This is a genomic window from Brevundimonas sp. Root1423 (assembly GCF_001426805.1).
The window spans coordinates 1-47,419 of the sequence record NZ_LMFL01000014.1; the positions used below are offsets into that span (position 1 = coordinate 1).

Annotated in this window: 46 protein-coding genes and 2 pseudogenes; 21 read left to right on the forward strand and 27 right to left on the reverse strand. The window is 68.3% G+C overall.

Annotated elements, in window-relative coordinates:
• Positions 1-190 precede the first annotated feature (190 nt).
• The 3 genes from ASD25_RS10930 to ASD25_RS10940 form a co-directional block, all read right to left on the reverse strand.
• Positions 191-1,279, reverse strand: a complete 1,089-nt coding sequence (locus tag ASD25_RS10930; protein WP_055831550.1) for a hypothetical protein — start codon at positions 1,277-1,279, stop codon at positions 191-193.
• 88 nt (positions 1,280-1,367) lie between these two features.
• On the reverse strand, positions 1,368-2,507 hold the full coding sequence (locus ASD25_RS10935) for a hypothetical protein (protein ID WP_055831549.1): 1,140 nt from the start codon (positions 2,505-2,507) through the stop codon (positions 1,368-1,370).
• Positions 2,508-2,577: 70 nt separating this feature from the next.
• Positions 2,578-3,513, reverse strand: a complete 936-nt coding sequence (locus ASD25_RS10940; RefSeq protein ID WP_055831548.1) for a ribose-phosphate pyrophosphokinase — start codon at positions 3,511-3,513, stop codon at positions 2,578-2,580.
• Positions 3,514-3,809: 296 nt separating this feature from the next.
• Between ASD25_RS10940 and ASD25_RS10945 the strand changes: the two genes are divergently transcribed.
• Positions 3,810-4,655 (forward strand): outer membrane protein assembly factor BamD, encoded by an 846-nt coding sequence (locus tag ASD25_RS10945; protein WP_235561800.1) that lies wholly within the window; start codon positions 3,810-3,812, stop codon positions 4,653-4,655.
• A 162-nt stretch (positions 4,656-4,817) separates the two neighbouring features.
• A complete protein-coding gene (gene recN / locus ASD25_RS10950; RefSeq protein WP_055831546.1) occupies positions 4,818-6,518 on the forward strand; it encodes a DNA repair protein RecN in 1,701 nt (566 codons plus the stop codon).
• Positions 6,519-6,675: 157 nt separating this feature from the next.
• Here recN and ASD25_RS10955 read toward each other — a convergent pair whose 3' ends face one another.
• Complete coding sequence (locus tag ASD25_RS10955) at positions 6,676-8,133, reverse strand: sensor histidine kinase (RefSeq protein WP_055831545.1); 1,458 nt, start codon at positions 8,131-8,133, stop codon at positions 6,676-6,678.
• A 293-nt stretch (positions 8,134-8,426) separates the two neighbouring features.
• Between ASD25_RS10955 and ASD25_RS30385 the strand changes: the two genes are divergently transcribed.
• Complete coding sequence (locus ASD25_RS30385) at positions 8,427-8,600, forward strand: hypothetical protein (protein WP_156389279.1); 174 nt, start codon at positions 8,427-8,429, stop codon at positions 8,598-8,600.
• Positions 8,601-8,691: 91 nt separating this feature from the next.
• Complete coding sequence (locus ASD25_RS30390) at positions 8,692-9,168, forward strand: hypothetical protein (protein WP_156377006.1); 477 nt, start codon at positions 8,692-8,694, stop codon at positions 9,166-9,168.
• Positions 9,169-9,294: 126 nt separating this feature from the next.
• Here ASD25_RS30390 and ASD25_RS10965 read toward each other — a convergent pair whose 3' ends face one another.
• The 7 genes and pseudogenes from ASD25_RS10965 to ASD25_RS10995 form a co-directional block, all read right to left on the reverse strand.
• On the reverse strand, positions 9,295-11,040 hold the full coding sequence (locus ASD25_RS10965; RefSeq protein WP_055831543.1) for an ATP-binding protein: 1,746 nt from the start codon (positions 11,038-11,040) through the stop codon (positions 9,295-9,297).
• Between the two features lie 552 nt (positions 11,041-11,592).
• Positions 11,593-12,270, reverse strand: a 678-nt coding sequence (locus tag ASD25_RS10970; protein ID WP_156389281.1) for an inositol monophosphatase family protein, incomplete at its 5' end; no start/stop codon positions are given.
• Position 12,271: 1 nt separating this feature from the next.
• Positions 12,272-12,590: pseudogene (locus ASD25_RS10975) on the reverse strand (inositol monophosphatase); the annotation flags it as partial.
• A gap of 104 nt (positions 12,591-12,694) precedes the next feature.
• The gene (gene efp / locus ASD25_RS10980; RefSeq protein ID WP_055831541.1) at positions 12,695-13,261 is read right to left on the reverse strand and encodes an elongation factor P; all 567 of its coding nucleotides are present in this window, start codon (positions 13,259-13,261) and stop codon (positions 12,695-12,697) included.
• 91 nt (positions 13,262-13,352) lie between these two features.
• A complete protein-coding gene (locus tag ASD25_RS10985; protein WP_055831540.1) occupies positions 13,353-13,901 on the reverse strand; it encodes a tryptophan-rich sensory protein in 549 nt (182 codons plus the stop codon).
• 54 nt (positions 13,902-13,955) lie between these two features.
• Positions 13,956-14,198 (reverse strand): helix-turn-helix transcriptional regulator, encoded by a 243-nt coding sequence (locus ASD25_RS10990; protein ID WP_055831539.1) that lies wholly within the window; start codon positions 14,196-14,198, stop codon positions 13,956-13,958.
• Positions 14,198-14,698 carry a DUF2975 domain-containing protein gene (locus tag ASD25_RS10995; RefSeq protein WP_055831538.1) on the reverse strand — a complete coding sequence of 167 codons (501 nt, stop codon included), beginning with the start codon at positions 14,696-14,698 and terminating at the stop codon, positions 14,198-14,200. Before ASD25_RS10995 ends, ASD25_RS10990 begins: the two co-directional genes overlap by 1 nt.
• Positions 14,699-14,802: 104 nt before the next feature.
• On the opposite strand from ASD25_RS10995, the gene ASD25_RS11000 reads away from it, so the two are divergent.
• Both ASD25_RS11000 and ASD25_RS11005 read left to right on the forward strand, forming a co-directional pair.
• Positions 14,803-15,747 (forward strand): ABC transporter ATP-binding protein, encoded by a 945-nt coding sequence (locus ASD25_RS11000; RefSeq protein WP_055831537.1) that lies wholly within the window; start codon positions 14,803-14,805, stop codon positions 15,745-15,747.
• On the forward strand, positions 15,747-16,475 hold the full coding sequence (locus ASD25_RS11005) for an ABC transporter permease (protein WP_055831536.1): 729 nt from the start codon (positions 15,747-15,749) through the stop codon (positions 16,473-16,475). The genes ASD25_RS11000 and ASD25_RS11005 overlap by 1 nt, the downstream gene beginning before the upstream one ends.
• Position 16,476: 1 nt before the next feature.
• On the opposite strand, the gene bfr is transcribed toward ASD25_RS11005, so the two are convergent.
• Both bfr and ASD25_RS11015 read right to left on the reverse strand, forming a co-directional pair.
• Positions 16,477-16,977, reverse strand: coding sequence for a bacterioferritin (gene bfr / locus ASD25_RS11010; protein WP_055831535.1), 501 nt, complete (start codon positions 16,975-16,977; stop codon positions 16,477-16,479).
• Between the two features lie 158 nt (positions 16,978-17,135).
• Complete coding sequence (locus ASD25_RS11015) at positions 17,136-17,321, reverse strand: bacterioferritin-associated ferredoxin (protein ID WP_055831534.1); 186 nt, start codon at positions 17,319-17,321, stop codon at positions 17,136-17,138.
• Between the two features lie 118 nt (positions 17,322-17,439).
• Here ASD25_RS11015 and thiE point away from each other — a divergent pair, with 118 nt between their 5' ends.
• The 6 genes from thiE (at position 17,440) to ASD25_RS11040 (ending at position 23,381) form a co-directional block, all read left to right on the forward strand.
• Positions 17,440-18,099 (forward strand): thiamine phosphate synthase, encoded by a 660-nt coding sequence (gene thiE, locus ASD25_RS11020; protein WP_055831533.1) that lies wholly within the window; start codon positions 17,440-17,442, stop codon positions 18,097-18,099.
• 72 nt (positions 18,100-18,171) lie between these two features.
• Positions 18,172-19,848: a sensor histidine kinase gene (locus ASD25_RS11025; protein ID WP_235561799.1), complete on the forward strand. Its 1,677-nt coding sequence runs from the start codon at positions 18,172-18,174 to the stop codon at positions 19,846-19,848.
• A gap of 92 nt (positions 19,849-19,940) precedes the next feature.
• Positions 19,941-21,377: a cytochrome ubiquinol oxidase subunit I gene (locus ASD25_RS11030; protein WP_055831531.1), complete on the forward strand. Its 1,437-nt coding sequence runs from the start codon at positions 19,941-19,943 to the stop codon at positions 21,375-21,377.
• On the forward strand, positions 21,377-22,411 hold the full coding sequence (cydB, locus tag ASD25_RS11035) for a cytochrome d ubiquinol oxidase subunit II (protein WP_235561798.1): 1,035 nt from the start codon (positions 21,377-21,379) through the stop codon (positions 22,409-22,411). The genes ASD25_RS11030 and cydB overlap by 1 nt, the downstream gene beginning before the upstream one ends.
• Positions 22,386-22,553 (forward strand): hypothetical protein, encoded by a 168-nt coding sequence (locus tag ASD25_RS30395; RefSeq protein ID WP_156377005.1) that lies wholly within the window; start codon positions 22,386-22,388, stop codon positions 22,551-22,553. Before cydB ends, ASD25_RS30395 begins: the two co-directional genes overlap by 26 nt.
• A gap of 18 nt (positions 22,554-22,571) precedes the next feature.
• Positions 22,572-23,381: a hypothetical protein gene (locus ASD25_RS11040; RefSeq protein ID WP_055831530.1), complete on the forward strand. Its 810-nt coding sequence runs from the start codon at positions 22,572-22,574 to the stop codon at positions 23,379-23,381.
• Between the two features lie 7 nt (positions 23,382-23,388).
• Here ASD25_RS11040 and ASD25_RS11045 read toward each other — a convergent pair whose 3' ends face one another.
• From ASD25_RS11045 to ASD25_RS11070, 6 genes are all read right to left on the reverse strand, one after another.
• Positions 23,389-23,727: a VOC family protein gene (locus ASD25_RS11045; RefSeq protein ID WP_055831529.1), complete on the reverse strand. Its 339-nt coding sequence runs from the start codon at positions 23,725-23,727 to the stop codon at positions 23,389-23,391.
• A gap of 136 nt (positions 23,728-23,863) precedes the next feature.
• On the reverse strand, positions 23,864-24,388 hold the full coding sequence (locus ASD25_RS11050; protein ID WP_055831528.1) for a DUF6702 family protein: 525 nt from the start codon (positions 24,386-24,388) through the stop codon (positions 23,864-23,866).
• A gap of 10 nt (positions 24,389-24,398) precedes the next feature.
• Entirely contained in the window at positions 24,399-26,780 is a 2,382-nt protein-coding gene (locus ASD25_RS11055; RefSeq protein WP_369816572.1) for a M1 family metallopeptidase, read from the reverse strand.
• 137 nt (positions 26,781-26,917) lie between these two features.
• Positions 26,918-28,099: an acetyl-CoA C-acyltransferase gene (locus tag ASD25_RS11060; protein WP_055831526.1), complete on the reverse strand. Its 1,182-nt coding sequence runs from the start codon at positions 28,097-28,099 to the stop codon at positions 26,918-26,920.
• A gap of 83 nt (positions 28,100-28,182) precedes the next feature.
• Positions 28,183-28,932, reverse strand: coding sequence for a glutathione S-transferase family protein (locus ASD25_RS11065; protein ID WP_055831525.1), 750 nt, complete (start codon positions 28,930-28,932; stop codon positions 28,183-28,185).
• A 3-nt stretch (positions 28,933-28,935) separates the two neighbouring features.
• Positions 28,936-29,433, reverse strand: coding sequence for a helix-turn-helix domain-containing protein (locus ASD25_RS11070; RefSeq protein ID WP_055831524.1), 498 nt, complete (start codon positions 29,431-29,433; stop codon positions 28,936-28,938).
• 170 nt (positions 29,434-29,603) lie between these two features.
• Here ASD25_RS11070 and ASD25_RS11075 point away from each other — a divergent pair, with 170 nt between their 5' ends.
• Positions 29,604-30,440, forward strand: coding sequence for an acyl-CoA thioesterase II (locus ASD25_RS11075; RefSeq protein ID WP_055831523.1), 837 nt, complete (start codon positions 29,604-29,606; stop codon positions 30,438-30,440).
• 230 nt (positions 30,441-30,670) lie between these two features.
• On the opposite strand, the gene ASD25_RS11080 is transcribed toward ASD25_RS11075, so the two are convergent.
• From ASD25_RS11080 to ASD25_RS31930, 6 genes are all read right to left on the reverse strand, one after another.
• The gene (locus ASD25_RS11080) at positions 30,671-31,240 is read right to left on the reverse strand and encodes a hemerythrin domain-containing protein (RefSeq protein ID WP_156389280.1); all 570 of its coding nucleotides are present in this window, start codon (positions 31,238-31,240) and stop codon (positions 30,671-30,673) included.
• Complete coding sequence (gene mnmA, locus ASD25_RS11085; RefSeq protein WP_055831521.1) at positions 31,233-32,444, reverse strand: tRNA 2-thiouridine(34) synthase MnmA; 1,212 nt, start codon at positions 32,442-32,444, stop codon at positions 31,233-31,235. The genes ASD25_RS11080 and mnmA overlap by 8 nt, the downstream gene beginning before the upstream one ends.
• 116 nt (positions 32,445-32,560) lie before the next feature.
• Positions 32,561-32,848, reverse strand: a complete 288-nt coding sequence (locus ASD25_RS11090) for a DUF1153 domain-containing protein (RefSeq protein ID WP_055831520.1) — start codon at positions 32,846-32,848, stop codon at positions 32,561-32,563.
• Positions 32,849-33,012: 164 nt separating this feature from the next.
• The gene (gene flgE, locus ASD25_RS11095) at positions 33,013-34,467 is read right to left on the reverse strand and encodes a flagellar hook protein FlgE (RefSeq protein ID WP_055831519.1); all 1,455 of its coding nucleotides are present in this window, start codon (positions 34,465-34,467) and stop codon (positions 33,013-33,015) included.
• A 56-nt stretch (positions 34,468-34,523) separates the two neighbouring features.
• Positions 34,524-35,213, reverse strand: coding sequence for a flagellar hook assembly protein FlgD (locus tag ASD25_RS11100; RefSeq protein WP_055831518.1), 690 nt, complete (start codon positions 35,211-35,213; stop codon positions 34,524-34,526).
• A gap of 3 nt (positions 35,214-35,216) precedes the next feature.
• On the reverse strand, positions 35,217-36,587 hold the full coding sequence (locus tag ASD25_RS31930; protein WP_235561797.1) for a flagellar hook-length control protein FliK: 1,371 nt from the start codon (positions 36,585-36,587) through the stop codon (positions 35,217-35,219).
• 397 nt (positions 36,588-36,984) lie between these two features.
• Between ASD25_RS31930 and flgK the strand changes: the two genes are divergently transcribed.
• The 8 genes from flgK (at position 36,985) to ASD25_RS11145 (ending at position 46,349) form a co-directional block, all read left to right on the forward strand.
• The gene (gene flgK / locus ASD25_RS11110) at positions 36,985-39,099 is read left to right on the forward strand and encodes a flagellar hook-associated protein FlgK (protein WP_055831517.1); all 2,115 of its coding nucleotides are present in this window, start codon (positions 36,985-36,987) and stop codon (positions 39,097-39,099) included.
• A complete protein-coding gene (locus ASD25_RS11115; protein ID WP_055831516.1) occupies positions 39,099-40,028 on the forward strand; it encodes a flagellin in 930 nt (309 codons plus the stop codon). The genes flgK and ASD25_RS11115 overlap by 1 nt, the downstream gene beginning before the upstream one ends.
• Positions 40,029-40,092: 64 nt before the next feature.
• Entirely contained in the window at positions 40,093-41,334 is a 1,242-nt protein-coding gene (locus ASD25_RS11120; protein ID WP_055831515.1) for a putative DNA modification/repair radical SAM protein, read from the forward strand.
• Positions 41,334-42,770 (forward strand): UdgX family uracil-DNA binding protein, encoded by a 1,437-nt coding sequence (locus ASD25_RS11125; protein WP_055831514.1) that lies wholly within the window; start codon positions 41,334-41,336, stop codon positions 42,768-42,770. The genes ASD25_RS11120 and ASD25_RS11125 overlap by 1 nt, the downstream gene beginning before the upstream one ends.
• A gap of 111 nt (positions 42,771-42,881) precedes the next feature.
• The gene (locus ASD25_RS11130; protein ID WP_055831512.1) at positions 42,882-43,997 is read left to right on the forward strand and encodes an ABC transporter permease; all 1,116 of its coding nucleotides are present in this window, start codon (positions 42,882-42,884) and stop codon (positions 43,995-43,997) included.
• The gene (locus ASD25_RS11135) at positions 43,994-44,785 is read left to right on the forward strand and encodes an ABC transporter ATP-binding protein (RefSeq protein WP_055831511.1); all 792 of its coding nucleotides are present in this window, start codon (positions 43,994-43,996) and stop codon (positions 44,783-44,785) included. Before ASD25_RS11130 ends, ASD25_RS11135 begins: the two co-directional genes overlap by 4 nt.
• Before the next feature lie 14 nt (positions 44,786-44,799).
• The gene (locus tag ASD25_RS11140) at positions 44,800-45,738 is read left to right on the forward strand and encodes an MlaD family protein (protein ID WP_055831509.1); all 939 of its coding nucleotides are present in this window, start codon (positions 44,800-44,802) and stop codon (positions 45,736-45,738) included.
• The gene (locus ASD25_RS11145) at positions 45,735-46,349 is read left to right on the forward strand and encodes an ABC-type transport auxiliary lipoprotein family protein (protein ID WP_055831506.1); all 615 of its coding nucleotides are present in this window, start codon (positions 45,735-45,737) and stop codon (positions 46,347-46,349) included. Before ASD25_RS11140 ends, ASD25_RS11145 begins: the two co-directional genes overlap by 4 nt.
• Here the strand turns inward: ASD25_RS11145 and ASD25_RS11150 are convergent.
• Together ASD25_RS11150 and ASD25_RS29345 are read right to left on the reverse strand one after the other, a co-directional pair.
• Entirely contained in the window at positions 46,346-47,197 is an 852-nt protein-coding gene (locus ASD25_RS11150; protein WP_055831504.1) for a toxic anion resistance protein, read from the reverse strand. The genes ASD25_RS11145 and ASD25_RS11150 overlap by 4 nt on opposite strands.
• A gap of 50 nt (positions 47,198-47,247) precedes the next feature.
• Positions 47,248-47,419 (reverse strand): annotated as a pseudogene (locus tag ASD25_RS29345) (succinyl-CoA--3-ketoacid-CoA transferase); the annotation flags it as partial.

Consider the following 47,419-nt stretch of genomic DNA (forward strand, 5'->3'; position numbering starts at 1 on the left):
CCGGTGCCAACGCCATCACGGACGTCCACGTTCAGAATGATCTCGGCCATCGCCTCGCCTCAACAACACAAACGCCGCGCTGACCAGTCAGCCCTCGCGGCGGGGTCTAGGGACCCTGAATTCAAGAGCGCGGGTCATTACACGCAAGAACCCCCGGACGCAACAGGCCGGGCGTCGCTTGTACGCCGGTTCAGCCGCCGTTGTTCAGCGACGCCGTCGCGGCGGTGGAGGCCGCGGCGGCTTCCGCGGCCACGGGAGTCTGCTCCGGCGCCCCGCCCGCCACGGCGGTCAGGGGAAGCTCCGGCGGCGCGGGGGTGATGTTCTGGGCCGTGCAGGTGGCCAGATCGCGGGCCACGTGGCGGCCGACGCAGAACATGTCCTCATAGCTGGGCCGGGAGGCGGCCAGGCACTGGAACAGCATCAGTTTGGACATGTTGAGGCAGAATTCGCTGTTCTGCTCGACCGTCAGGGCTTCGGTGCTGGCCCGGGCGTCGTCGCCCCCCGCGCCCAGGGCCGCCAGGGCGGCCACGGCGAGGGAACGGATCACGGCGGGCGTGTAGGGCGGGCCTGAACGGGCGGGGCCCACGCCCAGTCCCGAGCCGTTGTTGGCGGCGGCGAACAGCCGGGCCGACTCCTCGGCGGACGGCAGCATCTGCACGGCCGACAGCGACTTGGCGCCCTCCAGCCGGGTGACGCGGTCGGAAATGTGCACCGTGGCCCAGCGGCGGCGCGGATCGCCGCGCCCCTGGATCGTATAGGCGTCTTCCTCGACGGCTTCGGCGATCAGCATCATGGCCGCCGAGTCGCGGCCGATGGTGTCGACGATCAGGCCGGCGGCGGCGTCCGCCCCGGGGAAGGTGGCGGCGGCGGCGGGGTCGGCGAGGATGCGGGCGATCATCTGCTGGCGCTGGACCGGATCGGCGGCATAGGTGCGCACGCCCTGCACGAACTCCGGCGATTGCAGCGCCAGGATCGAGCCATAGGCGATCATGCCCCGCGAGAGCTGGGCCGGTTCATAGGACGCGCCCTTGCGGATCGCGGCCTGGATGGCCTCGGCGCTGTCGAAACCGGCGCGGATCGTGCCGACCTCGCGCATGAAGGCGACGTAGATCGAGGCGGCCTGGGCCACCCCCTCGTTCAGGTTGACGGCGGGCGGCGGCGACGGCGGCGGCGGCGGGGCGGGGGCGGGTTCCGGCTCAGGCGTGGCGCAACTGGCCAGGACAAGGGCGGTGACGGCGGCGGCGACCGAGAGGCCGCGACGCGGATAGGCCATGAACATCCGAGATTCCCCAGCTCACTCACGGCGTCTTCGCGGGACGCCGAAACTCAAGACGCCTTATAAGGCGCCGCGAATCGTTTGCCGATCACTAATCCGCCAGCGGGATCGGCGCGCCGGTCCCGATATTCAGCTGCTGGGTCGGCGAGACGGGCGTGCGCTCGGGCGGGTCCAGCGGCGCGGTGACGATCGCCGGTCGGGGAGGCCCGGCGGGAACGATGTCCGACACCGTGACGGTCGCCGCCGGCAGGGCCGCGCTGCGGGTGCAGGTCGCCAGATCGCGCACGATATGCCGCCCGACGCAGAACATGTCCTCGTAGCTGGGCCGGGACGCCGCCAGGCACTGGTAGAGGTTCAGTTTGGACTCGTTCAGGCAGTTGTTGCTGACCGGCTCGGACTGCAGGGCGGCGGTATTGGCCCGCGCATCCTCGCCGGCGGCGCCGAGGGCCGCCAGGGCGGCGAGGGCGAGGGCGTTCGCCACCACCGGCGGATAGGGGGCCTCGCGACGCCGCGACCCCGCGATGGTCACGCCGGCGCCGCTGTTGCCCGCGGCGAACAGGCGGGCCGACTCCGTGGCCGAGGGCAGCATGGTCTGGCCCGAAAGGGCCTTGGCGCCGGCCAACCGGGTTTCGCGGTCGGTGATATGGGCGATCGCCCACGACCGCCGGCCGTCGGCCTGGACCGCATAGGCGTCGTTCTCCACCGAGTTGGCCGCCGCGGTCAGGGCGTCGATGTCGGCGTCCAGGGCCGCCATGATCAGGCCGGCCGCCTCGTCCGCGCCCGGCATGTATGAGGCGGTGCGCGGGTCGGCGACGATGTCGGCGATCATCTTCTGCCGGCCCGTCGGGTTGACGCCGTACTGGTTGACGCCGGCGACGAACGCCGGCGATTGCAGGGCGACGATGGAGGCGTAGGCCACCATGCCGCGCGAAATCTGGCCGGGATCATAGGCCGAACCCTTGCGCAGGGCGGCCTGGATCGCTTCGGGGTTTTCAAAGCCGCCGCGGATGGTGGCGATGTCGCGGGCGAAGGCGAGATAGACCGCCGCGTCCTCGGCGACGCCTTGCGACAGGTTGATCGCCGGCGGCGTCCGCGCGGCCAGGGCGGCGGCCTCGGCGACGCGCGCGGCCTCGGCCTCGGCTTCGGCCTTGCCCGAGGCGCAGCCCGCCAGAACCGCGGCCGCGCACAGGGCGGCCAGCGATAGGCCGCGTCGCATCATTGCCGAATGCATGGAGTCTCCTCGAACTGTCCGTCGTGGAGCAGAGAACGCGCTCCCGGCCAATTTGAGGCAGGCGAATCGGTCAATCGAACAGTTTGGAGACCGATTCCTCGTTGGCGATCCGCCGGATGGCCTCGCCGATCAGCGGAGCGACCGAGACCGTGCGGATCTTGGCGCAGGTCAAAACTTCGTGCGGCTGCTCGATGGAGTCGGTGATGACCAGCTCCTTCAGCGGCCCGTCGGTCACCCGCTGGACGGCCGGCCCGGACAGGACGCCGTGGCTGATGTAGGCCGAAACCTCGGTCGCGCCCTTGTCCATCAGCGCCTTGGCCGCGTTCACCAGGGTGCCGCCGGAATCGACGATGTCGTCGAACAGGATGCAGCGCCGGCCCTCGACGTCGCCGATGATGTTCATGACCTCGCTCTCGCCCGCCCGGGCGCGGCGCTTGTCGACGATGGCGAGGTCGGCGTTGAGGCGCGAGGCCAGCGAGCGGGCCCGGACCACGCCGCCGACGTCGGGCGACACGATCATCAGGTCGTCGCCGCGCGGATAGTGGTCCTTGATGTCCTGGGCCAGCACCGGGGTGGCGACCAGGTTGTCCGTCGGGATGTCGAAGAAGCCCTGGATCTGGCCGGCGTGCAGATCCATCGTCAGGACCCGGTGCGCGCCCGCCCGGGTGATCATGTTCGCCACCAGCTTGGCCGAGATGGGCGTGCGGCCGCCCGTCTTCCGGTCCTGCCGGGCGTAGCCGAAATAGGGCATGACCGCCGTGATCCGCCGGGCCGAGGCGCGCACCAGCGCATCGGTCATGATCAGCAGCTCCATCAGGTTGTCATTGGCCGGATAGCTGGTCGACTGGACGATGAAGACGTCCTCGCCGCGGACGTTCTCCTCGATCACGGCGAAGACCTCGTTGTCGGCGAACCGTTTCACCTGGGCCTTGGTCAGGGGCATGTCGAGGTGGGCGGCGATCGCCTGGGACAGGGTCCGGTTGGAGTTGCCAGAGAGCAGCTTCATGTCCGGTCATCCTTTGTCGAGGTGGGCGGCGATCGCCTGGGACAGGGTCCGGTTGGAGTTGCCAGAGAGCAGCTTCATGTCCGGTCATCCTTTCGCCGTCATCGCCGGGCTGAGAATGCCGCCGTGGCGCTGGCGCGCTACATACCAGCGGATGGGCCGGCCACAAGGCGCGACGCGTCTTTTTGCAGGTCTTCTTCGCGCATTGGCGCGGACAAGTCCGCTGGTGTAGAGATCGCGTCTCGTTTCCGGGGGCGCCGACGGGTTCGCGCTCGCCGGCTTGAATTTTGAGGTCGTCCTTGCCTGCTTACAATTTCCGCGCCGGCCTGATCCTGGCCACCGTGGCTGTTTCGGCCCTGACGATCTCGGCCTGTAGCGGCCGCACCAATCGTCCGCGTCTGGCCTATGAGGAGCGCCCGGTCGAGGCGCTCTACAACACCGGCTACCAGCGCCTGCAGAGCCAGCGCTGGGCCGACGCGATCGACTATTTCCAGGAGGTCGAGCGCCAGCATCCGTATTCGGAATGGTCGCGCCGCGCGATCCTGATGCAGATCTACGCCTACTACCAGAACAACAACTACGCCGACGCCATCGCCGCGTCGGACCGGTTCATCCAGCTCTTCCCAGGCAATCCCAGCGCGCCCTACGCCTTCTACATGAAGGCCCTGTGCAATTTCGAACAGATCACCGACGTCGGCCGCGACCAGGGCTATGCCCAGGCGGCCCTCGACGGGCTGAAGGATGTGCAGCGCCGCTATCCCGGCACGTCCTACGCCATCGACGCCACGGTCAAGATCGACATGGTCAACGACCAGCTGGCCGGCAAGGAAATGGCCATCGGCCGCTACTACCAGCGCGCCGGCCAGCCGCTGGCGGCGCTCAACCGCTACAAGACCGTGATCGACAACGAAGCCTACCAGCGCACCTCGCACACCCCCGAGGCCCTGTACCGTCTGGTCGAGGTCAATCTGACGCTGGGCCTGAAGGAAGAGGCGACCCGCAACGGCGCCGTGCTCGGCTTCAACTATCCCGGCAGCCCCTGGTACGCCGAGGCCTACGCCCTGCTGACCGAGGACGGCCGCCAGCCCGACGTCGCCCCGACCGGCCAGCGTGAAAGCTGGCTGCGCCGGATCATCCCGGGCTGATCTTCAACGACCCGTCATCTCGGGCTTGTCCCGAGGACCCATTGGTCAGCATTCTCCGGCGTCGCCGGTGAAACGATTCGCTTTGTCCCACGCCCATCTCTCCTGCCCCGGACAAATGGGCCCTCGGGACAAGCCCGAGGGTGACGGATGGAGGGTGTTCGCATGCTGACCGCCCTCTCCATCCGCGACATCGTGCTGGTCGACGCGCTCGACCTCGAGGTCGACGGCGGCCTGACCGTGCTGACCGGCGAGACCGGGGCCGGCAAGTCGATCATTCTCGACGCCCTCGGCCTGGCGCTGGGGGCGCGCGCGGACGCCGGACTGGTGCGGGCGGGGGCCAAACAGGCCTCGGCCACCGCCGTCTTCACCGCCCCTGACGACCCCGCCCTGATCGCCATGATCGTCGAGCGCGGCTTCGACGTCGCCCCGGGCGAGGAGCTGATCCTGCGTCGCACCGTGGCCGCCGACGGCCGCAGCCGCGCCTTCGTCAACGACCAGCCGGCGGGCGTGACCGCCCTGCGCGAGATCGGTCAGGCCCTGGTCGAGGTCCACGGCCAGCACGAGACCGTCGGCCTGCTGGACTGGAAGACCCACCGCGCCCTGCTCGACAACTACGGCGGCCTGCAGCCCCAGCTGGACGGCGTGGCCGGCGCCGCCGACCGGCTGAAGACCGCCGAACGCGCCGTCTCGGACCTCAGGGCCGCCGCGGCCGACGCCGCCGCCCACGCCGAGGAGCTGACGCAGAACCTCGCCGAGCTCGACGAACTCGACCCCCGCCCCGACGAGGAGACCGAACTGGCCGGCGAACGCGCCATCCTCGGCGCGGCGGAAAAGGCCATCGGCGACCTGGCGGACGCCCGCACCCAGCTGGGCGGCGACAAGCTGTCCCAGAAGCTGTCGGCGGCCCTGCGCGCCGTCGAGCACGCGCGCCAGCGGGCCGGCCAGGCGGGGACGGATCCCGAGCACCCGCTGCTGCAGAAACTGTCCGCCGCGGCGGAAGCCATCGACCGGACCATGGTCGAGGCCGAGGAGGCCATCGCCTGCGTCGACGCCGCCGCCAACGCCTTCGACTTCGAGCCGGGTCGGCTCGACAAGGCCGAGGAGCGGCTGTTCGCCCTGCGCGCCGCCGCCCGCAAGCTGAATACGTCGGTCGAGAGTCTGCCCGTGCTGCGCGTCCGCTTCCGCGAGAAGCTGCGCCTGATCGAGGACGGCGCCGAGGCCATCACCGCCGCCGAACGCGCCGCCTCGGCCGCGCGCGAGGCCTATGATGTGGCGGCGATGCTGCTGACCTCGGCGCGCGAGGCCGCCGCCGACCGTCTGACCGCCTCGGTGATGACCGAACTGGGGCCGCTGAAACTGGACCGCGCCCGCTTCCGCGTCGCCTTCGAGCCCGTGACCGAAGGCCGCCGGGGACCGCTGGGCGTCGAGACCGTCCGCTTCGAGATCGCCACCAACGCCGGAACCGCCTTCGGCCCGCTGGACGCCATCGCCTCGGGCGGCGAGCTGGCCCGCTTCGCCCTGGCCATGAAGGCGGCGCTGGCCGGGCGCGAGGACCAGCGCCAGCCGGTGATGATCTTCGACGAGGTCGACCAGGGCGTGGGCGGCGCCGTCGCCTCGGCCGTCGGGGCGCGCCTGCAACGGCTGTCGCATGGCGCCCAGGTCCTGGTCGTGACCCACAGCCCCCAGGTCGCCGCTCGCGGCCACGCCCACTGGAAGGTCCGCAAGGCCGACGCGGGCGGCATGACCACGACGACCGTCGACACGCTGGACGACGACGCCCGCCGCGAGGAGATCGCCCGCATGCTGTCGGGGGCGGTGGTCACCGACGAGGCGCGGGCGGCGGCGCGGTCGCTGATCGGGTAAGGGGACGACGGGGCGCGCCTCTTCAAGCGGACGTTCCGGAGGTCGCCTTTGGGTGGAAAGCGGACGCTGACCCCCCGAGCAGTCGTGCCATGCCGGTCACTCTTAGGGTGTAACAGGCACCTCGAGTGTGCGGTGCCTTCACCGGCCTCAACGGCCATCAGGCCGCCGGGAACACGATCTCATAGATCATCCCGTCGTCGGAATAGGTAACCTCCACATTGCCGCCGAGGTCGTGCCGGGCACTCGTTTGGATGAGCTTTGTACCGAAGCCCGTTCGCTCAGGCTTCCGACAGGGGCCGACGCCCATTTCGCGCCACGCAATGCGGGTCAGTGATGACGGCTCCGACAGAGCTTCGCAGGTGATGGTGATCGTGCCGTTTGGCTTTCCGAGAGCACCATATTTGACTGCGTTGGTGGCCAACTCGTGGAAGATGAGCCCCAAGCTCAACGCGGTCTTCGCCTCTACGTACAGCTCGCAACCCTCGATCTGGAGCTGGGGGCTCTGCCGTGAGAGGTGCACCCCCACCACGTCGTTGATCAACTCGCGTATGTCCGTCGCGCCCCATTGGGATTTCGTCAGAAGGCTGTGCGAAGCAGACAGGCTTGTCAGCCTTTGGGTGAAATCCTGAGTATAGGATTTGACGCTCACTGCGTCTCTGGCGGTTAGCGCCGCCATACTGGACACGACCGCCAACAGGTTCTTCGTCCGGTGATCCAGTTCCCCGAGAAGGAGCAGCTGATGCTGCCGGTCCCTCTCACGCTCCAGCGCCCGCCCGGCTTGGGCCGCTATGGTTTCGGCGACCAGGACGCGATCAGGCTCCTTTCGCATAGGAACAGGCGAGAAGAACTCGAGTACCGCCACCACTTGCCCTCGCGCAGTGATTGGTATGGCGAAGGCAGCCCCGATGCCGAGATCACGGCTATCTCCGCGAACGAACTTCTGCGCCATGTCCGCGTCATCGATCCACTCGCTTTTCGTTCCCGCCCAGACCCTCCCGGGAAGGCCGTAGCCGCGTGGGAACCGGGTGCGTTTAGTCGCCTCTCTTAGGTTTCCGTAGTCCAAGACGTCCCCGGTCCAAAAATGATCCGACAGATGTTCGGATTCCGGACGTGCGAGAAACGCATGACCAATAGGCCAACCGAGAAGGTCACAGATAGATTCTAGGCAAAGCTGGATCACGTCATCCAACGAACCGGACTCCGCTGCAACGCTGGCGACCCGGTGCAACAGAGCCGCTTCGTGGGCCCTTCGTTCCAACGCCTCCATGGTGGCCTTCGACGAGGACACGTCCCTGATGAAGGCTAGGAACACCTCTTCGCTCCCGAGACGCACAGGGGAGATGGAAAGCTCTATCGGGAACTCCTCGCCAGACCGCCGCAACGCCGTGATCTCGATTCTGGTCCGAAGCACCGGCCCTTCACCAGATGTCAGATAGTGCCTCAGGCCGGCGTGGTGCCGCTCCCGAAAATGGGCGGGCACGATGAACTGCGCCATTTCCTGATCTAAGACATCGGCACGGTCCCAGCCGAACACTCGGGCAGCCTCGTCGCTCCACTCAGCGACGGTCCCATCGGAACGCATCACTACAACCGCATCCATGGACGTGGCGAGCACGAGCTCGAGAGTATCAGTCGGTACCAAGAAGATTACGCCCTAGATTGGCGCTGAGTTTGGCAAAGAACGATCCCAAGGCAAAGAGCCTAGTCCGCTTTGGGTCAGGAGCGGGTTGTCGCCTAAGGGTGGGAAGCGGACCTGCTTAGGAGTCGGGATTGAAGCCCCAACTGGTTGCGCTCCGGGTTCCAACCGCCAGCTTGGCGGCAGTTGCCCTTAGCCTCATCTCGGACTGTGCTTGGACTGTCGGGACGGAGAAGACAGCTTTGTTTGCCCCCGCCTGATATCGGACTTCCGTGCTGGCGTTTCGGGCTTCTTCGGCAGCGACGAAGCGCGCCACCTCGCCGGGCGCTCCTTCCACTTCGAGCGTGTGGGTCGAGGACGGTGACGAGCATCCGACCAGAGCCAGCGCCGCCAACGCCACCTTGAATAACTTCATCACCCTCAACCTCCGCGAGCCCAAGGCATGACCATAGCGGGTGGAGCAATGTCTGCAACGGGTCGGGAGCCGACTGTTGCCTAAGGGTGGTAAGCGGACGTCGATTGGTGGAAGCTACCGCCATGACTATTCGCCGACGCTCTCCTACCATTTCTCTTTTCGCCACGGTGTTTGCGGTGGCCGGAGTGTCCGCCTGCGGCGCACCACCGCCGATGTCAGTCGCGGATCACTCATTCGACAAAGCGATTTCAGCAGCTTTGGCGGATGGCCAACCTATTGCGGTCACCTCAATGGAGCCGGGTGGCTGGACTATGGTTTGCGTCGTTGGTGAGCAACGACCAGCGGACATGTTGCCCGGCCAAGCCGCGCTCCCCGGCGAGGAGGCGTTTGAGAGCTTGTTTGATGCGGCGGCTTACAGATCAGGGCCGAGTTCCGCTTTCGCGTTCCTCTACGACGAGGGGGTCGAGATGCGACCGGTAAACAGCATCAATGTGAACATGGGCCAGCCCATCAACAGATGCGTTTCGAGAGAACAGGCCATTCTGGTCCCGGACGGAGAAGGCGGTTGGCGGTTCCGGGACTTCCCCCCGGAGAGCTAGGACCCGCTAACGTCCGCAATGGGTCGGAAGCCGACCGTCGCCTAAGGCTGGAAAGCGGACGTGTGGCGAGCCTAAGCCATACGATGGAGAAGATGTAGGCCGGGCTGTGAGAGCCGATCGGGTGCTCTAGGCCGCCGCTGACTCCGCTGCCGCGACAGGGCCGGCAAGGGCGCTCTCTATCGCCCGGTGAAGCGCATCAATCCGCACGGGCTTGGAGATGTGGCTGTCGGCGCCGGCCGCTGCGCTCGCGGCGACGTGCTCCGGGAGAGCGTTCGCGGTCACCATGATAATCGGCGTCCGGGCGGACCCGCGGGTTTTTTCGAGCCGGCGGATTTCCCTGACCGCCGAAACGCCGTCCATGACCGGCATCTGCATATCCATCAGGATCACGTCGAAGTTTTCGGCGAGGCAGGCGGCGACAGCCTCGGCGCCGTCCTCGACCTGGACCAGTTCGCAGCCCGAGGGGGCCAGCATCATTTCGAGGACCTTGCGGTTCACCGGGTGATCGTCCGCGATGAGGATCCTCAACCCGGGCGCCTCGACGGGGTTTGCCGGACTCTCCTCTGGCTGGGACGGGGCCTCTGCTCGCGCGAGAGGCAATGTGGTCCAGAAGCGCGAACCCGCCCCGAGCGTGCTGGAGCAGTCGACCGTTCCTCCCATCAGGCTGGCGAGTTCCGCACAAATGGCCAATCCGAGGCCCGTGCCGCCATAGCGCCGGGTGATGGTGCCGTCCGCCTGCTGGAAGCGGCCGAAGATGTCGGTATGCGTGGCGTCGAACCCGATTCCCGTGTCCTCAACCGCAAGGGTGAGCAGGTTCTCGCTCAGGCTCACGGTCACGCGCACCTCCCCGCGGGCCGTGAATTTGATCGCGTTCGATACGAAATTGCTGATGATCTGGCGAATGCGGACGGGATCGCCGAGGAAGTGCTCATCCGCTTCCGGGACGATATCGACCGTCAGCAGGGTCCCCTTGTCGGACGCCTGCGCCTGATGGAGGGCGACGGCGGAACGGACCGTGTCGCCGACATGGAAGGGAATCTGCTCGACAGCGAGCTTGCCTGAATCAATCCGGGCCGCGTCGAGGATATCGGACAACAGCCTTTCCAGGCTTTCCCCCGACGAACGGATGGTCTGCACCATGTACGCCGCCTCCGGGTCGAGCGACCGACGGGAGAGAGCATCGGCCATCGCCACGACGCCGTTCAGGGGCGTGCGAATTTCGTGCGACATGTTCGCGAGGAAGACGCTCTTGGCCTTGTTCGCGGCATCCGCCTGACGCTTCTGGTACTTGACGGCCGCCGAGGTCATGAACAGGCGCTGGTGTGTGATGACGGCGCTGACCGCGGTTGCTGCGCCAAATCCGACGACGACCACCATGGCGACCTGGCTTGCGATCAACTCCGCCGGGGTGAGGGGAATGACCCAGGGCGTCGCCAGGAGCGCCACGGCCGGGGGGAGACCACAGGCGAGCATGTGGATGGGGGTTCTGAAGCAGGAGCCGATCGCATAGACCGCGACCCCGGCGACCAGGGCCACGCCCACCATGCTCGGGGCCGGCTGATGGGTGCCCACGAGCAGCAGGGAACCGGCGCACCAGCCGATCGCGGTGACGGCCGAAGCCCCCATTCGCAGCGCGCGCGAGGTGTTGGGATGACTCGCCATGAATTTCGGGAGGCAGGCGATCGTCAGCGCGGCCTCCGCCGCCAACATCAGGAGAAGCCAGGCTCCGACCTGAAGCGGGCTCAGAAACTGAAAAAGGACGCCCGAAATTACGATGAAGAGCGCCGTTCTCACCCAGAACTTCTTGCGGCTTAGACGCGCGCTGCGATCGAGCCGCTCATCGAAGCAAAGCCAATTCAAAATATTGCGCATCAGGCCTCCCAGGATGAAGCAATGTCCGAGGCAACTTGAGATATTGTGAATCGCGCGCCGCCCCTTTTAGGGGAACCACAGCGCCTCTCGACATGGAGACTCTCGCCCCCTCCGACCCGCCCTTTCGGGGACAGGAATCCGCGACTTCCGCCCCGTCTGACAGACGCCGGCTCGCCGAAAACCGGCCTGCGACCGTTTCTGACGCAGGCCCGTGCATAATAGCCAAATGCCCGCCGGGCCTGGTCTTTGACAGTGTTGAACACGTCGGCTCCGCTGCCCAGGGGCGGGTCAACCGTCCTTCGCAGGCACGGCCTGATCCACAGGAATCGCCGTCCCGCATTTTTTCGCGGGACTCCGGGACTCTCTGCCCTTGGACGGCGGTCCAGAATTTCAAAATTCCGCTCATCCCCGCGAAAGCGGGGACCCGGTCCTTTCCAGCTACGCCGGCGTTCGTGGACGAGCGTTCCCGGCTCACTGGAACCGCTGAACCGCCCAAAGAACGGGGGCCCCGCTTTCGCGGGGATGAGCGGATTGGGGGCGCGCGAAGGGGGGCTACCCCCGCAACACCTTCAGCAACTGCGGATGCAGCTCCGAGTTCGTGGCCAGGATCTGCCCGCCCGTTTCCGGCCGGCCCTCGCCGTCGATGGTGGTCACAATCCCCCCCGCCTCGGTGACGAACAATATGCCCGCCGCCACGTCCCATGGCTGCAGGTTGCGCTCATAATAGGCGTCGTACCGKCCCGCCGCGACCCAGGCGAAGTCCAGCGCCGCCGAGCCCAGACGGCGGATGCCGGCGACGCGCTGGCCAATGGCGTGGATGTCCTTGATGGCCTGGGCATGGCCCGTCTTGCCGATGAAGGGCAGGCCGGTGGCGATCAGGCTTTCCGACAGGTCGCGGCGTCCGGCGACGCGGATGCGCGTGTCATTGAGATAGCAGCCCTTGCCCTTCTCGGCCCAGAACAGCTCGTTCATSACCGGRTTGTAGGTCACGCCCGCSACGATCTCGGACGYKCCGTCCGGCGCGGTGCGCTGCAGSCCCACSGTGATGGCGAARTGGGGCATGGCGTGCATGAAGTTGGTCGTGCCGTCGATCGGGTCGACGATCCACATGTGGGACTTGTCGGTCCCCTCSATCATGCCGCGCTCCTCGCCCAGGAAGCCGTAGCCGGGGCGGGCCTTCATCAGCAGTTCGTAGAGGGTGTCCTCGGCCTTGTCCACGGCCTGACCACGNCCACCGTGATGGCGAAGTGGGGCATGGCGTGCATGAAGTTGGTCGTGCCGTCGATCGGGTCGACGATCCACATGTGGGACTTGTCGGTCCCCTCSATCATGCCGCGCTCCTCGCCCAGGAAGCCGTAACCCGGGCGGGCCTTCATCAGCAGTTCGTACAGGGTGTCCTCGGCGCGGATGTCGGCGGCGGTGACGAAGTCGCCGGGTCCCTTGCGCGACACCTGCAACTGGGCGACCTCGCCGAAGTCGCGCAGCATCGGCCGGGCGGTCTTGCGGACCGCGTCGATCATCACGGAAACGAGGGCTGAGGCGAGGGCCATGGGGATCTCCTGGTCCGAAGGTCCTTCAAAGGCGACAGCCCGGACAGTCGGAGAAGGTCATGGAGGCGCAGGATCGCGCCTCCGGGTCGCGGYGTCGGTCGGGCCTATTCGGCSCGGCGGACGTATTCGCCGGTCGTGGTGTCGACGACGATGCGTTCGCCGACGCCCATGTACGGCGGGATCATGATGCGCACGCCGTTGTTGGCGATGGCGGGCTTGTAGGAGGAGGAGGCGGTCTGGCCCTTCACGGTGGGCTCGGTCTCGACGACTTCCAGAGTGACCTGGTCGGGCAGGGTCAGGCCGATGGGCCGTTCCTCGTGCATTTCGATGACGACCTTCATGCCGTCCTGCAGATAGGCGACGCGGTCCTCGCCGACCCAGTCCTTCTGSAGYTCGGTCTGCTCGTAGGTGGCGTCGTCCATGAAGACCAGGGCGTCGCCCTGCTCGTACAGGAACGAGAAGTCCTTCTGTTCCAGCGTGACGCGCTCGACCTTGTCTTCCGACCGGAAGCGTTCGCTCAGCTTGTTGCCGGTTTCGAGGTTCTTGGCCTCGATGTTGGCGAAGGCGCCGCCCTTGCCCGGTTTGACGTGGCTGGCCTTGGTCACGACCCACAGGCCCTTGTTGTGCTCAAGGACCATGCCGGGCTTGATGTTGTTGCCGTTGATCTTCATCGGGTTCTCGGAAGGGATKGGGCGCAGCCYCGTGGCGCGCGCGAACGGGCGCAGTCCCTAGAGGATGCGGCGTGATCCGGCAAGGCGCGGGTCAGTGAACCGTCGGCGCCTGGTCCCGCGACTTTCCCTGAACCAGATTGGCAAGATGCACCGAGCCGCCGCTGGGGGCGGCCAGCTTGCCGGCGCGATTGTCCAGCTTGCGCGCCTCGTGGGCGAAGGCGGCGGCGAGGCCGGCGGACGACATGGCGGCGGCGATCTGCAGGCCGCGGCTGGCGGGCCGCATGGCGATCCACACCGCGTTCAGCGCCTGTGCCGCGGCCCACAGGCCCATGGCCGTGGTGCGCTCGGGCCGGGCAGGGGCGTTCCAGACGCGCACCGCCGACAAGGTGGTGACCGAGAAGACGGCGGGCAGGATCAGGCTCAGCGGCCCGCGCGGACGCTCGGTGATCGGCGCGTCGTCGTCCGCCAGATGTATCGGCCGGGGCCGGATCGTGGTCCGCGCCAGCAGGGTGGCGCCGAGGGCGAAGCCGACGGTCACAGCCACGCCCAGGATGACATGGCCGATGTCGCGCTCGTTGGCGTTGAGGAAGTCGCCGGCGGCGTCGCGCGCGTCGTCAAGGATGTCGTCGATGTCGTTCACGCGTGGCTCTCCCGGTCTGCGGACAGACAATGGCGGGCGAGGGCGGCGGTTCCGTCAGACCTCGTCGTCCTCGACCGGGGCCAGATCGGCGGGATCGAAGCCGTAGTCCAGCAGGTCGCCCGGCCTGCAGTCCAGCGCCGCGCACAGCCGCGCCAGGGTGCGGAAGCGGATGCCCTTCACCTTGCCCGATCGGAACAGTGACAGCTGGGTCTCGCTCAGGCCGACCTCGGCCGCGAGGTCGCGCGCCTTCAGGCCCTTCTTCACGATCAGGGCGTCGAGGGTCACGCGGACGGGCATCAGATCATCTCGTCCAGCTCGGCCTGCATCCGGCCGGCCTGATCGACCACCCGGCCCAGCAGGAACAACGCCCCGCCGATCATCCCCAGCGTCATCCCCGCCACGTCAAAGTGCAGGAAGCCGCCGCGCCCGTTTTCGACCAGCCGGACGAGGTTGGACACCACGAATACGCTCAGCACGCCGCCCAGTCCCAGCGACAGTCCCACCCGCCGCAGGGCCGAGGACAGGGTCGGCTGGATCAGCCGTCCCCTCGCCAGCTGGCCCATGGCCGATCCGATCGACCAGACGCCGAACAGATAGAAGGCCGTCGGGCTGAACCAGATCAGGCCGGCGATCGTGCTGGCCTGCAGAGGCGCGCGGCCCTCGCGCAGCCAGAAGATCAGCGGCGCGCCGACCCAGGTCAGCAGCAGCCCGCCTCCCACGGTGACGACCATGAAGACAGCCAGCCAGCGGAACTGGCCGCACATACGACGAAAACGGACGAGATCGGTCTGGCTCACGCGGCGCTCCCGGGCGTGGAATCATGTCTGCTCTTTAATCTTGACTTAAAGACGCAAGGTTCGCAACTTTATATCGCACTTAAACGAACGCGAGCGCCGCCGTCATGACAGCCGCCATCGAAACCGAAGCCCTGAGCCGCTGCTTCGGTTCGCATCGAGCCGTCGACGCGGTGTCGATGACCGTGCCGGACCGCGCCGTCTACGGCTTTCTCGGGCGCAATGGCGCGGGCAAGACGACGACGCTGAAGATGCTGCTGGGCCTGATCCGCCCGAGCTCGGGCTCGGCGCGGATCGCCGGGATCGACGTCGCCCGCGACCGCATCGGCGCAGCGCGCAAGGTCGGGGCCCTGCTGGAGGCGCACGGTTTCTACGCCAATCTGACGGGACGTCAGAACCTCGACCTGACCCGCACCCTGCTGGGGCTGCCCGCAGCCGAGATCGAGCGCGTGCTCGAGGTGGTCGAGATGTCGGAGCACGGCCGCCGCCGGGTGTCGGACTATTCGCTGGGCATGCGCCAGCGGCTGGGTCTGGCCCGCGCCATGCTGGGCGCGCCGCCGGTGCTGGTCCTCGACGAACCGACCAACGGCCTGGACCCCGACGGCATCGCCGACATGCGCCGCTTCCTCAAGGACCTGCCCGCGCGGACCGGCGCCACCGTCCTGTTGTCCAGCCATCTGCTCGGCGAGATCGAGCAGATCGCCACCCATGTCGGCATCGTCCATGAAGGCCGGCTGGTGCTGGAGGGAGAGCTGGCGCGGATCAAGGCGGACCTCGCGACGGAGATCGCGTTGCGGGTGGATGATGCGGGTCGCGCCTCGGCCGTGCTCAGGCCGTTCGACCTGGCGCTGTCCTTGGCCGACGACGGCCTGACCGCGCGGCTCAATCCCGGAGACGATCCGGACGGCGCGGTTTCAGCCATGAACCGCGCCCTCGTGGAGGCCGGGGTCGCCGTCTTCGCCATCGGCGCCCGGGCCCGGTCGCTGGAGGGCATCTATCGCCAGGCGTCCGCCTCCACCGTCATCCCCGCACCCCAGCCGGAGTTCGTCTGATGCTCGCCGTCCTGTCCGTGGAAATCCGCAAGCTGAACCGGTCGCTGGCCGCCCTGCTGGCCGTGGCCGCGCCGTCGCTGATCGCCATCTTCACCTTCTTCAACCTGCTGCGCGGCAAGACGCCCATGCCGTGGGAGATGTGGATGGTCAGCGGGATCGGCATCTGGTCCTATTTCATGCTGCCCATGAGCGTGACGGCCCTGACGGCGCTCGTCGCCCACATGGAGCACGGGCCGAAGTCGTGGGATCATCTGCGCAGCCTTCCGCTGCCGCGCTGGAGGCTCTATGCGGCCAAGGCGGTGATGGTGCTGGCGGTGGTCGCCTTCATGAGCGCCGCCACTCTGATGATGACCTGGGGTGCGGTGATGCTGGCGACGGCGATCAAGCCGAACCTGACGCCGAGCGGGACGCTGGACATCGCCCTCTACGCCTCGACCATGGGCAAGGTCTTCCTGGCCGCCATCCTGATGGTCGCCATCCAGCTGTGGATCGCCCTGCGGTTCTCCAGCTTCGTGCCGGCCCTGGTGGTCGGCATCGGCGGGACCTTCTTCTCCGTCGTCGCCACCTCGGCGAAGGCGGGCGTCTTCTTCCCCTGGCAGATGCCGGTCAACATGCTGGTCTCGACCCAGGCCTGGCGTGTGAACACGGCCCTGGGTCTCGGCTGCGGTCTGGGTCTGATCGTGCTGGCCCTCGCCGTCGCCCATCTGGCCCGGCGCGAGGTGCTCTAGATCAATTGCCGGTCGCCGAGCGGTCCGGCGCGATCTCGGTCATGGCCGACTGCAGATAGTTCTGCTCGCCCAGCTGTTCGATCAGCTTGTGCTGCGCCTCGAGGAAGTCGATGTGCTCCTCGGTGTCGGCGAGGATTTCGGTCAGGATCTGGCGGCTGATGTAGTCCGACGCCGCCTCGCACTGGGCGATGCCCGCCAGCAGCGTGTCCCGCCCGCCCAGCTCCAGCGACAGGTCGGCGCCGAGGCATTCGAAGACGTTCTCGCCGATCTTCAGTTTGTGCAGGTCCTGCAGGTTCGGCAGGCCGTCGAGGAACAGCACCCGCTTGATCAGCTTGTCGGCGTGTTTCATCTCGCCGATCGACTCGTCGTAGATGACCTGGCCGAGATGCTTCAGGCCCCAGCTCTCGAACATCCGCGCGTGCAGGAAATACTGGTTCACCGCCGTCAGCTCGTTGGTGAGAACCGCGTTGAGCGTGCGGATGATCGCGGGATCGCCCTTCATTGTCGTCATTCCTGACAGCGGCGCGTCGGTCAGCCCGACCGTCGTGAATCACCGGCTGCGAGCGCCTGTTTTAACACGCAAACACGCCCTGTGTTCACCTGCGAACACTTTTCACGACATTGAAAATGCGAATGAATCTTCCTTGGAGGAGGCGGGGCCTATTCGGCCGCCATGGCGAAGGTTTCGCGGCTGTCCTGGATCATTTCGCGCATTTCGCAGACGCATCGAGCGCACTGGACCGCGCACTGGTTGCGGGCGAAGACATCGCGCGGCCGCGTGGCGCCGGCCTCAATGGCGGCGGCGACATCCCGTTTGCGAAGGCCGTTGCAGTTGCAGACGTACACGAACCGAACCTGAAAGGCTTGTTGCGAATGGTTCTTCTTAACAGACCAATCATGGCGAATGCAAGTCGTTCGCAGGGGCGGAGTTGACGCAGGCGCGCGCCCGTCGCACTTCGCGCCCATGTCCAGGATCCCCGTCGTTCCCAGCCCTCCGCCGTGTCAGCTCTATTTGATCACCCCGCCCGCCTTGCCCGACCTCGGCGCCTTCGCCCGCGCGCTTGAGGCGGCGCTGGACGCCGGGGGCGTCGCGGCGCTGCAGATCCGGCTCAAGGACGCGGACGACGCCGCCGTCCTCGCGGCCGTGGCCGCGCTCAGGCCGATCGCCCAGGCGCGCGGGGTCGCCGTGATCCTGAACGACCGGCCCGACCTCGCGGCCCGCTCTGGTTGCGATGGCGTCCATGTGGGCCAGGACGACGCCTCCGTGGCCGAGGCGCGGCGGATCATGGGTCGCGACGCCATGATCGGCGTGACCTGCCATGACAGCCGCGAGATGGCGATGGACGCGGCCGAGGCGGGGGCGGACTATGTCGCCTTCGGCGCCTTCTTCCCGACGACCACAAAGGAGACGGTCCATCGCCCCGACCCCGAAATCCTGACCATCTGGCAGGAGACGGTCGAGATTCCCTGCGTCGCCATCGGCGGAATCACCGCGGCGACCGCGGGTCAACTGGCCAGCGCCGGCGCCGACTTCGTGGCGGTCAGTTCGGCGGTCTGGACTCATCCGGACGGCCCGGCGGCCGCCGTATCCGAACTGACGGCGGCGTTGGCGTCACACGCCTGACCTTCAGGGGATATTAGGAAGCGCGGGCCTATGGAACGAGACCACGCCTTCGTTCCAGGACCCAACATGCCGATGAGCCGCGCGCTCGACCCCTTGGAGCCCGCCGTCGGCGTCACCGCGTCGCCGGCGCCGCGCGCCCGGGCCATACCGCGGCCCGCGAGCGGGATCGGCCAGCCTCTTGCGCCGGTGTTCACGGCGATGGCGGTCATGGTGCTGGTCGTCCTGGCTCTCACCTTCGCCCGCTCGGCGGGCGTCGTCGCCGCCCTCTGGGGCGCGGGCGGTCTGGCCGTCGCGGTCTGGCTCCGCACCTCGCGGGGGCCGTTGTACGATCTGTCCTTCGGCGCGCTGATCGCCATGGGCATAGCGGCCGGCGAACTGCTGGCCGGGAATTCGGCCGAGCTGACGGCGATGTTCACCGTCGCCAACATGCTGGACATCTACATCCCCGTCCTGCTGGCCCGCCGGTTCGCGCCGACCCTGAATCTGGCGTCCGTCGAGGGGGCCTGCCGATTCCTCCTCAGCGCGGCCGTCGTGGGGCCGCTGCCGGCCGCGCTGTTTGCGAGCGCCATGCTATGGTGGATGAACGGGGCGAGCTTCCTTGATTCCGCCCAGACCTGGTGGTTCGGCCACGCGCTCGGCGTGGCCGTGCTGTCGAGCTTCGGCCTGGCCCTCACGAAGCGCGAGGTCGTCCGCTTCCGCGCGCCGGCCCGCGCCATCGAGGCCGTCGTTCTCCTTGGCCTGTTCACGGCCCTGTGCGTCACCGTTTTCTCGCAGGTGATGCCGATCGGCTTCGTCACCATGCCGCTTCTGTTGCTGATCGCCGTCCGCATGCGGATGCTGGGCGTCACGGCGGCGCTGATCATCGTCTCGATCCTGGCCGTGGGCGCGGCCATGCGCGGCCTCGGTCCCTACGGCCGCGCCTTCGAAGGCGCCGATCGCGCCATGATGGCCCAGTTGCTGATCCTGTTCGGCTACATGCCCATCATGCTCGTGGCCGCCCTGCTGGAGGAGCGCGACCGGCTGTCGGATCGCGCCAAGGCCGGCCAGGTTCGCGCCGAGCGGGCCTCGGAGGCCAAGTCACGCCTGCTGGCCAACGTCGCCCACGAGATCAAGAGCCCCGTCGGCGGCGTGATCGGGATCGGTGAACTGTGGAAGTCCGGGCAACTGGGACCGGTCACGGCCACCCAGGCCGAGATGGCCGAGATGCTGGTCAAGACGGCGCGCCAGGTCGAAACCCTGGCTCACGACCTGCTGGACGTGGCCCGCGCCGAGTCCGGCGCGGTCAAGGTCGAACTCCGCCCCACCGACGTGCCCGGTGTGCTTGAGGATGTGAAGCGGGCGGTGGCCCTGCGCCCGGAAGCCAACGGCGTGCGGCTCGAGGTGATCAGCGAAGGCGACGGCCTGGTGGCCTTGGCCGATTCCCAGCGCCTGACCCAGGTGATCGCCAACCTGGCGTCCAACGCCGTCAAATACGGGGGGGCGGGCGGCCTCGTCGTGTTCCGCGCCAGCAAGGTCTACGATGGCGTCCGGATCGAGGTCAGCGACCGCGGCCCCGGCCTTTCGCCGGAGAAGCAGGCCCAGCTGTTCGAACCCTTCAACCGCCTGGGCCTCGAACGGTCGACGGTCGAGGGGCATGGCATCGGCCTGGCCCTGGCCAAGCGCCTGGTCGAATTGCAGGGCGGGTCCATCGGCGTCACCTCAACCCCCGGCGAAGGCGCGGTCTTCTGGGTCGAGCTTCCCGCCGCCTGATCGCGGCGAAGCGCCGCGCGGCGCTTCGGATGTGGACACCGCGGCCGGGGAGGGTCATTTGTGATCCCCTAGGTCAGTGAGGACATGGAGCCGTGGAACTCGACGCGTTGCTGCTGTCGCGATTGCAGTTCGCCTTCACCATCGCCTTCCATATCCTGTTCCCGGCCTTCACCATCGGCCTGGCGGCGTTCCTGGCCGTGCTCGAAGGCCTGTGGCTGTGGACGAAGCGGGACGCCTTCAAGGTCCTCTACCTTTTCTGGGTCAAGATCTTCGCTCTCAGCTTCGGCATGGGCGTCGTCTCGGGCGTGGTGCTGAGCTATCAGTTCGGCACCAACTGGTCCGAATTCATCCGCCTGACGGGCGGCGTCATCGGCCCCCTGCTTGCCTATGAGGTTCTGACCGCCTTCTTCCTCGAGGCGTCGTTCCTGGGCGTCATGCTGTTCGGCTGGAAGAAGGTGGGGCCGAAGCTGCATTTCACGGCCACCTGTCTCGTCGCCGTCGGCACGACCATCTCGGCCTTCTGGATCCTGTCGGCCAACAGCTGGATGCAGACGCCGCAAGGCTTCGAGATCATGGCCGACGGGCGGTTCCAGGCCACCGACTTCATGCAGGTCATCTTCAATCCCAGCTTCCCGTCGCGGCTGACCCACATGCTGCTCGCCGCCTTTCTGACCACCGCCGCCGTCGTCGGCGGCGCCTCGGCCTGGCGCGTGCTCAAGGAGCGGAACGGACCGCTGGCGACAGGCTGGACCGAAAGCCGCATAGCCCTGGTCATGGCCATCGGAATGATCGCCGTCGTCGCCCCGCTTCAACTCGTCGCCGGCCACTGGTCGGGCGTGGTCGCCCATGAGCACCAGCCGGCCAAGACCGCCGCCATCGAAGGCTACTGGCAGACCCGCGCCGACCAGCCGCTGCACCTGTTCGGCATCCCCGACCGCGACGCGCAAAAGAACCATTTCCAGGTCTCCGTCCCGGGCGTGGGCAACTGGATCCAGAACGTGCCGAAGGACGAGGTCATCCAGGGCCTCGACGCCTGGTCGCGCGAGGACCAGCCGCCGCCCTTCATACCCTTCTTCGGCTTCCGCATCATGGTCGGGCTGGGCCTGTTGATGATCGCCCTAGGCGGGGTCGGAGCCTTGCTGATCTGGCGACGCCGGCTGTTCGACAGCCGCTGGTTCCTGCGCTGGTGCGTGGCCATGGGACCGTCAGGCTTCATCGCCGTGCTTGCCGGATGGATGGTCACCGAGGTCGGCCGCCAGCCCTGGGTCGTCTACGGCGTCCTCCGCACCCGCGACGCCGTCTCGCCGGTGACCGCCGGCGAGGTGGCCTTCAGCCTGATCGCCTACATGGTCGTCTACGCCATCGTCTTCACCGCGGGCGCCGTCTTCATCCTCAGGCTGATGGCCGAGGGTCCGGTCGCCGCTCTCGCCGAGCCCGCGCCGCGGCAGGATCGCGCCCCCGGCTCGCCGCTGGCCAAGGCGCCCGAGGACACGACACCCGGAGACTCGAACGGGGGGGAGGGCGCCTGATGCTGGACCTGCAACTGATCTGGGCCGGGCTGATCGCCACGGCCGTCCTCCTCTACGTCACCCTCGACGGCTTCGACCTCGGCGTCGGCATTCTGTTCCCCTTCGCGAAGTCGAAGGAGGAGCGGGACGTGATGATGAACACCATCGCCCCGGTCTGGGACGGCAACGAGACCTGGCTGGTGCTGGGCGGGGGCGGCCTGCTGGCGGCGTTTCCGCTGGCCTATTCGGTGCTGATGCCGGCGCTATACCTGCCGGTGCTGCTGATGCTGGCCGGACTGATCCTGCGCGGCGTGGCCTTCGAATTCCGCTTTCGGGCCCGCAACCGGGGTCGCAAATTCTGGACCCAGATGTTCGCCGGGGGCTCGATCCTGACGGCCCTCGCCCAAGGACTGATCCTGGGCGGCTTCATCCAGGGCGTGACCGTCGCGGACAACCGCTTCGCCGGCGGCCCGTTCGACTGGCTGACCCCCTACACCCTGCTGGTCGCGGCGGGCATCGTCGTCGGCTACGCCCTTCTGGGCGGGACCTGGCTGATGATGAAGACCTCCGACAACCTGCACGGGGACGCGAAGCGCTGGACCCTGATCAGCGCCGCGGGCGTGGCCGTGCTGCTGGCGGCCGTCAGTGTCGCCACCCTGTTCGTCCATCCGCGCATCGCCGACCGTTGGGGCTTCGACGCCTCCGCCGGCCTGGCCGTCGACTGGGCGACCTTGGCCCCCCTGCTGGCCATTCCGGTCCTCGGCCTCGCCGGCCTCGCCGTGGTTTTCGCCATGGCCCGCAAGGGCTCGCACCGCTGGCCGTTCGTAGGCGCCATGGTGGTCTTTCTGTCGGGCTATCTGGGCCTGGCGGCCAGCTTCATGCCGTCGATCGTCCCCTATGACATCGACTTCCGGCAGGCCGCGGCCCCCGACAACGCCCTGGCCCTGATGCTGGTGGGCACGGCGGCCATCCTGCCGCTGATCCTCGGCTACACCGGCTGGGTCTACTGGGTCTTCCGCGGCAAGATGGATGCGGACGCCGGCTATCATCATTAGGCCCGAACCACCCCCTGAGCCGGGCGAGGACAGTGGTCCCCTGTGGCGGCGGCTGGCCTGGTTCGTCGGCCTGGCCGTGGCGGGCTCGGGGGTGACGGCCGTCGTCGCCTATGCGCTCAGGGCCTTGCCGTTCGCGGGCTGAGGCGCGAAGGTCGGGCTCATGAAAGTCCAGCTGCTTACCACCGCCGTCCTGCTCTCGCTCGCCGGCGCCGCCCATGCCCAGACCCCTCCGACGCCGGCGCCCGGCAGCGACCTGACCCGCGACCTGAACAGCGGCCCGCCCGTTCCCGCCGCCTACATCGCCCCGGTCCCGGCGACGGCCCCCGCAAGCCCGCCGCCCGCCGCTGTTCCCGCGACAACGCCGACGCCGACGCCTGCCCCGGTCATCACGCGCCCCGTCGCCGCGCCCGCCATGGCTTCGCCGCCCGTCGCAACCCCGTCGGCGGCCACGCCCCGACCTGTTGCGGCTCCGGCCGCCCTCACGCCGGCCCCCGCCCATGCCGCCGCCCCCCCGGCGTCCGCCCCCGCCGCGACTCCGCCCGCCGCCAGTCCGGTCGCGACGCCGGAGCCCGCATCGCCGCCTCCGTCGCCCGGCGTATCCACCGTCGCCGTCCTCGACGCCGGCGCCCGCGCGGCCCTGCCGTTTTCCGTGACCCTGCCGGCGGGGTTCGAGATGGTGACGGGCCGGCCGGGGCCGGACTTCCGCATCTACACGATCCGTCGCGGCGGCCAGTCCTTCGTCATGATCTATGCCGGGCCCGCGTCGCAGTTCCCGATCTACAGCGGCCAGATGGTCGAGGCGGGCGGCCGCGCCTCGGTGGTCTCGACCGAGGACGGCGTGCGTCACGCCCTGGAGCACCTGTTCCAGCGCCCCGACGCCCCGCGTGAAATCCACGTCTGGACCATGAGCCTGGACGGCGCCGACCGCGCCCTGGCCGAGCAGATCGCCCAGTCGGTCGACCTGCGCTAGGCAGGCGTCAGCTCTCCGACCACACGGCCAGTTCGTTGCCGGCCGGATCGCGGAAATGGAACCGGCGGCCGCCCGGGAAGGCGAAGATCGGCTTGACGATCACGCCGCCCGCCGCCTCGACCCGGGCGGCCATCGCCTCGAGGTCATGGGTGAACAGGACGGGCAGGGGCGGGCGACCGGCCTCGGCGTCCGCGTCGAAACCGCCCTCCAACCCCTGGTCGAAGGCCGCATAGGAGGGCCCATAGTCCTGGAAGGTCCAGCCGAAGGCCGCGCCGTAGAAGGCCTTCACCGCGCCCAGGGCGCCGCCGGGCAGTTCGAGATAATCCAGCTTTCCGTCTTCACGCATTGTGGTGCTCCGCTCAGCCGCCATCCGGTTCGGGGCTTGCCATGGGCGGGTCATCCGCGCAAACCTGAGAATCGTTCGCAAAACCGGAGCGATGCAATGATCGTGATCGGCCTCGGCCGCACCGGCTTGGTCCGCCTTATGGCTGGCGAGCGCCGTCCGGGGCCGGTCCGAACGTCAGCGTCTGCGCCCGCGACCCCGGCCGGAACACCACCGTCCGCGTCACGCCGTTGAGACGGACATTGACCTGCTGTTCCTGGTCGTCGTGCACGCCCGGGAAGAAGTCCAGGTCGACGGTGACCCGGGCGATGTCGCGGTCGCTGGTGGCGCCGCTGAATTCGACCCGGACGTTGTCGCCGGCGAGGCGGGTGCCCGTATGACTCACCGGAACCGCCGCGCCGTCCACGGACAGGCGGAACCGCCGTCCCAGATGCGCCTCCAGACGGGCGACGGCGCGCGGATCGTCCAGCGACGGCTGGGCGTCCGGCGCGATTGAAACGAGGGCCGGCTCCACGTCATGGGCCGCGAACCGGTGCGTCACCGCGACGGCGCCCGAGGCCGGATCGATCTCGATCACTGTCAGCCCCGAATGGCCGCGGTGAGCCGCGGCCGGCGAGGCCAGGCCGGCGATGAGGGCGGCGGTCAACAGGGCGTGCTTGAACACGGTCGGTTCCTCAGGAAGGACGGCGCACCCGGGCGGCGGTCGAGTCCGGGCTGACCTCCACGTCGGAATCTCGCATCCGGTTCTCTCCGGGCGGCGGGGCGGGCGAGAGGCGCAGGGTCCGCTCGTCGATGCGGCGCGGGAAGACGTTGTTGCCGCGGTTGGCGTCGGCCGTCTCCAGCAGCGGATCGATCTCGGCCGAGACCAGCGTCTTCGGCGACACCCACTGCCAGACGACCTGCTGGCTGTTGCGGCGCCAGACCTCGGCCGGGATGCGCACCGTCTCGTCCGAGCCATCGGCCCAGGTCAGCTTCAGGATCACCGGCATGACCAGACCGCCGACGTTCTTGAAGGTGAAGCGATAGATGTTGTCGTCGAAACCCTGCGCCGCGCGGCGGTCGGCGTCGGCGCGGCGGGCGGCGCTTTCGGCGTCGCGGCGCTGCTGGGCCGTGACGGTGAACCGGTCGGTCTGGTTGTAGAAGTCGCGCGTGGCGGGATCGCGCTCGACCATCGTCTCGATGTCCTGGTTCCGGGCCGCGGTGAGCGACCCCGGCTCGGCCTCGAAGCGCTCGCGGGCGGCGCGGGCGCGCGCTTCCGGATCGGTCGATTCCAGCGTCGCGGCGGTCACGCCCTCCAGCGAGATGTCGACGTGGTCGGTCGAGTAGAACCAGCCGCGCCAGAACCAGTCCAGATCGACGCCCGAGCTCTCCTCCATGGTGCGGAAGAAGTCATAGGGCGTCGGCCGCTTGAAGGCCCAGCGCTGTGCGTATTCGCGGAAGGCGCGGTCGAACAGCTCGCGGCCCAGCACCGTCTCACGCAGGATCACCAGGGCGGTGGCCGGCTTGGCGTAGGCGTTGTTGCCGAACTGCAGCAGCGAATCCGAGTTGGTCATCACCGGCACCTGGTCCTGGCTGACCATGTATTCGACGATGTCCTTCGGCTCCCCCCGGGCCGGGAATTCGTGGTCCCACAGCTTTTCGGCCTCGAACTGCAGGAAGCTGTTCAGCCCCTCGTCCATCCACGTCCACTGGCGCTCGTCCGAGTTGACGATCATCGGGAAATAGGTGTGGCCGACCTCGTGGATGACCACGCCGATCAGGCCGTTCTTGGCCCTTTCGGAATAGGTCAGGCGGCCGTCGTCGCCCCGCACCGGGCGCGGCCCGTTGAAGGTGATCATCGGATATTCCATCCCGCCGACCGGGCCGTTGACCGACTGGGCGGTCGGATAGGGGTAGGTGAAGGCGAACTGGTTGTAGACGTCGAGGGTGTGGGCGATCGACCGGGTCGAATAGGCGTCCCACAGCGGCCGGGCCTCCTTGGGGAAGAAGGACATGGCCATTACCACCGGATGCTCGGCGCTCTGCTGTTCGACGCCCATGGCGTCCCAGATGAATTTGCGGCTCGAGGCCCAGCCGAAGTCGCGGACGTTGTCGGCGCTGAAATTCCAGGTGCGGACGCCGGACCGGGCGGGGCTGGCCTCGGCGGCGGCGGCCTCGGCGGGGGTGACGATATAGACCGGCGCGTCGGCCGTGCGGGCCTCGGCCAGTCGCGCCCGCTGGGCGGCGCTCAGGATGTCCGGGTTCTGCAGCTCGCCCGTCGCGGCGACGACGTGGTCGGACGGCGCGGTGATCGAGACGTCGTAGTCGCCGAACTCCAGCGTGAACTCGCCGGCGCCCAGGAACTGGGCGTTGTGCCAGCCTTCATAGTCGGAATAGACCGCCAGGCGCGGGAACCACTGGGCGGCCAGGAACAGGCAGTTGCCGTCCTCGCCCGGCTTGGTGAAACACTCGTAGCCGCTCCGGCCGCCGACCACGTTCGTCTCGGGCAGGGGCAGGCTGAAGTCGATGCTGAAGGCGAAGCTCTGGCCCGTCGCCAGCGGACGCGGCAGTTCGATCCGCATCATCGAATCGACGATGGTGAAGGGCAGGGCCCCGCCGTCCGGGCCGGTGACCTTCAGGTCGTTGAAGCCGCCCTCCCAGCCCTGCATGCGCTGGACCCGGAGGATCTCGTTCACGCTGACGGTCTCGGACGCCGAATAGGTGCGGCTGCGCTCGGCCAGCGAGTTGCGGCGATAGTTCTGCTGGTCCAGCAGCAGCCACAGATAGCCGAGCGCGTCCGGCGAATGGTTGGTGTAGGTCACCGCCTCGCGGCCCGTCAGCGTCCGGCGCGCCTCGTCAAGCGACACGTCGATGTCGTAGTCGACCTGCTGCTGCCAGTAGCGGTGGCCCGGCGCCCCGGAGGCGCTGCGGTAGTCGGTGGGGGTCGGCCAGTCCTCGCCCTCGAACTGGCGGAACTTGTCCTCGAACGTTCCCCTCGACTGGTCGATCGGCCCGATGCTCTGCTGGGCCAGGGCGGCCGAGGCCATCAGGGAAACGCCGGCGGCTGACGCCAGCAACAAACCGATCCGCATACGAAACACCCGCCCGCTGTCTGAAAAGCCCGCGCGAACCTTAACGGGCGAGGGCGGGGGAACAAGGCGACGAAGATTAAGTCTGCGTAATCCAGCCGTGACGCGCGCCCGAAGGCCGCCGGTCAGACCAGCTCCACCGCCACGGCCACGGCCTCGCCGCCGCCGATGCACAGGCTGGCCATGCCCTTTTTCCCGCCGCGCGCCTGAAGCGCCGCCAGCAGGGTGGTCAGGACGCGCGCGCCGGACGCGCCGATCGGATGGCCCAGGGCCGTGGCGCCGCCGTTGACGTTCAGCTTCGCCCGGTCGATGCCCAGGTCGCGCATGGCGATCATGGCCACCACGGCGAAGGCTTCGTTGATCTCCCACAGGTCGACGTCCTCGACCGACCAGCCGGCCTTCTTCAGCGCCTTCTGCATGGCCGGAACGGGGGCGGTGGTGAACAGGCCCGGCTCATGGGCGTGGGCCGCGTGGCTGACGATGCGGGCGATGACCGGCAGGCCCAGCGCGCGCGCCACGCTCTCGCGCGTCATCACCAGGGCGGCGGCGCCGTCCGAGATCGAGCTGGCGTTGGCGGCGGTGATGGTGCCGTCCTTCGAGAAGGCGGGTTTCAGGTTCGGAATCTTCTCCGGCATGGCCTTGCCCGGCTGTTCGTCCTCGGCGACCGTGACGACGCCCTTGCGCGAGGTGACCTCGACGGGCGTGATCTCGGCCTTGAACGCGCCCGAGGCGATGGCCTCCAGCGCGCGGCTCAGGCTCTCCAGCGCGTATTCGTCCTGGGCCTCGCGGGTGAACTGATAGGTCCGGGCCGAGTCCTCGGCGAACGCCCCCATCAGCTTGCCGGGGGTGTAGGCGTCCTCCAGCCCGTCCATATACATGCTGTCGACGATGACATCGTGGCCGATCCGGGCGCCGCCGCGGTGCTTGGTCATCAGATAGGGGGCGCCGGACATCGACTCCATGCCGCCCGCCACGATGACGTCGGCGCTGCCGGCGGCCAGCGAGTCCGAGGCCATCATCACCGCCTGCAGACCCGAGCCGCACATCTTGTTGACCGTGGTCGCCTCGACATGCTGGCCGAGGCCCGCGCCGATCGCGGCCTGGCGCGCCGGAGCCTGGCCCAGGCCGGCCGGCAGGACGCAGCCCATGTAGATCTGCTCGACCTTCGCCGGCGGAACGCCCGCCCGCTCCACCGCGGCCCGCACCGCGATCGCGCCCAGCTCGGTCGCCTTGACGCCGGACAGGGCGCCCTGGAATCCGCCCATCGGGGTGCGGGCGAAGGAGACGATGACGACGGGATCGGACATGGCGGAAAACCTTGGGGGAGGAGTTCGGGAGGAAATTTCGACGGGTGAATGGACCGGTTGCGCGCCCTCGGCAAGCGCCGCGGCTACTGCGGCGTCATCGGGCCGCGGCGGGCGGCTTCGCCCATCCAGCTGCGGCTGGCCGGGGCCAGGCCGAACTCGGTCAGGCGGTCGCGATGGGCGGCCAGCGGCGTGCGCATCAGGTTGCGCGCCAGCTTGTTCAGCGGCCCCAGCGGCGTCTGCTCGTTCATCCGCTCCAGCCAGGCCGCAAGACGGGGCCAGCGTTCGGGGTCGACGTTGATCTGCACGGCGCGGGCGTTGAGAAAGGCCGGGGCGACGCTGAGATCCGCCATCGACAGCTCGCCGAACAGGAAGCCGGTCTCGGGCATCTGGCTCTCCAGATAGTCGAGGATCTGGGGCAGTTCGACGTCGCGGGCCTTCTCCACCACTTCCGGGTCCGCCTCGGTCCCGAAGAAACGCGGCTTCAGGGCGATCTGGAAGAACAGCCGCCAGCCCAGCACGTCGAACAGGCGGGTGTCGGCGAACTCCTCCAGCCAGCGCGCCTTGGCCCGCCGGGCCGGATCGGCCGGCCACAGCGACGGGCCGGGCCGGGTTTCCTCGATGTACTGGACGATGACGCTGGAATCGCACAGCACCAGATCGCCCTCGATCCACACCGGCACGCGGCGCAGCGGGCTGATCCGCTCGAAATCGTCATTGCCGTACATGGGCGAGATGGGGTCCAGCTCGACCTCGAGCCCCTTGATGGCGCAGGCGGCCAGCACCTTGCGCACATAGGGCGAGACCGGACTGCCGATCAGGGTGACGGCGGCCACCGATCAGGCCACCTTTTCGTCGACCCGGGGCATCATGTCCCCGACCGTCGGGCAGTCCTTGGCGTGGACCAGCTGGATGTCGCGCGGCTTGACGATCTCGTTGCAGTGACCGCAGGCGATGCGCGGGGCGAGATTCTGGCCGCATTCCTTGTGGATCATGGCGAAGCCGGAATCGGTCTCGCCATAGACATGGCGGGCGCCCCAGGCGTGCAGGGTGACCAGCACCCCGTACAGGTCCTTGCCCTTGGCCGTCAGCCGGTACTCATTGCGGGGCGGGCGTTCTGAATACAGATGCGGCTCCAGCACCCCGTGCTGGACCAGGGTCTTCAGCCGCGCGGCCAGAACGTTGCGGGCCACGCCCAGCCGCTCCTGCCACTGTTCGAACCGGCTGACGCCGTTGAAGGCGTCGCGGATGACCAGCAGCGTCCACGGATCGCCGATGATTTCCAGCGTCGCGGCGATCGAACAGCTCTGGCGAGAATAGTCTGCGGTGCGTCCCATGATGCGAAAGTGACCCTGCGTCACCCGTTTGGCAAGAGGGTTGCCAATCTGGACGGACTACGTCAGTCTTGTTTGGCTACGGAGTCGCGACAGCGACTCCCGATCCCCTCGACTCGGGCGGAAGGCCTCCCCGTCTTCCGCCCGCCCTTTCTCCACGATATCGACAGCGCATGACCCAGCAGACCCTGGCCGAAGCCCTGACCCTGAACGACGACAGCGCGGGCGGGCTGACGGCGCGGCTGGACGGCGGCTTTTCGAACGCGCCGCAGTCCGCGCCCCAGGAACGCGGCGCGCCCTTCGGCGGCCTGATGGCGGCGCTGGCCGCCGGCGCCATGCGTCAGGGCCTCGGCGTCCAGACGCCGCTCCAGTCGCTGACCGTTCAGTACCTCGCCGCCGCCCGCTTCGAGGACGCCACCTTCTCGCCGGTGATGAACCGCGGCGGCCGCAACGTCGCCTACGCCTCGGTCATCGGCGGCCAGGGCGACCGTCTCGCCGTTCAGGCGCTGGGCACCTACGGTCGCGATGTCGCCGGACCGGTGCTGACGCCCCTGATCGCCTCGCCCCCGCCCGTCGACGAACTGGAGCCGACGCCGCTCGACCCCATGTTCGGTCCGTGGTTCACGCGACACATCGACTACCGCTTCGTCGCGGGACCGAAGCAGTTCGGCGAAAACGCCGGCAAAAAGCCCGAACTCGGCTGCTGGATGCGGACGACCGACGCCGCGCCGCTGGACGAGGCGCGGCTGCTGTTTCTGCTGGACGGCCTGTATCCGACCTATTTCACGGCCTTCCCCGCGCCGCCGGTCATCTCCGCCAGCGTCGACCTGCGCGCCGACCTGCTGACGGCGCTGACGCCGGACACGTCCCCGGAAGGGTGGGCGTATTTCCACTTCACCAGTCAGGATGTCGGAAGCGGCTGGGCGGTCGAGGACGGCGTCGCCTGGGCTCCCGACGGTCGACCGCTGGCCCTGGTCCGGCAGCGCCGGAAGCTGATGCCGAGCCGATGACCCCCTACGTCCGGATTTGACGCAGGCGTATGTTTTCCTGCTCCAGGCTTGTCGGGTTCGGTTTTTGACAACTAATGTCTAAACGGCGGCGACACGCGGCGCTCCCTGCACGCAACGCATGCGTTTTGGGGAGTGCGCTCTGTGGACGGAGCGGACGCTTCGCGCGGTATTTTCGGTCCGCCCTGAGACTCATGAGACTCATGAGACTGTGTTTTTGGGCCGGACCGGTCTCAGCCGTGCAGCCCCCGCAGATGGATCAGGGGGATGACGATATCCTCCTCGTCCTCCAGATGGCGCAGCAGGGGGCGGCCGTTTGCGTCGATCAGGTCCGATAGCCGGTTGGCCGTGTCGGCCGCGTCGGGCGCCTTGGCGGCTACGGCCTGATGGAAGGCCATCCCGCCGTGGAACAGCGCCTCCAGCGTCTCGTGGATGGCGTCGTGGTCGCGGTCCAGCAGATCGATTCCCGCGCTGATCCTGGGCTCGATCTGGCGCATCATGGGAAAATACTGGCCGCTTTCGACGCGGTGGTGGCCGTCGAGGTGCTGCAGGAAGGACTGGAGCGCCGGGATCAGCCGACGATGCAGGGCGGCCGCGTCCCCGCTGGCCCGCCACTGGCTTACCAGCCCGTCCATATGCGCCTGATGGCCGCGGAAGCTGGCGTGCATCTGCAGCCAGAAGGCGGCGGTCTCGTCGAGCTTCGAGGTCCAGCGATCCCGGGGATAAGCCTCCCGCAGGTAAAGGAACTCCGGCGGCAGGCCGGTCCGCGAGGCGAGCGCCGGCAAGCCGCCGGTCTCAGACAACGGCGGTGGTCGTCTTGATGAAGCCGCCGCCCAGCAGACGGTCGGGATCGGCCGGATCGTAGAGGGCGCAGGCCTGACCGGGGGCCACGCCTTCCTCGCCGGTCTCGAAGAGGATCGCGACGGCGCCGTCGACCAGCGCCAGCCGGGCCGGTGAGGGCGGACGCGTCGAGCGCACGCGCGCCAGCACCGGGGCGCCGGCCCGCGCCGCCGCCTCGATGTCCGGTTCGTCGCCCAGCCAGTTGGTCTCGTCCAGCGTCAGGGAGGCGGTCAGCAGGGCTTCGCGCGGGCCGACGATGACGTGGCGCTTCGCCGGATCCAGCCGGGTCACGAACAGCGGCTCGCCCACGGCGACGTTCAGGCCGCGGCGCTGGCCGATGGTGTAGTCGGTGATGCCCGAATGGCCGCCCAGCACCCGGCCGTCCATGTGGACGATATCGCCGGCTTCCCGGCCCTGCGGCCTCAGCTTGTCGATCAGGGTGCGATAGTCGCCGTTGGGGACGAAGCAGATGTCCTGGCTGTCCGGCTTGGCGGCGATGCGCAGGCCCAGCTCCAGCGCCACCCCCCGCACCTGGGGCTTCTCCAGATCGGCGAGGGGGAAGCGCAGATAGTCCAGCTGCCGCGCCGTGGTGGCGAACAGGAAGTAGGACTGGTCGCGCGAGTGATCGATCGCCTTGCGCATCTGGGCCCGGTCGTTGACCACCGAGCGCCGGACATAGTGGCCCGTCGCCATCGCTTCGGCGCCCAGGTCGCGAGCCACGTCCAGAAGGTCGCGGAACTTGACCGTCTGGTTGCAGCGGATGCAGGGCACCGGCGTCTGCCCGGCCAGATAGCTGTCGGCGAACTGGTCGATGACCGCGTCGCGGAACCGGCTTTCGTAGTCAAGAACGTAATGGGGGATGCCCAGCATCTCGGCCGCCAGCCGGGCGTCGTGGATGTCCTGGCCGGCGCAGCAGGCGCCCTTCTTCTTCAGCGCCGCGCCGTGGTCGTAGAGCTGCAGGGTCACGCCGACGACGTCATAGCCCGCCTTGTGCAGCAGGGCGGCGACGACGGTGGAGTCCACCCCGCCCGACATGGCCGCCACCACGCGCGATCCGACCGGCAGGCCGACCGCCGCGCGCGCGGACTCGATCGCCGCGTCCATGTCGGCCTTGCCGGTCATGGGAGCGATGGTCGGGATCGGGCAGATGTCCTCGGCGAGGGTCATGGCGCGCTATCTAGTGCGAAACCCGTGCGATTTCGAGGCCGGACGAAAACGGAGCCCGAAACGACAACGGCCGCCCCCGTTTCCGGGAGCGGCCGCAGTCGGCTCGGGGAGAAGATTTACGGGCGGCCGTAGTGCTGGATCCGCGTCGTGCGCAGGCCCTGCATGCCCCATTTGTCGATGGCCTTCTGCCAGGCCAGGAATTCCTCGGCTGTCAGGCGATAACGCGCCAGGGCGTCATCCAGGCTGATCAGACCGCCACGCACGGCGGCCACGACCTCGGCCTTGCGACGGATCACCCAGCGGTCCGTATTGGCCGGGGGAAGGTCGTGCATCGTCAGGGGCGTGCCCGTCGGACCGACCACATATTGTTCGCCTCGGCTATTAAGACGTCGCTCTTGCAACATGGGCTTATGCCTCATTGACCACCACCACTAAGCTCATGACCATAGCGGGCGGCGGCTAAGGGCCGTTTAAGCGTCGTGGTGAAGGAAAGGCTAAAATGCCTTCCGTCCACCCTCTCAATATTCAACAAAGGATTCATTGAGGTTTACGGCCCGTTACTGAGGTATCAGCGTTTGATGCTGATCAGCTCGGCCAGCATTTCGTCGGCCGTGGTGATGATCTTGGACGATGCCGAATAGGCGCGCTGGGTGGTGATCAGACCGGTGAACTCGGCGGAGAGGTCGACGGTGGAGGCTTCCAGCTGGGACGCCCCGATCAGCCCCGCGCCGCCGGTGCCCGCGGCCTTGAGGTTGTAGGTGCCGGATCCCTGGCTGACGCGGTAGGCGTTGCCCGAGGTCTGGGACAGGCTGTCCGGGCTGGGGAAGGTGGCCAGGGCGATCTGGGCGATCTGGCGCGTGACGCCGTTGTCGAAGATGGCGGTCACGAAGCCGCTGTCGTCGATCTTGACCTCGGACAGGTTGCCGAAGGCGGTGCCGTTGGTCAGCACGGCCTGGACCACCGAGGCGCTGTCGTACTGGGTCAGGCCGCCGGCCGAAGCCGACAGGTCGAAGGCCAGGGTCTGATTGTCGATGCCCAGGCCCGGGGCCCAGTTGAAGGCGCCGGCCCCGGGTGCGGCGGTGTCCGAGGACCCGAACGTCAGGCTCGCGGAGGCCGGGTCGGGGAACAGGGCCTGGGCGCCGAGCGCCGCCATGGCGTCCACGTCCAGACGGCCGTCCTGGGTAAAGGCCACCAGACCGGTTTTCAGCTGGCCGCTGGTCAGGCCCGCGCCGGTGACGACATCGGAAGCCGGGATCGCGCGGATCTCGGAATACCACTGGTTCGGCACCGTGCTTTTCAGGAAGGCGATCGCGATGGTGCGCTGTCCGCCCTTGGAGTCAGACACGGGGATGGTCAGCTCGAAGTCGGGTTTGACGCCCGCGCCGGTTTCCGGATCCCACATGGCCATGGAGTTGGTCGTGGGATCGTAGGCGTTGGCGCCGACCGGCACGGCCGAGGCGTCGGCCGCTTCGGCCGAAACCAGCTGGCTGGACTTGATGTTGGCGTTCAGCTGGATGCGGGTGGTGGCCTCGGCCGTGCCGCCGACGGAGCCGACGTTGACGGTGCGCAGGCGGTTCAGATCTGAGGGATCGGTGGCGATATTGCCTTCCGCATCGACCGGCCAGCCCTGCAGATAGAGGCCGGCGGTGTTCTTCAGATAGCCCAGGTTATCGACGGTGAAGGCGCCGGCCCGGGTGAACAGGCGGCTGTCCGTGACCTGCAGGTCCTCGGGCTTCTCCGTGACGACGAAAAAGCCCTGTCCCGCGATGCCAAGGTCGGTGGCCGAGGTCGTCCGCTGCAGCTGCCCGGCCTGGCTGGTGTAATGGCGCGCCGAAGCCATGACGCCGCCGGCGGAATAGCCGGCGCCTTGCGACTGGCTGTTGATCACCGTCTGGAACTCGCCGGCGGTCCGCTTGTAGCCGACGGTGTTCACGTTCGCGATGTTCTGCGAGATGGCCGCCAGGGCGGCGGAGTTTGCGGTCAGGCCGGACACGCCGGCAAGCAGGGCGCTGTTGATACTCATGGCGCAGTCTCCTTACGAGAACAGGTTCGAGGGGGTGAGCGAGGCAGGCGAGCGCATCAGGCCGCCCCGTCGTCGGAAGGGGCCCTGGTTTCTTCCAGGGCGATGACTGTGGAGAGCGGCAGGATCGAGTTGCCGACGGTCAGGAACGGCTCGCCGTCGTACATCTCGACGCCGGTGATGCGTCCCCGGGTCAGGACCTGGCTGTCGACGGCGCCGCCCGCGGCGTCCTTGGCCGTGACCTTCAACGTGTAGACCTGGCCGTCCTGGCCGTTGTTGCCGCTTGTCGCAGCGCCGTCCCAGGTGAAATCGTGCAGGCCGGTCGTCTTCGAGGGCGCGTCGCCGGACCACACCACCTTGCCGGATCCGTCCAGCACCTGAAGCGTGGCCGACGAAGCGTTGGCGCCGAGCTCGTAGCTCCAGGTCGCCTCGCCGCCGGCCATCTTGGTGGCCGACCAGGCCGCGGTCGCTTCCTTGCCGATATAGGTGGCCGCGCCGGCCAGACCGCCGCCGGCCTGGGCGGAAACCAGGCTCTTGAGCAGGTCGTTGGTCAGCAATTGCTGCTCGACGCCGGCCATCTGGGTCAGCTGGGCGGTGAACTGGTTGGAATCGACGGGCGACAGCGGATCCTGATTCTTCAGCTGGGACGTCAGCAGGGCCAGGAAGGTCTCGAAATTCGAGGCCAGCATGCCGCTGCCGGCGGCGATCCGGTTCGTGGCGTTGGTGGTGGTGGTGACGGCGTCGACCATCGATCAGACCTTCAAGTCCACGCCCGCAGGCGAGAGGGAGAGCGCCATCCAGCGGGGAGGCTGGGCGACGTCGATTTCGGCGTTCAGGCGCGAGGCGGCGGTGAAGGCCCGGTTCTGGCCGTCACGGGCGTCCTGCCCCCGGTCGAAGCCGCTGGATCCGCTATCGCGTTCGGTGAATTCGAGGGCGTCGTCGGCGAGGTGGAAGCCTGCGTCCTCCAACTGGCGCCGCAGATCGTCGACCCGGCCGCGCAGGTCGGTGGCCGCCGCGGGGTTGTCGAAGGCGAGCCGGGCGGCCAGCCGGCCCTCCGAGTCGATATCCAGCCTCACATCCACCCGACCCAGGTCGTCGGGGGTCAGGGCCATTTCGAACCGCGTCGAGCGGCCTTCCAGCTTGCGCAGGATCTGGGCGGCGATCTGCGCCGTGGCGTCGATGGTGGCGCGCGACAGGCCGGACAGGCTGGTTTCACGGGTCTGGCCCGTCGAGGTGTTCGAGGTGGCCGCGCTCTCGCCCGCAGGCGCGGCGTCGATTGAGGGGTCGTCCGATCCTGCGACAACGTCGGTCGTGGGCTTCGGCGCAGTATCCGCCGGCCCGGAGGTCCGTTCCGGGCCGGAGCGGGCGACGGGGCTGAGCGCAGCGCCGTCCTTCGCTTCGCTGGCGTCCGCACCGGAAACCGAAGGGGCGGCGGTCTTGTCGACCGGCGCATCCAGCGGCCGCGAAGTCCGCTCGGCCAGGGCGCGCAGCGGCGGCGGCGTGGGCTGGAGGACTGCCCGCGCCGGGGCGACGCCAACCGCGGCGGTCATGGCGGCGGCGGCGGCGGCGGAGGTGGAGGCGGCGGCGGCGGTGGCAGTGGAGGGGGCATTGGCGGCGGCGTTCGCCGCTTTCGCGTCGGCGGTCGCCGCCGGCGCGTCGACCTCGGCCGCGGCGTCGGAATGCGGAGCGGCTGAAGCGACGGGCGGCGGCGCCTGCCGGGCCGGTTCGGACGGGGCCGCAGCTCCCGGCATCACAGGCGGGGCAGGCTGGGCGCCGGTGTTCTGCAGAAGGGAAGAAAGGTCGGGTTCCGGAGCGGCCGACGCGACGGGAAGAATTTCGCCAGAGGCTGCGGCCTGGTCTTCAGGCGCCGGCGTCGACGGGACCGGTGCAATGACCAGGACCGGAACCGGGGCGGGCGGCAGGGCCGTCGCCGGGGCCGGCTCGCCCCCGTCGTTGGCGGGCGCGACGATCATCGGATCATCGGTCTTGCCGCCTTCTGCGTCGTTCTCGAGGCAGGTCGCCAGCAGGCTCATGAATCCGGTCGCGTTGTCTGCGCCGGTCGACCCTTGCGGGGCGCTGGCCGGGGCGGGCGCGATGAAGGACGGCAGAGCGAGGGCGGACATTGTCCCGGGGGGATGGTCGCGAAGGCGATGGTGGCTTGGGCGCTTGCTGCGCCGAACATTCAGACCCCATGGCGCAAGTCGCGGGCCAACTCGGCCCGGGGCCGGAAGCGACTGAAAAAGCGTAAGAAAAGGAAATGCACCGAGAGGCGTCATCGCCTCGCGTCCGGTCGAAACTTGCCGCGTGCCGACGATTCTTGCCCGGCGCCGGCGACGATCGACCGGTGCGGTCGTCGCGGCTGGCCCGCCCCTTGCGCTCATCAACGGTCATGACCCAGGCGCGAAACGCGGTAGCGCGTAAAATCAAGGACTTGCCGGCCATCCCTGCGCGGGACGCCGGGCAAAAATCGCTCGTCGGCTGGCAGGGCTTGCCGGGCGCCGCTCGTATGGAGACCGCCGGATGTCGCTGAACGCCATCATGAACACGGCGACTTCGGGACTGGCCACCGCCCAGACCCAGTTGCGCGTCGTCTCGGACAACGTCTCCAACGTCAACACGCCCGGCTATGTCCGCAAGATCGCGGATCAGACCTCCCTGACCAGCCAGGGCATGGGCTCCGGCGTCGAGGTGTCCCGCATCCGTCTGGCGACCGACCGCTTTCTCCAGGCCGCCAGCCTGAACGCCGGCGCGAACGCCGCGCGCGAAAGCGTGCGTTACGAACTGTATGACCGCATCCAGTCGCTTTTCGGCGATCCCGGCGGCGACAGCGGCTTCTTCTCCCAGGTCGATGGCGTGTTTTCGGCCTTCGCCGCCAGCGCCGAGGATCCGACCTCCTCGCCGCGCCGTCAGGACGCCCTGTTCAAGACCCAGGCCCTGTTCGACGAGGCCGGCCGCATCGGCAAACAGATCCAGGCGGTCCGCGAGGACGCCGACGGCCGTATCCAGAGCGCGATCGAAAAGACCAATGGCCTCCTCAAGCAGATCGAGAGCCTGAACCTCGAAATCGCCCGCGCCACCGCCGTCGATGGCGACGCCTCCGGGGCCGAAACGGCCCAGGCGGCCCTGATCGGCCAACTGGCGGAAATGGTGGACATCCGGGTCTCGGTCCGGCCCGTCGGCGGCGTGTCGATCCGGACCGGTTCGGGCACCCTGCTGGCCGGTCAAGGCGCGGCTACGCTGGACTACAACCGCGCGGGCACCGTCACGGGCGAGACGGCCTTCAACGAACTGTGGATCACCGAGCCGGGCGGTCAGAAGCGCTCTCTCCTGGACAGCGTCACCTCGGGCGAGATCAAGGGCCTGGTCGAACTGCGCGACATCGAGGCGCCAGCGGCGGCCGAGCGCCTGGCGGAACTGGTTTCCCATGTCGCGGACGAGTTGAACCGCGCGCACAATGCGAACTCCTCGGTGCCGGCCCCGATCAGCCTGAAAGGACGGAACGTCGGCCAGTCGTTCGAAACCGCCATCGCCGGCTTCGCCGGGCAGACCACCGTCGCGATCACCAATGCGGCGGGCGTCGTCCAGAGCCGGGCGGACATCGTCTTCTCCGGCGCGACCATGACCGTCAACGGCGCTCCGGCCACACCGGCGAACTTCCTGACCGTCCTGAACGCCCAGCTGGGCGGGGCCGCCACGGCCAGCTTCGCCGACGGCCGTCTCAGCATCACGGCGACGGCTCCGAATGGCGTCGCCGTCGCGGACGACGCGACCACGCCTTCGGCAAAGGCGGGCAGGGGCTTTTCGCACTATTTCGGTCTCAACGACCTGATCTCGGCCGACCGCCCCGCCTTTTACGACAACGGTCTGACGGCGGCGTCTCCGCACGGCTTCACCACCGGCGAAACCCTGACTTTCCGCTTCACCGGCGAAACGGGATCGCGGTTGCGCGATCTTGAGGTTGCTGTCCCGCCTGGCGGGACCGTGGGCGACCTCGTCAACCGCCTGAACGACCCCGCGCTCGGGATCGGGCGCTTCGGGGCCTTCTCTCTCGCCTCCGACGGTTCGCTGAGCTTTACGGGTTACGGCAATCCGGCCCCGATCCTCAGCGTCCTCGCGGACACGACGACCCAAGTCCCCTCGGGCGTGTCGGTCACTGAGTTGTTCGGCATCGCCGGCGGCGTCCGTTCGTCCCGGGCCGACAGCTTCGCCCTGCGCGCGGACATCCGGCAGACGCCCTCGAGACTGGCGCTGGCGCAGCTCAATCTGGCGGCGGCCGCCGGCACGACGGCTCTCAGCACGGGCGACGGCCGCGGCGCGCTTGTCCTGGCCGACGCCGGAGAGCAGTCGGCCAATTTCCAGCCGGCCGGCGGATCCACGGGCGGTTCGATCTCGGTGTCGCGCTACGCCTCCGAAATGTCGGGCGAAATCGGCGGCCGGGCGGCGGCGGCGAAGAACCGCCAGGAGACAGCGGCGGCGCTCTACTCGGAGGCCAGTTCCCGCCAGACGGCGCACGAAGGCGTCAATCTGGATGAGGAACTGGTGCTGATGACCACCTACCAACAGGCCTTCAACGCTTCCGCCCGCCTGATCCAGGCGTGCAAGGACATGTACGAAACGCTGATGGGGATTGTCTGATGACCCGCGTCGCCACCTACGGAAATTATCAGTCGGCCCTGCTGAACCTGATGAACACGCAAACGCGGTCGGCCGAGGCGCAGGAGCGGGTCTCGACCCAGAAGAACGCGACCGACCTGACCGGCTTCGGTCGGCAGTCCGAGACGCTCACGGCGTTGAAAGGGGCCCAGAGCCGCATACAGGGCTTCATCGACACGGCCGAGGCGGTGACGTCACGCCTGACCACCCAGGATCTGGCGATGAACCAGATCAACGACGGCATCAGCGGTCTGCGCGAGGCCATCGGCAGCGCGCTGTCTACGGATTCCGCCGGGTCCCTCATGCTGGAGATGGAAGGCCAGTTCCAGTCGATCCGCGGCGGCCTGAACATGCGGCACCAGGGGGGCTATCTGTTCGCCGGCGCCTCGACCACGACCGCGCCTCTGGATGTAACGAACCTGACCGAGCTCGCGGCCGCGCCCGGCGTCGCCTCGGTCTTCCGGAACGACGCCCTGAAGACGGTCAGCCGGGTGGCCGACGGCACGACGCTGGAGACCGGATTCCTGGCCGACGAACTGGGGACGGATGTGCTGGGCATTCTGCGCGACGTGCAGATTTTCCACGCGACGGCGGGGCAGGGGCCGCTGACCGGCAAGCTGACCGAGGCGCAGAAGACCTTCCTGACCACCCAGCTCAGCCGGCTGGAACAGGCCGGCTCGGCCGTTATCGACAAGGTGGCCAAGACCGGCTCGCTGGCCAAGCAGGTGGAGAGCATCTCGGCCGGCCACACCGCCCAGAAGAACGCGCTGGACGAACTGGTGTCGAGCCGGACGGACGCTGACATGGCCAAGGCTGTGACCGATCTGCAGTTGTCTCAGATCGCGATCCAGGCCTCGGCGCAGGTGATCAGCCAGCTGCGTCAGGTGTCCCTGCTCAACTATCTGAGCTGACGCGACAAATCGCCTTTATGGCCACGCTGGACCGCGGTGCGCGCATGGAACATACCATGAACGCATGACCCAGATCGACCTCCGCAGAAAATTGGCGATCCTCGCGGACGCGGCCAAGTATGACGCCAGTTGCGCGTCATCGGGAACGTCGAAACGCGACTCGACAGGCGGCAAGGGGATCGGCTCGACGGAGGGCATGGGCATCTGTCACGCCTACACCCCGGACGGCCGGTGCGTGTCGCTGCTCAAGATCCTGCTGACCAATTTCTGCGTCTACGACTGCGCCTACTGCATCAACCGGGCGTCCTCCAACGTTCCGCGCGCACGCTTCACGGTCGACGAGGTCGTCCAGCTGACGCTGAACTTCTACAGGCGGAACTATATCGAGGGCCTGTTCCTGTCGTCGGGCATCATCCGCTCCGGGGACTATACGATGGAGCAGCTGGTGCTTGTGGCGAAGACGCTGCGGGAGGAGCACGACTTCCGCGGTTACATCCATCTCAAGCTGATCCCTGAAGCCGATCCGGGACTGATTGAGGAGGCGGGTCGCTACGCCGACCGTCTGTCCGCCAACATCGAACTGCCGCGCGACGAGGCCTTGCGGCGGCTGGCTCCCCAGAAGGACGTCGGCGTCATCAAGAAGGCCATGGGCCAGGTGCGACTGAAGGTCGATGCGGCGCGGCCGGACAGGAGAGATCGGGCGCAGCCTCCGAAATTCGCGCCGGCGGGCCAGTCGACCCAGCTGATCGTCGGCGCCGACGGGGCGCCGGACACCGAGATCATCGACCGGGCGGCCTCGCTGTACGGCGGTTACGGCCTGCGCCGCGTCTACTACTCGGCCTTCAGCCCGATCCCGGATTCGTCCAGCGCGCTACCCCTGTCGAAGCCCCCGTTGATGCGCGAGCACCGCCTGTACCAGGCCGACTGGCTGATGCGGTTCTACGGCTTTTCACCGCCCGAGATCGGCGAGGCCGCCGTGGACGGGATGCTCGATCTGGCCATCGATCCCAAACTGGCCTGGGCGCTGAACTCCCGCGCTTCGTTCCCGGTCGATGTGAACACCGGACCGCGCGAGATGCTGCTGCGGGTGCCGGGCCTCGGCGTAAAGTCGGTCAACCGGATCGTTCAGGTCCGACGCTGGCGGACCTTGCGGCTGGAGGACATCGGCCGGCTGTGCCGCGGCATCGACAAGGTGCGGCCCTTCATCACTGCTCTGGACTGGACGCCGGGTGGGTTGACAGACGCGGCTGACCTTCGCGCCCGGATCGTCCCGGAACCCAAGCCGGTCCAGATGAGCCTTTTCTGATGCGCGTCGCCTCGCTGACGCATCAGACGGATTTCGACGGCTGGCGGAAGGCGGCGCGTGCGTTCCGGCAAGCCGGGGTGCCGCCCGGCGCGGCTGCCTTCAGGATGGGCGCGAATGAGGGCAGGCTGTTCGACGAGGCTGGACCGCCGAGCGGCGGCGGGCCCGCGTTCGCCGCGCCCAAGGCCTTCGTCGATCTGGCGAGGGCGGTGATCCTCCACCGGTCCGACGACCGTTTCGACCTCATGTACCGGCTGCTGTGGCGGCTGAAGGACGAGCCCGACCTGATGAAGGTGGTCACCGACGCCGACGTGGCCGACGCCCTGGAGCGGGCGAAAAACGTCAGTCGCGCCAGCCACAAGATGAAGGCCTTTGTCCGCTTCCGGCGGGTCGAGGACTCGACGGGCGAGGCGTGGGTCGCCTGGTTCGAGCCGGCGCATCGGGTGGTGGAGAGGACGGCGCCGTTCTTCGTCCGGCGCTTCACGACCATGCGCTGGTCGATCCTGACCCCGGACGGCAGCGCCATCTGGAACGGGGAGACGCTGACGTTCGGTCCACCGGCGACACGCGACATGGCGCCGGCGCAGGACGAGATCGAGGAATTCTGGAAGACTTACTATGCCTCCACCTTCAATCCGGCGCGGCTGAAGACCAAGACCATGCAGGGCGAAATGCCCAAACGGTACTGGAAAAACCTGCCCGAGGCGGCACTGATCCCGGAACTGGTGGCTCGGGCGGCGCTTCGCACCGAAGCCATGGTCGCCATGCCCGCACCCCAGCCCAATCCGCGTCTCGCGAAGACCCTGTCGCGCATGGGGCGCGATCACGCCTTCGATGAAGGGTTCGTGCCCTCGACGCTGGAAGAACTGGGTCAGGCGGTTCAGGCGTGCCGGCACTGTCCGCTGTGGCGGGACGCGACCCAGGGTGTTTGCGGCGAGGGGCCGAGGAAGGCGCGGCTGATGATCGTGGGCGAACAGCCAGGCGATCACGAAGACCTGACAGGCCGTCCTTTCGTCGGCCCCGCGGGCGGGGTCCTGGACGCCGCGCTCGAGGAAGCGGGGATCAACCGGGACGACCTCTTCGTCACCAACGCCGTGAAGCATTTCAAGCACGAGCCGCGGGGGAAGCGTCGTATTCACAGGACGCCGCTCGCCAGCGAGGTCAGCGCCTGCCGCTGGTGGCTGGAAGCGGAACGGCGGCTGGTGAAGCCGAAGGTCATTGTGACCCTGGGCGCGACAGCGGCGCTGGGGGTGCTGGGCCGCAGGGCGGCGGTGACGAAGGAACGGGGTCAAGTGATCGCCCAGCCCGATGGGTCCCGCGTCCTGATGACCGTGCACCCTTCGTACCTGCTGCGTCTGCCGGACGAGGTCAGCCAAACCGTCGAACGCGGCCGCTTCGTCGAAGATCTGACGCGCGTGCGGGCGCTGCTTGACCTTTAAACATCTGAAACCGTGGCTGAACGAATACGGCGGCGCCGCGTTGTGAGGTCTGCCCCAGCTTTGCCGTTCGGCCGGCGTAGGCAAATCGAACGGCGCAATCTAGGTAGGGGCATGGCCGTAGCGGATTTTGACATCGACGACGGCGAACCGGGTCTGACCCTGCGCTTGACCGGCGACTGGACCGCGACCGAGCTTGGCCGGATCTCGCGCCGGCTGAACGAGGAACTGCACGACCGGGAGATCGGGGCGGTCGACCTGACGGAACTGGGCCGGTTCGATACGGCCGGCGCCCTGGCCATCGTCCAGGCCGTCGGAGGCGTCCTGCCCAAGTCCACCTGGACCCAGCGTCCCGAGGCTGGCCGCACCTACGCCTTGGTGGCGAAGCTGGAGCGTGAAAGCGCGGTTCCGCCAAAGCGGTCGCCCGGATGGGTGCGCGGCTTCGCCAAGGTCGGCCGCGGCGTGGGCGATATCGCGGCCGAAGCCACACTATCGATGGCCTTCTTCGGTCGGCTGATCGTGGCGGTCGGAACGGCCCTGGGCCATCCCGGCCGGATTCGCTGGGCCGCCTGGTTCAGCCAGGGCGAACGGTCGGGGCTGGACGCCATCCCGATCATCGCCACGACGAATTTCTTCATCGGGGCGGTCATCGCCTTCCTGGGCGCGAATCTGCTGACCCAGTTCGGCGCCGGCGTCTTCACCGTGCAACTGGTCGCCGTGTCGGTGCTTCGCGAGTTCGCCGTGGTCATCACGTCGGTCCTGCTTGCAGGCCGGTCATCGTCGTCGTTCGCGGCCGAGATCGGCTCGATGCGGATGAACCAGGAGGTCGACGCCATGCGAGTGATGGGCGTCAATCCGTTCCAGGCGCTGGTGATCCCACGGCTTGCCGCGATGCTCGCCATGCTGCCGTTGCTGACCTTCGTTGGCATGATCGCCGGCCTGTTCGGCGGTTTGATCGTGACCTGGGCGGAACTGGGATACGGACCCGCCTTCTTCATCCAGCGGATGACCGAGGACGCCAAGATGAGCACTCACCTCGGCGTCGGCCTGCTCAAGGCGCCTGTGTTCGCGGTGGTCATCGCGGCCATCGGGTGCCGTCAGGGCATGGCCGTTGCGGGCGATGTGGAGAGCCTTGGCCGCAGGGTCACCGCCGCCGTGGTGCAGGCGATCTTCGCCATCATCTTCCTGGACGCCGTATTTGCGATGATCTTCCTGGAGCTGAACTGGTGACCGCCCCGGCTGCGACCCCGACCGCGCCCGAACACCTGATCGAGGTGCGCGGCCTGCTGAGCCAGTTCGGGGAGCGGGTGATCCACGAAAACCTCGACCTCGTCGTCGAGCGCGGCGAAGTCCTCGGCGTCGTCGGCGGCTCCGGTTCGGGCAAGACCGTCCTGCTCAACTCGATCATCGGCCTCAAGGAGCCCGAGGGCGGCTCCGTCAGCATCCTGGGCTACGACCGCGCGACCATGGGAGCGGACCAGGAAGCCGACGTCGAACGGCGAACAGGCATTCTGTTCCAGCAAGGCGCCCTGTTCTCCGCGCTGAGCGTCATAGAGAATGTCGCGTCGCCCCTGGTTGAACACACCCGGCTGCCGAAGGACGTGATCCGCGAGCTTGCCGAGATGAAGATCGCGATGGTCGGGCTGAAGCCGGACTCCCACCATCTGAAGCCGGCCGAATTGTCCGGCGGCATGCGCAAGCGCGTCGGCCTCGCCCGCGCGCTGGCGCTGGACCCGGAACTCCTGTTCCTCGACGAACCGACCGCCGGCCTCGACCCCATCGGGGCGGCGGCCTTTGACGACCTGATCCGAAGGCTTTCCGACGACCTCGGGCTGACCGTCTTCATGATCACCCACGACCTCGACAGCCTCTATGCCATCACGGACAAGGTGGCCGTGGTCGCCGACAAACGTATTGTGGCCAAGGCGACGGTTCAGGAGCTCGAGCGTTCTGATCATCCCTGGATCAAGGAATATTTTCTGGGGCCGCGCGGACGCGCCGCCGACAGAGCCGCCTGAGGAGAGCGGACCAGATGGAACGAGACGCCCATTATGCCGCCGTCGGCATCGCCACCATCGCCCTTCTGGCGGCGCTGGCGGTGTTCAGCATCTGGCTGGCCCGCCTGCAATTCAACGACGACTACGACGTCTATGACATCGTCTTCTACGGACCGGTGCGGGGGCTTTCGGAGGGCGGCGAGGTCCATTTCAACGGCATCCGCGTCGGCGAGGTGACCGACCTGAACCTCGACCCGAAGAAGGGCGACCAGGTTATCGCCCGCATCCGCGTGGACGGCACCACCCCGATACGGGTGACCTCGCGGGCCCAGCTGGAGCCCCAGGGCATCACCGGCCTGAACTATATCCAGGTCACCGCCGGCAATCCGCAGAGCGCGATCCTGAAGACCCAGTATCCGGACAATGTCGTGCCCGTGATCCAGAGCCAGCCGTCGCCGATCGCCGAGCTGCTCAGCGGCTCGGGGACGGTGCTGGCGCAGGCCGTGGATGCTCTGAACCGGATCAACCGGGTGCTTTCGGACGACAACATCCGATCGTTCTCGACCAGCGTGAAGAACGTCGAGGCCCTGTCGAGCGAACTCGAGGCCCGCAAGGGGATGTTCGCCGAACTCGAGCAGGCCCTGGCCAAGGCCAACGCCGCCATCGGCGAATACCAGGCGCTCGGCGTCAGCGCGCGTCAGCTGATCGAGGGCGACGGCCGTCAGGCGATCGCCAACATCAACCGGGCGGCCGAGCAGGCCGCGGAAGCCGCGACGTCGGCCAACCGCACCATCAGCGGACTGGAACGGCCGGTCAGCGATTTCGCCACCACCGGCCTGCCGCAGCTGCAGCAGTCGATCCAGAGCCTTGAGGACGCCACGCGGGCGCTTGAAGGCCTGGTGGAAGAGGTGCGGTCCAGCCCGCGCGACTTTATCGGCCGCGCGCCGACCAAGGAAATGGAGGTCCAGCCGTGATCCGTTCATCCCTCATCCGGCTGACCGCCATCGGCGCCGCCGCGTCCATGCTCGCGGGCTGCGCCCTGCTGAGCTCTCCCGATCCGGTGCAGACCTATCGCTTCGGCGGGTCGGCTCCGGCCGTGGCTGAAACCGTGGGCTCGAACGCGACCTCGATCGCGCTGCGACGGGTCGAGTTCCCCGAGGCGGTCGAGGGCGATCGGCTGCTGGGCGTGACCGGCACGGAGACGGCCTATATCGCGGGGGCCCGGTGGGTGTCTCCGGCCGAGGACCTGTACATGGAAAGCCTGGAGAACGCCTTCGCCGGCCAGGCCACACGGGTTCGCCTGATCGGGCCCCGGGAGCCGGTGCGCAGCGGTCGCAGCCTGGACATCGACATGCGGGCCTTCGAGGCGCGCTATGACGCGCCGGGCGCGATTCCGACCGTGGTGATCACGGCCCGGGCCCGGGTGACGACCTCGCCGGAACGGACCGTCTCGGCCGAGCGTATGTTCAGCGTCGAGCAGCCCGCGACCGAGAACCGGGTGGGAGCCATCGTCGAGGCGTTCGACATGGCCACGCGCGACCTGAACACCCAGATCGTGGCCTGGACCGAGGCCAACACCCGCTAGATCCCGAGGCTGGTTCCCAGGGCGGCCAGCCGGCGCTCGACATCGCCGCGGCGGGCGCCCAAGGTGGTCATTTCGCCGAGGGTTCGGTCGATCCGGGCCAGCGCCTGATCACGGCTGCGGGCCAGACGGTCCCTGTCAGGGCGAATGCGGCGGGGACGTTTTCCGGACAAGCCCAGCGCCTCGCGCCAGTCGTCGCGCCAGGCGGCGAGCCCGTCCGTGCAGGATTTGAGCGTTTCCGCGGTGCGGGCGTCGGCGTTCTGGGCGCCCCGGATCAACGACAGGGACTGAAGAGCGGCTGCGCGGCAGGCGTCCAGCATCGCCTTGCGGCCCTCCAGCGGATGAGCGGCGCCGTCGTCGGCGGGCGCCAGGCCGGACAGGCGTCGGGCGGCGGCGGCCAGGTGGGCGTCCAGATCGGCGACCGCGTCGCGGACCTCGGCCCAGACGCCGTCCAGCGCGGTCGCGCGGCGCGCGGCCGCTTCGACGGGGTCGGCGAGGGTGGCGCCGCTGTCGGTCAGACGGTCCGCCGCGTAGCGGAACTGTTCGCGGAAACGGTTCAGGCGCTTGCCGCGGCTGTCGAACAGGCCGGCGAGGCCGCGGCGGGGTTCGAGAGCCTCGGGCCGCAAGGCGTCGATGCGGGACCGGAGCTGGGCCAGGGCGGCGGCGGCGGCTTCGAGGCTTTCGGCGCGGGCGGCGGTCAGGGCGCGCTCGATGCGTTCGACGGCGGCGATGCGGGCCGGTTCGCCGAAGGCGTGGGCGGCGGCCTCGTCAAAGGCCGCGTCGATGCCGTCGACCCGCGCCGCGTCCGGCGCAGGGGCGGCGCCCTGCCAGCGGTAGGCTCCGTCCGCCATCTCGATGCTCCCACCAGACCGGCTCTGCGGCCGGTTCCGGGGGAGTATGCCTACGAGTTCAGGTCAGCCGCAACGGTGTAGCTTGCCTCGGTCTTGCTCGCGACTTCCTCGAGGGTGACGCCCTCGGCCAGTTCGATCAGTTCGAGSCCCGMGCCGTCCGGCTTGACGTCGAAGACGCACAGGTCGGTGATGATGCGGCTGACCACGCCCGTGCCGGTCAGG

What these genes read in the sequence shown, in the direction of transcription:
- ASD25_RS10930 (WP_055831550.1), bottom strand. Translation starts at nt 1,279, where the DNA reads ATGTTCATGGCCTATCCGCGTCGCGGCCTCTCGGTCGCCGCCGCCGTC.
- ASD25_RS10935 (WP_055831549.1), bottom strand. Translation starts at nt 2,507, where the DNA reads ATGCATTCGGCAATGATGCGACGCGGCCTATCGCTGGCCGCCCTGTGC.
- ASD25_RS10940 (WP_055831548.1), bottom strand. Translation starts at nt 3,513, where the DNA reads ATGAAGCTGCTCTCTGGCAACTCCAACCGGACCCTGTCCCAGGCGATC.
- recN (WP_055831546.1), top strand. Translation starts at nt 4,818, where the DNA reads ATGCTGACCGCCCTCTCCATCCGCGACATCGTGCTGGTCGACGCGCTC.
- ASD25_RS30390 (WP_156377006.1), top strand. Translation starts at nt 8,692, where the DNA reads ATGACTATTCGCCGACGCTCTCCTACCATTTCTCTTTTCGCCACGGTG.
- ASD25_RS10965 (WP_055831543.1), bottom strand. Translation starts at nt 11,040, where the DNA reads ATGCGCAATATTTTGAATTGGCTTTGCTTCGATGAGCGGCTCGATCGC.
- ASD25_RS10990 (WP_055831539.1), bottom strand. Translation starts at nt 14,198, where the DNA reads ATGCCCGTCCGCGTGACCCTCGACGCCCTGATCGTGAAGAAGGGCCTG.
- ASD25_RS11000 (WP_055831537.1), top strand. Translation starts at nt 14,803, where the DNA reads ATGACAGCCGCCATCGAAACCGAAGCCCTGAGCCGCTGCTTCGGTTCG.
- ASD25_RS11005 (WP_055831536.1), top strand. Translation starts at nt 15,747, where the DNA reads ATGCTCGCCGTCCTGTCCGTGGAAATCCGCAAGCTGAACCGGTCGCTG.
- bfr (WP_055831535.1), bottom strand. Translation starts at nt 16,977, where the DNA reads ATGAAGGGCGATCCCGCGATCATCCGCACGCTCAACGCGGTTCTCACC.
- thiE (WP_055831533.1), top strand. Translation starts at nt 17,440, where the DNA reads ATGTCCAGGATCCCCGTCGTTCCCAGCCCTCCGCCGTGTCAGCTCTAT.
- ASD25_RS11025 (WP_235561799.1), top strand. Translation starts at nt 18,172, where the DNA reads ATGAGCCGCGCGCTCGACCCCTTGGAGCCCGCCGTCGGCGTCACCGCG.
- cydB (WP_235561798.1), top strand. Translation starts at nt 21,377, where the DNA reads ATGCTGGACCTGCAACTGATCTGGGCCGGGCTGATCGCCACGGCCGTC.
- ASD25_RS30395 (WP_156377005.1), top strand. Translation starts at nt 22,386, where the DNA reads ATGCGGACGCCGGCTATCATCATTAGGCCCGAACCACCCCCTGAGCCG.
- ASD25_RS11040 (WP_055831530.1), top strand. Translation starts at nt 22,572, where the DNA reads ATGAAAGTCCAGCTGCTTACCACCGCCGTCCTGCTCTCGCTCGCCGGC.
- ASD25_RS11045 (WP_055831529.1), bottom strand. Translation starts at nt 23,727, where the DNA reads ATGCGTGAAGACGGAAAGCTGGATTATCTCGAACTGCCCGGCGGCGCC.
- ASD25_RS11060 (WP_055831526.1), bottom strand. Translation starts at nt 28,099, where the DNA reads ATGTCCGATCCCGTCGTCATCGTCTCCTTCGCCCGCACCCCGATGGGC.
- ASD25_RS11070 (WP_055831524.1), bottom strand. Translation starts at nt 29,433, where the DNA reads ATGGGACGCACCGCAGACTATTCTCGCCAGAGCTGTTCGATCGCCGCG.
- ASD25_RS11075 (WP_055831523.1), top strand. Translation starts at nt 29,604, where the DNA reads ATGACCCAGCAGACCCTGGCCGAAGCCCTGACCCTGAACGACGACAGC.
- mnmA (WP_055831521.1), bottom strand. Translation starts at nt 32,444, where the DNA reads ATGACCCTCGCCGAGGACATCTGCCCGATCCCGACCATCGCTCCCATG.
- ASD25_RS11090 (WP_055831520.1), bottom strand. Translation starts at nt 32,848, where the DNA reads ATGTTGCAAGAGCGACGTCTTAATAGCCGAGGCGAACAATATGTGGTC.
- flgE (WP_055831519.1), bottom strand. Translation starts at nt 34,467, where the DNA reads ATGAGTATCAACAGCGCCCTGCTTGCCGGCGTGTCCGGCCTGACCGCA.
- ASD25_RS11100 (WP_055831518.1), bottom strand. Translation starts at nt 35,213, where the DNA reads ATGGTCGACGCCGTCACCACCACCACCAACGCCACGAACCGGATCGCC.
- ASD25_RS31930 (WP_235561797.1), bottom strand. Translation starts at nt 36,587, where the DNA reads ATGTCCGCCCTCGCTCTGCCGTCCTTCATCGCGCCCGCCCCGGCCAGC.
- flgK (WP_055831517.1), top strand. Translation starts at nt 36,985, where the DNA reads ATGTCGCTGAACGCCATCATGAACACGGCGACTTCGGGACTGGCCACC.
- ASD25_RS11115 (WP_055831516.1), top strand. Translation starts at nt 39,099, where the DNA reads ATGACCCGCGTCGCCACCTACGGAAATTATCAGTCGGCCCTGCTGAAC.
- ASD25_RS11120 (WP_055831515.1), top strand. Translation starts at nt 40,093, where the DNA reads ATGACCCAGATCGACCTCCGCAGAAAATTGGCGATCCTCGCGGACGCG.
- ASD25_RS11125 (WP_055831514.1), top strand. Translation starts at nt 41,334, where the DNA reads ATGCGCGTCGCCTCGCTGACGCATCAGACGGATTTCGACGGCTGGCGG.
- ASD25_RS11130 (WP_055831512.1), top strand. Translation starts at nt 42,882, where the DNA reads ATGGCCGTAGCGGATTTTGACATCGACGACGGCGAACCGGGTCTGACC.
- ASD25_RS11140 (WP_055831509.1), top strand. Translation starts at nt 44,800, where the DNA reads ATGGAACGAGACGCCCATTATGCCGCCGTCGGCATCGCCACCATCGCC.
- ASD25_RS11150 (WP_055831504.1), bottom strand. Translation starts at nt 47,197, where the DNA reads ATGGCGGACGGAGCCTACCGCTGGCAGGGCGCCGCCCCTGCGCCGGAC.